Source organism: Paenibacillus sp. MAEPY2, assembly GCF_000499205.1.
Lineage (GTDB): Bacteria > Bacillota > Bacilli > Paenibacillales > Paenibacillaceae > Paenibacillus > Paenibacillus vandeheii.
This window is the reverse complement of the sequence record NZ_AWUK01000013.1, coordinates 115,343-173,013: the sequence shown is the minus strand read 5'-3', so window position 1 is coordinate 173,013 and position 57,671 is coordinate 115,343. Positions and strand designations below refer to the sequence as shown.

The 57,671-nt window shown below is 46.1% G+C and carries 56 protein-coding genes, 1 tRNA gene and 1 other annotated feature (2 of these 58 running past the window's edge); of the genes, 43 read left to right on the top strand and 14 right to left on the bottom strand.

What is annotated here, in order from left to right:
* The 4 genes from P364_RS0112800 to P364_RS0112780 all read left to right on the top strand — a co-directional run.
* A protein-coding gene (locus P364_RS0112800; protein ID WP_024630508.1) for a GNAT family N-acetyltransferase crosses the window boundary here: on the top strand, nt 1-165 show its 3' end. The gene continues 360 nt to the left of window position 1, outside the view; the window shows 165 of its 525 coding nt (coding positions 361-525); its start codon lies off the left edge, out of view; its stop codon occupies nt 163-165.
* A 194-nt stretch (nt 166-359) separates the two neighbouring features.
* Entirely contained in the window at nt 360-1,220 is an 861-nt protein-coding gene (locus P364_RS0112795; protein WP_024630507.1) for a Cof-type HAD-IIB family hydrolase, read from the top strand.
* 33 nt (nt 1,221-1,253) lie between these two features.
* The gene (locus P364_RS0112790; protein ID WP_024630506.1) at nt 1,254-1,514 is read left to right on the top strand and encodes a hypothetical protein; all 261 of its coding nucleotides are present in this window, start codon (nt 1,254-1,256) and stop codon (nt 1,512-1,514) included.
* A gap of 291 nt (nt 1,515-1,805) precedes the next feature.
* Nucleotides 1,806-1,988 carry a YjfB family protein gene (locus P364_RS0112780; RefSeq protein WP_024630505.1) on the top strand — a complete coding sequence of 61 codons (183 nt, stop codon included), beginning with the start codon at nt 1,806-1,808 and terminating at the stop codon, nt 1,986-1,988.
* 101 nt (nt 1,989-2,089) lie between these two features.
* Here the strand turns inward: P364_RS0112780 and P364_RS0112775 are convergent, their stop codons facing one another.
* The 4 genes from P364_RS0112775 to P364_RS0112760 form a co-directional block, all read right to left on the bottom strand.
* On the bottom strand, nt 2,090-2,824 hold the full coding sequence (locus tag P364_RS0112775) for an HAD family hydrolase (RefSeq protein WP_052016611.1): 735 nt from the start codon (nt 2,822-2,824) through the stop codon (nt 2,090-2,092).
* Nucleotides 2,825-2,895: 71 nt separating this feature from the next.
* Nucleotides 2,896-3,945 carry a zinc-dependent alcohol dehydrogenase gene (locus P364_RS0112770; protein WP_024630503.1) on the bottom strand — a complete coding sequence of 350 codons (1,050 nt, stop codon included), beginning with the start codon at nt 3,943-3,945 and terminating at the stop codon, nt 2,896-2,898.
* Between the two features lie 34 nt (nt 3,946-3,979).
* Nucleotides 3,980-5,218, bottom strand: a complete 1,239-nt coding sequence (locus P364_RS0112765; RefSeq protein WP_024630502.1) for an aspartate aminotransferase family protein — start codon at nt 5,216-5,218, stop codon at nt 3,980-3,982.
* Between the two features lie 89 nt (nt 5,219-5,307).
* Nucleotides 5,308-6,516 carry an MFS transporter gene (locus P364_RS0112760; RefSeq protein WP_024630501.1) on the bottom strand — a complete coding sequence of 403 codons (1,209 nt, stop codon included), beginning with the start codon at nt 6,514-6,516 and terminating at the stop codon, nt 5,308-5,310.
* Nucleotides 6,517-7,055: 539 nt separating this feature from the next.
* On the opposite strand from P364_RS0112760, the gene P364_RS0112755 reads away from it, so the two are divergent.
* Nucleotides 7,056-7,748, top strand: a complete 693-nt coding sequence (locus P364_RS0112755; protein ID WP_024630500.1) for a pseudouridine synthase — start codon at nt 7,056-7,058, stop codon at nt 7,746-7,748.
* Nucleotides 7,749-7,841: 93 nt separating this feature from the next.
* Here P364_RS0112755 and P364_RS0112750 read toward each other — a convergent pair whose 3' ends face one another.
* Both P364_RS0112750 and P364_RS0112745 read right to left on the bottom strand, forming a co-directional pair.
* On the bottom strand, nt 7,842-8,756 hold the full coding sequence (locus P364_RS0112750) for a DMT family transporter (protein WP_024630499.1): 915 nt from the start codon (nt 8,754-8,756) through the stop codon (nt 7,842-7,844).
* Nucleotides 8,753-9,604: an AraC family ligand binding domain-containing protein gene (locus P364_RS0112745; protein WP_024630498.1), complete on the bottom strand. Its 852-nt coding sequence runs from the start codon at nt 9,602-9,604 to the stop codon at nt 8,753-8,755. The genes P364_RS0112750 and P364_RS0112745 overlap by 4 nt, the downstream gene beginning before the upstream one ends.
* Before the next feature lie 212 nt (nt 9,605-9,816).
* Between P364_RS0112745 and P364_RS37555 the strand changes: the two genes are divergently transcribed.
* Nucleotides 9,817-9,954 carry a hypothetical protein gene (locus P364_RS37555; protein ID WP_161634209.1) on the top strand — a complete coding sequence of 46 codons (138 nt, stop codon included), beginning with the start codon at nt 9,817-9,819 and terminating at the stop codon, nt 9,952-9,954.
* Nucleotides 9,955-10,017: 63 nt separating this feature from the next.
* Here the strand turns inward: P364_RS37555 and P364_RS0112740 are convergent, their stop codons facing one another.
* Complete coding sequence (locus tag P364_RS0112740) at nt 10,018-11,271, bottom strand: cytochrome P450 (RefSeq protein ID WP_024630497.1); 1,254 nt, start codon at nt 11,269-11,271, stop codon at nt 10,018-10,020.
* A 201-nt stretch (nt 11,272-11,472) separates the two neighbouring features.
* On the opposite strand from P364_RS0112740, the gene P364_RS0112735 reads away from it, so the two are divergent.
* From P364_RS0112735 to P364_RS0112725, 3 genes are all read left to right on the top strand, one after another.
* Entirely contained in the window at nt 11,473-11,859 is a 387-nt protein-coding gene (locus tag P364_RS0112735) for a hypothetical protein (protein ID WP_029880961.1), read from the top strand.
* A gap of 74 nt (nt 11,860-11,933) precedes the next feature.
* On the top strand, nt 11,934-12,479 hold the full coding sequence (locus P364_RS0112730) for a PadR family transcriptional regulator (RefSeq protein ID WP_024630495.1): 546 nt from the start codon (nt 11,934-11,936) through the stop codon (nt 12,477-12,479).
* A gap of 40 nt (nt 12,480-12,519) precedes the next feature.
* On the top strand, nt 12,520-12,819 hold the full coding sequence (locus P364_RS0112725) for a Dabb family protein (protein ID WP_024630494.1): 300 nt from the start codon (nt 12,520-12,522) through the stop codon (nt 12,817-12,819).
* 144 nt (nt 12,820-12,963) lie between these two features.
* Here the strand turns inward: P364_RS0112725 and P364_RS0112720 are convergent, their stop codons facing one another.
* Nucleotides 12,964-13,587: a YczE/YyaS/YitT family protein gene (locus P364_RS0112720; protein WP_024630493.1), complete on the bottom strand. Its 624-nt coding sequence runs from the start codon at nt 13,585-13,587 to the stop codon at nt 12,964-12,966.
* A 394-nt stretch (nt 13,588-13,981) separates the two neighbouring features.
* On the opposite strand from P364_RS0112720, the gene P364_RS0112715 reads away from it, so the two are divergent.
* The 6 genes from P364_RS0112715 to tyrS all read left to right on the top strand — a co-directional run bounded on the left by P364_RS0112715 (nt 13,982) and on the right by tyrS (nt 21,250).
* Entirely contained in the window at nt 13,982-14,782 is an 801-nt protein-coding gene (locus tag P364_RS0112715; RefSeq protein ID WP_024630492.1) for an HAD-IIB family hydrolase, read from the top strand.
* Nucleotides 14,783-14,860: 78 nt separating this feature from the next.
* Entirely contained in the window at nt 14,861-15,499 is a 639-nt protein-coding gene (locus P364_RS0112710; protein WP_024630491.1) for a sugar O-acetyltransferase, read from the top strand.
* Nucleotides 15,500-15,789: 290 nt separating this feature from the next.
* The gene (locus P364_RS0112705; RefSeq protein ID WP_024630490.1) at nt 15,790-17,106 is read left to right on the top strand and encodes a nucleobase:cation symporter-2 family protein; all 1,317 of its coding nucleotides are present in this window, start codon (nt 15,790-15,792) and stop codon (nt 17,104-17,106) included.
* Between the two features lie 350 nt (nt 17,107-17,456).
* Entirely contained in the window at nt 17,457-18,929 is a 1,473-nt protein-coding gene (locus P364_RS0112700) for a protein adenylyltransferase SelO (protein WP_029880960.1), read from the top strand.
* 102 nt (nt 18,930-19,031) lie between these two features.
* Nucleotides 19,032-19,493 (top strand): Imm63 family immunity protein, encoded by a 462-nt coding sequence (locus P364_RS35290; protein ID WP_024630488.1) that lies wholly within the window; start codon nt 19,032-19,034, stop codon nt 19,491-19,493.
* Nucleotides 19,494-19,648: 155 nt separating this feature from the next.
* Nucleotides 19,649-19,871, top strand: a binding site (T-box leader).
* A gap of 119 nt (nt 19,872-19,990) precedes the next feature.
* The gene (gene tyrS / locus P364_RS0112690) at nt 19,991-21,250 is read left to right on the top strand and encodes a tyrosine--tRNA ligase (protein WP_024630487.1); all 1,260 of its coding nucleotides are present in this window, start codon (nt 19,991-19,993) and stop codon (nt 21,248-21,250) included.
* Between the two features lie 151 nt (nt 21,251-21,401).
* Here tyrS and P364_RS0112680 read toward each other — a convergent pair whose 3' ends face one another.
* The 4 genes from P364_RS0112680 to P364_RS0112665 form a co-directional block, all read right to left on the bottom strand.
* The gene (locus P364_RS0112680) at nt 21,402-21,680 is read right to left on the bottom strand and encodes a YxcD family protein (RefSeq protein ID WP_024630486.1); all 279 of its coding nucleotides are present in this window, start codon (nt 21,678-21,680) and stop codon (nt 21,402-21,404) included.
* A gap of 5 nt (nt 21,681-21,685) precedes the next feature.
* Nucleotides 21,686-22,192, bottom strand: coding sequence for a hypothetical protein (locus tag P364_RS0112675; protein ID WP_024630485.1), 507 nt, complete (start codon nt 22,190-22,192; stop codon nt 21,686-21,688).
* A gap of 99 nt (nt 22,193-22,291) precedes the next feature.
* On the bottom strand, nt 22,292-22,858 hold the full coding sequence (locus P364_RS0112670) for a PadR family transcriptional regulator (protein ID WP_024630484.1): 567 nt from the start codon (nt 22,856-22,858) through the stop codon (nt 22,292-22,294).
* 186 nt (nt 22,859-23,044) lie between these two features.
* On the bottom strand, nt 23,045-23,608 hold the full coding sequence (locus P364_RS0112665; RefSeq protein ID WP_024630483.1) for a beta-class carbonic anhydrase: 564 nt from the start codon (nt 23,606-23,608) through the stop codon (nt 23,045-23,047).
* A 225-nt stretch (nt 23,609-23,833) separates the two neighbouring features.
* On the opposite strand from P364_RS0112665, the gene P364_RS0112660 reads away from it, so the two are divergent.
* The 20 genes from P364_RS0112660 to glnA all read left to right on the top strand — a co-directional run bounded on the left by P364_RS0112660 (nt 23,834) and on the right by glnA (nt 49,002).
* Nucleotides 23,834-25,348 carry a carboxypeptidase M32 gene (locus tag P364_RS0112660; protein ID WP_024630482.1) on the top strand — a complete coding sequence of 505 codons (1,515 nt, stop codon included), beginning with the start codon at nt 23,834-23,836 and terminating at the stop codon, nt 25,346-25,348.
* Nucleotides 25,349-25,494: 146 nt separating this feature from the next.
* Nucleotides 25,495-26,499 carry an ABC transporter substrate-binding protein gene (locus P364_RS0112655; RefSeq protein WP_024630481.1) on the top strand — a complete coding sequence of 335 codons (1,005 nt, stop codon included), beginning with the start codon at nt 25,495-25,497 and terminating at the stop codon, nt 26,497-26,499.
* A gap of 30 nt (nt 26,500-26,529) precedes the next feature.
* The gene (locus P364_RS0112650; protein WP_029880957.1) at nt 26,530-27,324 is read left to right on the top strand and encodes an ABC transporter ATP-binding protein; all 795 of its coding nucleotides are present in this window, start codon (nt 26,530-26,532) and stop codon (nt 27,322-27,324) included.
* Between the two features lie 38 nt (nt 27,325-27,362).
* Nucleotides 27,363-28,154 (top strand): ABC transporter permease, encoded by a 792-nt coding sequence (locus tag P364_RS0112645; RefSeq protein WP_373456216.1) that lies wholly within the window; start codon nt 27,363-27,365, stop codon nt 28,152-28,154.
* 458 nt (nt 28,155-28,612) lie between these two features.
* Nucleotides 28,613-29,590, top strand: coding sequence for an aromatic acid exporter family protein (locus P364_RS0112640; protein ID WP_024630479.1), 978 nt, complete (start codon nt 28,613-28,615; stop codon nt 29,588-29,590).
* 75 nt (nt 29,591-29,665) lie between these two features.
* The gene (locus P364_RS0112635) at nt 29,666-30,226 is read left to right on the top strand and encodes an outer spore coat protein CotE (protein ID WP_024630478.1); all 561 of its coding nucleotides are present in this window, start codon (nt 29,666-29,668) and stop codon (nt 30,224-30,226) included.
* A gap of 113 nt (nt 30,227-30,339) precedes the next feature.
* The gene (locus P364_RS0112630) at nt 30,340-31,590 is read left to right on the top strand and encodes a putative amidoligase domain-containing protein (protein ID WP_236642082.1); all 1,251 of its coding nucleotides are present in this window, start codon (nt 30,340-30,342) and stop codon (nt 31,588-31,590) included.
* A gap of 200 nt (nt 31,591-31,790) precedes the next feature.
* A complete protein-coding gene (gene mutS / locus P364_RS0112620) occupies nt 31,791-34,610 on the top strand; it encodes a DNA mismatch repair protein MutS (RefSeq protein WP_024630476.1) in 2,820 nt (939 codons plus the stop codon).
* Nucleotides 34,611-34,631: 21 nt separating this feature from the next.
* Nucleotides 34,632-36,845, top strand: coding sequence for a DNA mismatch repair endonuclease MutL (mutL, locus tag P364_RS0112615; protein ID WP_024630475.1), 2,214 nt, complete (start codon nt 34,632-34,634; stop codon nt 36,843-36,845).
* Between the two features lie 17 nt (nt 36,846-36,862).
* Nucleotides 36,863-37,648 carry a class I SAM-dependent methyltransferase gene (locus P364_RS0112610; protein WP_024630474.1) on the top strand — a complete coding sequence of 262 codons (786 nt, stop codon included), beginning with the start codon at nt 36,863-36,865 and terminating at the stop codon, nt 37,646-37,648.
* On the top strand, nt 37,632-38,579 hold the full coding sequence (gene miaA / locus P364_RS0112605) for a tRNA (adenosine(37)-N6)-dimethylallyltransferase MiaA (protein ID WP_024630473.1): 948 nt from the start codon (nt 37,632-37,634) through the stop codon (nt 38,577-38,579). Before P364_RS0112610 ends, miaA begins: the two co-directional genes overlap by 17 nt.
* 274 nt (nt 38,580-38,853) lie before the next feature.
* Complete coding sequence (locus tag P364_RS0112600; protein WP_152532702.1) at nt 38,854-39,054, top strand: hypothetical protein; 201 nt, start codon at nt 38,854-38,856, stop codon at nt 39,052-39,054.
* A 234-nt stretch (nt 39,055-39,288) separates the two neighbouring features.
* Nucleotides 39,289-39,531: an RNA chaperone Hfq gene (gene hfq, locus P364_RS0112595; protein ID WP_017687918.1), complete on the top strand. Its 243-nt coding sequence runs from the start codon at nt 39,289-39,291 to the stop codon at nt 39,529-39,531.
* 168 nt (nt 39,532-39,699) lie between these two features.
* Complete coding sequence (locus tag P364_RS0112590) at nt 39,700-42,375, top strand: PBP1A family penicillin-binding protein (RefSeq protein WP_024630471.1); 2,676 nt, start codon at nt 39,700-39,702, stop codon at nt 42,373-42,375.
* 284 nt (nt 42,376-42,659) lie between these two features.
* The gene (locus P364_RS0112585) at nt 42,660-43,223 is read left to right on the top strand and encodes a DUF402 domain-containing protein (protein WP_024630470.1); all 564 of its coding nucleotides are present in this window, start codon (nt 42,660-42,662) and stop codon (nt 43,221-43,223) included.
* Nucleotides 43,224-43,332: 109 nt separating this feature from the next.
* Complete coding sequence (locus P364_RS0112580; protein WP_024630469.1) at nt 43,333-44,304, top strand: AAA family ATPase; 972 nt, start codon at nt 43,333-43,335, stop codon at nt 44,302-44,304.
* 119 nt (nt 44,305-44,423) lie between these two features.
* Nucleotides 44,424-45,710 carry a GTPase HflX gene (hflX, locus tag P364_RS0112575; RefSeq protein ID WP_024630468.1) on the top strand — a complete coding sequence of 429 codons (1,287 nt, stop codon included), beginning with the start codon at nt 44,424-44,426 and terminating at the stop codon, nt 45,708-45,710.
* A gap of 83 nt (nt 45,711-45,793) precedes the next feature.
* Nucleotides 45,794-47,047, top strand: a complete 1,254-nt coding sequence (locus P364_RS0112570; protein ID WP_024630467.1) for a methionine gamma-lyase family protein — start codon at nt 45,794-45,796, stop codon at nt 47,045-47,047.
* 83 nt (nt 47,048-47,130) lie between these two features.
* Nucleotides 47,131-47,544: a MerR family transcriptional regulator gene (locus P364_RS0112565; RefSeq protein WP_024630466.1), complete on the top strand. Its 414-nt coding sequence runs from the start codon at nt 47,131-47,133 to the stop codon at nt 47,542-47,544.
* A gap of 129 nt (nt 47,545-47,673) precedes the next feature.
* Entirely contained in the window at nt 47,674-49,002 is a 1,329-nt protein-coding gene (gene glnA, locus P364_RS0112560; protein WP_024630465.1) for a type I glutamate--ammonia ligase, read from the top strand.
* 212 nt (nt 49,003-49,214) lie between these two features.
* Here glnA and P364_RS0112555 read toward each other — a convergent pair.
* Nucleotides 49,215-49,292: transfer RNA gene (locus P364_RS0112555), tRNA-Pro, on the bottom strand.
* A 626-nt stretch (nt 49,293-49,918) separates the two neighbouring features.
* Here P364_RS0112555 and P364_RS0112545 point away from each other — a divergent pair.
* Together P364_RS0112545 and P364_RS37550 are read left to right on the top strand one after the other, a co-directional pair.
* Nucleotides 49,919-50,443 (top strand): hypothetical protein, encoded by a 525-nt coding sequence (locus P364_RS0112545; protein ID WP_024630463.1) that lies wholly within the window; start codon nt 49,919-49,921, stop codon nt 50,441-50,443.
* Nucleotides 50,444-50,690: 247 nt separating this feature from the next.
* Nucleotides 50,691-50,840 (top strand): hypothetical protein, encoded by a 150-nt coding sequence (locus P364_RS37550; protein WP_161634210.1) that lies wholly within the window; start codon nt 50,691-50,693, stop codon nt 50,838-50,840.
* A 226-nt stretch (nt 50,841-51,066) separates the two neighbouring features.
* On the opposite strand, the gene P364_RS0112530 is transcribed toward P364_RS37550, so the two are convergent.
* Nucleotides 51,067-51,345 (bottom strand): helix-turn-helix domain-containing protein, encoded by a 279-nt coding sequence (locus P364_RS0112530; RefSeq protein WP_024630461.1) that lies wholly within the window; start codon nt 51,343-51,345, stop codon nt 51,067-51,069.
* Between the two features lie 545 nt (nt 51,346-51,890).
* Here P364_RS0112530 and P364_RS0112525 point away from each other — a divergent pair.
* The 6 genes from P364_RS0112525 to P364_RS36150 form a co-directional block, all read left to right on the top strand.
* The gene (locus P364_RS0112525) at nt 51,891-52,229 is read left to right on the top strand and encodes a hypothetical protein (protein ID WP_024630460.1); all 339 of its coding nucleotides are present in this window, start codon (nt 51,891-51,893) and stop codon (nt 52,227-52,229) included.
* Nucleotides 52,230-52,531: 302 nt separating this feature from the next.
* Complete coding sequence (locus P364_RS0112520) at nt 52,532-52,993, top strand: hypothetical protein (RefSeq protein ID WP_024630459.1); 462 nt, start codon at nt 52,532-52,534, stop codon at nt 52,991-52,993.
* On the top strand, nt 52,994-54,052 hold the full coding sequence (locus tag P364_RS0112515) for a hypothetical protein (RefSeq protein ID WP_024630458.1): 1,059 nt from the start codon (nt 52,994-52,996) through the stop codon (nt 54,050-54,052).
* Between the two features lie 159 nt (nt 54,053-54,211).
* Nucleotides 54,212-54,670, top strand: coding sequence for a hypothetical protein (locus tag P364_RS0112510; RefSeq protein ID WP_024630457.1), 459 nt, complete (start codon nt 54,212-54,214; stop codon nt 54,668-54,670).
* Nucleotides 54,631-54,999 (top strand): hypothetical protein, encoded by a 369-nt coding sequence (locus P364_RS37795; protein ID WP_052016609.1) that lies wholly within the window; start codon nt 54,631-54,633, stop codon nt 54,997-54,999. Before P364_RS0112510 ends, P364_RS37795 begins: the two co-directional genes overlap by 40 nt.
* Nucleotides 55,000-55,063: 64 nt before the next feature.
* On the top strand, nt 55,064-57,671 hold the 5' portion of the coding sequence (locus P364_RS36150; protein WP_024630455.1) for a hypothetical protein. It continues 2,600 nt past the right edge of the window; 2,608 of the gene's 5,208 nt are visible here — the first part of the coding sequence; its start codon is at nt 55,064-55,066; its stop codon lies off the right edge, out of view.

Here is a 57,671-nt window from a genome sequence, read left to right as displayed (position 1 = left end):
GAGAATGTGGTGGCAGAACTGCGCTATACAACGTTGTATTTACATACACACCGCTTTTTGCCTGGGGCCGTCGGTTTCTGGAAACGTCAAGGGTATACGGTTATTGCTGAGCAAGACGATGACTGGCAAACCGTGCACATGGACAAGTCAGTAGGGCGGTTATAAAGATTTTCTATCAACTAATATAAGCCTCAGCAAGAGACTGCAAGATGGAATGACCTGAAGTGTATGCAATTTCCTTTGTGGACTGACACAGAAACAATGCCTGTCGGCTCGCGGAAATTATAATGAAGTAGAATAGCTGGATTTTAAATGGTTTGATATAACATAGACAAGCTACATGATGGGGGCAAACGCAGATGAGCACAACGAATCGAAAGATTGTTTTTATAGATATTGATGGCACACTGGTAGATGATGACGGCAACATTCCGGTGTCTGCACAACAGGCGTGCAAACAGGCACGTGAGAATGGACATCTGCTCTATTTATGTACAGGACGATCAAAGGCGGAAATCTATGATTCTATTTGGGACGTAGGGTTTGACGGTCTGATCGGTGCCGGTGGAGGATATGTTGAGTTCGGTCAGGATGTGTTATATCACAAAAGGGTAACAGCTGAAGACGTTCGGCATATGGTCGATTTCTTCAATGAACACCAGATTGACTTCTACCTGGAATCCAATTCGGCCTTGTACGCCAGCGCCAATCTTCAATCTCATCTGGAACGTCGCATCTATGGTGATGTGCATAATGATCCCAATGCCAGAGCGAAAAAAGAACAAAAGCCACATCCGTTTATTGCCGGTTTGACGTATGGCGAAGCGGATTTATACAAGGATGACGTAAACAAGGTTTGCTTTCTGGAAAGCACTAGGATTCCATTCGACCGGATCAAGCAGGAGTTCGAAGGCAAATTCGAAGTCATTCAGTGCACCGTACCCATCTTCGGTGAAGGCAGTGGCGAACTGATGATCCCGGGCATCCATAAAGCCATTGCTATTGCGGATTTATTGGAACATCTGGGTATGTCCCGTATAGATACCCTCGCCATCGGGGATGGCATGAATGATGCCGAGATGCTGGAGTTTTGCAACGTAGGGATTGCGATGGGAAATGCCAAGCCAGCTCTCAAAGCCATTGCAGATGATATAACCGGAACTATCGAAGAAGATGGTTTGTACCACAGTTTTGTGAAGTATGGATTGATTGGGTCCTAATCAATCACAAACGAGTGGAAGAGGTGAAAACAAATGTCGGAAGGAATAAAAGTTGAGCTGGAAATAAGTGCATTCGGTCAGGAAACCGTTCCATCGTACGACGATTCGTTTCGTAAGCATGAGATCGCAAGAACTCGTATTTTACCTAGAGAAACAACATTGGCACAGCTTGAAGAAATGGTAAAGGAAATGATGGCGGAGATTAAAGAGGACTTCCAGCAACCGGAGCAGTTATTAGCCAAAGTGACCCTGAGAGCCAAGGAAACAGATGGGGATTTGAAATATTTGGGTTAAGGTGTTTGTTTATATAGTTTTAAACCTCGGACAAAACCCAGTAAATAAAACAACCAAAGGTACCAATGCAAAGTCCGGCAATGACAGTAAAAAGCAAGCATAACAAATTTTTTCCCGTTCATAAAAAACCTCCTCAAATAGTGTATTGTAACATACAAATATTTCATATTGTTTGTTTTTAGGAAAATGGTTGAGCATTAGAAGATAAAGGAGTGAATTACATAATTCCTCCCATCTAACCGATATAAAATAGGTATGTCTATTTACTAGAAAACGAGAGGAGTACAGAATATGGATATTGCAGCATTATCAATGGCCATGAGTCAAGTTTCAGTGGCGCAGTCTGCGAGTTTGCAAGTAATGTCCATGTCGAAAGACATGGCAGAGCAGCAAGGTCAGCAACTAACAGAAATGTTAAAGTCGGTTCCGGCTCCTCATCCCAATCTGGGTGGCAGTCTGGATATTTCGGTTTAAAATGATCATCTGAGTAACCGTTCTTCGTTACATTTGCAGCAAGCAAAGCCCAAACAGCTCCAATTCAATGAATTGAAGCCGTTTGGGTTATTTATTTTGCCTCAGTTCTTCGTCAAAATTGGTGATCTGCCTTCAAACGACAGCGTATCCTTAAGGGTCCATAACTCATCATAACTGGAGATCTGAAGATCGGCTTTGGACAAGTCCTGATTACCTGATCCCGGATTGTGATATCCGATACAATGCATGCCTGCACTTTTGGCAGCCTGGACGCCATTGCGCGAGTCTTCGATCACAAGACAGTTCGATGGGGATACCCCAATCATTTCAGCTGTGGTCAGAAAAATATCCGGTGCTGGCTTTCCGTGAGCGACTTCTTCACCTGTCATTCGTACCTCAAAGTATTTCCCAAGTCCGGTCTTGTCCATGATCAGATCAATCAGTGCACGTGGAGATGAAGAAGCAACGGCTATTGGAATGTGCTGCTCATGCAGCCAGCTTAACCAGCGTTCCACGAAAGGCATAGCCGTCAGCTTCGGATGGGCCAGCATCGTCTGCATCACATTATGTTGATGGTAGGCGAGGGCTTCTTCTACGGTAGCCGTCAACTGGTGCTTGTCCAATACTTGCCGCCACATTGATTCCAGTGTAACTCCAACATAGGTGTGATGTTCTTCCTCTGTCATCATTGCGCCAAAATGGGCAAAGGAGTTGCGCTCAATCTCGAAATAAATCGGTTCGCTGTCAATCAGTACGCCATCCATGTCAAAAATGACCGCTTGAATGATGCCATCATTCGCCTCTCCCAATCCGCCAAACTCCTTATTTGCTACCATGTTGTATTCCTCCTCCAGGATTCTGTAAGCAATTATCTCTAATTTATCTCAATCATGGCGAACATTCCATATTAGTAACTGGAATCGCTCGACTGAAGCACCACTTTGATGGCATGGGAAGAAGCTTGAAGTGTGCGTCCCTGAATATCGCAGCCGAGCGTGCGGAACGCCTCTTCGTAATCCTCCAACGGGAAAGAATGGGTGATGATTTTTTTCGCCGGAATGATCTGCTGCTCAATCATGTAATGTGCTGTTGCGAATGTGCCCAGGGAGTCGATAGAGCCAATGATTTTCAGGCTGCGGTCTACAACTTCCTTGGGATTGAAGGATGTGTTTCCATCTCTCAGACCGACCAGCATGAGATAACCGCCGCTGGCGAGCTGCGAAAGCACCTGTGTGCCTACGACGCCTGTCGTATCCACAATCATATCAACCTGATTGGTTGTGGGTGCCAGCGATTCTATCGCATTTTCAAAGGATGAATGAACCTCCCAGCGGTCCGGTGCAATCGACCCTGCAATAGCCAGGCGTTCTTCGGAGATGTCGACGAGACAGCCAGTTACGCCTTTGGAAGCGAGAGCGTAGCTGTATAGAATGCCAATCGGGCCCGCACCGAGAATAATCGTTCTGAAATTCGGCAGCAGATGAATCTGATTAATGCCCGTAAGCATGCAGCTCAGCGGTTCAGTCAGGGTCGCTTCCTCATAGCTCACATGGTCCTTCAATTTGTACAAAAAGCGATCCTCGGTTACATAATAATCCGTAAATGTACCGTCAGCACTCACACCTGTCTCCGTAACCGACTTATGTGTGCAATGGTTTTGTCTGCCTGTTCTGCACATGTCACATTGTCCGCAATAATAAGTAGGATCAATGACAACCCGGTCGCCCGGCTGCAGTGTCGTTACAGCAGAGCCCACAGCAATGACTTCCCCGGCAGACTCATGACCAAGAATGACGGAAGGAACCGCATGATATTTACCGCTGACAATACCGAGGTCGGTACCGCATACTCCAGTCGCCCGAATTCGAACCAATACCTGATTGTCTCTTGTGATTTCAGGAACAGGCCGCTCCTCAAGTGCTACATCCCATGCCGATTTGTATACCAATGCTAACATGTTAAAACCTCCTTATAAAAATTTGAATTACGTACTAATGAACGCTGGCAAGCACCGAGTCCAGTCGCTCTACAATTTCAACCAATTCGTCCTCGGTTGTTGTAAGTGATGGTCTGACTTTAACGACGTTTCCGAAGCCGTAACGTGATCCTCTTAAAATCAGGTGTTCATCCGTGAAGGCACGGTCGATAATGGCATTGGTTTTATCCGTATCCGGTTCGTTATTGTCACCGACCATTTCCAGGCCCCACATCAGCCCGACCCCGCGAGCTTCACCGATGCTTGGATACTTCATCGCCAAATCCTGCAGTAATCCGCCCAAAATTTCACCTTTGCGTTTTACGTCATCCAGAAATCCAGGTTCGGATACAACCTCCAGGGTAGACTTGGCAGCGGTAACGGAGATCAGATTGCTTCCTGAGGTGAAGGAATGTTCATGCTTTTCCAGCACATTTAATCGGGACTGCATCAATACCGCAGCAACAGGTACACCGATTCCGCCAAGACCTTTGGCGAGGGTAATCATATCAGGCTGAATATCGAACAGTTCACTGGCGAACATGTATCCGGTACGTCCGATCCCGGTCTGCACTTCGTCGGCAATAAGAATGATGTTGTACTCATCGCACAGTTTACGCAGGCGTTTGAAGTATCCCGCAGGAGGGATAATATTGCCGCCATTGCCGAGGATCGGTTCAATGATCATGCAGGCGACTGAGCCGGAGCTCGCATATTCTATGGCATCGGAGATGGCTTCAACACATTGATATCCGCAGTCTCCGCTTGAAGATTTGAATGGGCAGCGATAGCAGTAGGGTGCAGGTACATGAACGGAGTTGGCAACAGCCGAATTTGGAAACCGTTTCCGCCGGAAGGCATTTCCCGAAATCCCGGTTGCAAATTGGGTCTGCCCGTGATGGGACAGATACAGGCTGATAATGTCTGTGGATTGAGTGTATTTTTGTGCAATTTTGGTGGCACATTCATTGGCTGTTGAGCCCGTAATATCCCGCATCCATCCGGCATTAATGTCGTTTGGAGCATATTCAATCAGATGATCGAGCACTTCATCCACATACGGTTCTGTGAAGGAGGAAGACATATGCGTCAGATTGCCGACTTGTTCCTGAATTTTGCTCACGACATGCGGGTGATTGTAGCCCAGTGAAAGATTGAATGTACCGGATACACCATCCAGATACTCAACGCCTGCATCGTCAATCAACTTAATCCCTTGTCCGGTTCTGAAACGGTTTTTGGTTAAAGTTTGCATACGATTCCCTCCATAAATGTAATGTTCTAGCCTGACGAAGATCAAAAATTCCGGATTACGCAGGCATCACTCCTCTCAAGAAGCAGCGTTTAGATCTCTTTGCTTGGATGTGCGAGAGTCCCACTTACGGTGCTATTCCTGACATTCCAGAGCTGAGAGAGAATGAGGGTGAAGAGCAGTATCAGACAAAATCCGGCTAGAATCCAGATCGTATTCACTACAGGCCATGCGCTCATGCTCCAACCCGTTACATATTGCAAGATGGCACCACCAATTCCGCCCGATGCAATCAGGATGCTGGTTGTTCTCTCGGTCATGCCGGGAATTAAAAGGTTGGCATAGACCAGGGCGATACAGAACAGCCCTGACATGAATAATCCAGTTCCGAAGATCAGTACATACGTTGCCCATTGGCCTGTCACGAACACCATGGCGACCGCGAACAGAAGTGTCCCCACCGTACTCCAGATCAGGAAAGGCATGTAGTTAACGGCTTCTGCAATTTTTCCGGAGAAAAGACGGCCGATAATCATCGCGATCCATAGAATGGACACACTCAATGAAGCGACAGACTCCTGCAGCTGCAATCGTTCCACAAGGATAGAAGGCAGGAAGTTCATCAGCCCTAGCTCCAGCCCCATATAGATGAAGAAAAAGATGACGAATATCGTTAGCAAACCCAGATGCTTTCTGGAATACCTGGCTCTGCCTGCTGCATGTGAAGCTGTATTTTCACCGGCTTGTTTCAGATAAGAAGCGGCTGAGGTGGGCATGGTCACCCATAATAGCATGAGAATAAGGGATAACGCGGAAACGGTATAAAACGTGAGATGCCACAGGTCCAGCCAAATGTATAAGGCGGCAACTGCCGGAATGAGGAGTGCGCCAAGAGCGAAAAACACATCAAGCTTGGACATTGCGACCGCTTTTTGATTTTCAGTAAATTCTATCGTGAATGCACCAACGGAGGGTTCAATAATACCTGAGCCAAAGCCAACGAGAATGGTCAGAAGAAGAACCACACTCCAGGATGGTAAAAATCCGAGAACCGCATAAGCCGCCACAATACAGATTAGTGCAATGGTCAACATGGATTTTCGACCGATGCGGGCAGTCATGGAAGGAGCGACAAGCACCCCGACAAGAAAACCGAGGAATTGCAAAAATAACAAAAATCCGCCATCACTGTAACCACGCTCATAATGTGTCAATAAAACGGGTAGAAGTGCACCGAGCACAACGCTGGTTATACCGATTAACAGATAGAAACCGCAGCTTAAAGCGAAAATTCTTCTCATGAGTTGCCCCCCTAAGATGGATATAAATTTTATATTTTGTAATAAATGTTTCTTTGTTATATAACTTATACCATAATTATGCAATTGTACATGCTTTTTATTGTAAAATAATGTTAAATTTTGACGAATGTATGATCTTACTCACACAATGTTCATCCTAAAACGATTTCGTGTCGAATTGGGGGTAGGAGAACAAATGATGTATTCCATAATATTTGCATTGGAGTACAAAGTTTACTGGAGGAAAGTCTTCCTGAGCATGGGTTCCAAATGAAAAGATGAGAGTGATAGAAGTGAGAAGTGAGAAAGAACGTAGTCGCTGGGCTGATTGCGATCCTCTGGAGTCGGTATATTTCAAAATTCAATTTGGATTTCCGATGACTTTCGTATAACAATTCATTGCTTCGTTTCAATATAAGTGAGATGATGTGGGATGAAAATCAGTACAAGGTACTGACCTATTGTACGAAGTAAATTACATGAGGATATGAATTCGCTAATGGAACAGCGGTAATATTACAGATGAGAAGTGGTGAAACATGCGCATTAACAAATACATAAGTGAAACGGGATACTGTTCCCGCAGGGAAACTAACCGATTAATTGCAGCCGGGCGGATTACGATCAATGGCGAAGTATGCGAAAAAGGAGCGGATGTTGAGTCAGAGGATATCGTGCTCATTGATGGCAAGGAAATTCCCCATGACGATAGTGAGCCTGTCTACCTTGTGCTTAATAAACCGATGGGTATTGTCTGCACAGCAGCGAAACAGGTGGAGGGAAACATCATTGAGTATGTGAATTATCCATCGCGCATTTTTGCCATCGGCAGACTGGACAAAGCGTCAGAGGGTTTGATTTTGCTTACGAACGACGGAGGTATTGTGAACAAGATGATGCGTTCGGAGCATAACCACGAGAAGGAATATGTGGTGACCGTAGATAAACCCGTGACAGAACAATTCGTTCGGGCGCTGTCGCAAGGAGTAGAGATTCTGGATGTGGTGACAAAGCCGTGTGAGGTGTATAAGCAGAGCGAGAACGTATTTCGTATCATATTGACTCAGGGGCTTAATTTGCAAATCCGCAGAATGTGCAAAGCCCTGGGTTACAGAGTACTCAAGCTGGAGCGCATCCGCATTATGAATGTTACACTGGATGGAATGGAACGTGGACAATGGAGACATCTGGAGGAGCAGGAATTGGAACACCTTTTGTCCATGTTGGAGTAAGAATTGAATTCAAATCATTGTCCCTGGCACAATGAAGAGAGGCACTAATCCATCGTGGATTCAATGCCTCTTTTTGTTGAAAAGTTCAATGGGCTAGTCTAACATGTTAAGGTGTTTTTTGCTTCGTACTTTCTTTTCTGAAACAAACGATCCGAGTAACGTTAGCAACGTTCCAAGCAGTGTTATCCAGGTAATTCGTTCCTGCAGTATCAGAGCGGAAGCGATCAGGGTAATGACAGGTACCAAATAAATGTAGACACTTGTTTTGACGGCTCCCAGCAGATTCACTGCCCGGTTCCAGGTAACAAAACATAAGGCCGAGGCACCTAGCCCGAGAAAAAGAAGGTTTGAGAGGTTGGCCATGTTCGCGAAGCGTCCGAGATCGAAGTGAAATTCAAATAGGAACAAGGCTGGCAGCATGAATAATAGCCCATAAAAGAATACTTTGCGTGTAGCACCGATGGTGTGATACGGAAGTTTACCAATTTTTCGCATGAGTACAGAGTATATCGCCCATACAGCAGGTGCCACGAAAGCGAGCAGGTCTCCCAGCGGATTCAGTTGCAGAATGACACTGCCGTTGAGTCCAATCAGGATGATGCCGGTTAAGGCTATGCCGAAGCCCACAATAAACCGCCTGTGCAATCTCTCTCCATCCAGGAAGAAATGTGCAAGGACCGCAGTGAAGAAAGGGGCAATGGAGACAATAATGCCTACATTGGAAGCAAGTGTGTACACCAGTGCAATATTTTCAATGAGAAAATATAACGTGACCCCGCATAATCCAGCCCCGATAAACAGCCCTTCTTCTCTGAAAGACGTCATTCGCATTGAACGCGGATAGATCAGGAGCAGTACCACATAGCCAATCAGGAAACGAAAAAACAGAATTTCAGCAGGCGTAAAGTCAATCAGCAGAACCTTGGTGGAGATGAACGTTGTTCCCCAGATCAGGATTGTAAGCAAGGCCAGCAGATGTCCGGTGGAGACTTTGTTCGGATCTGTCATGACATCTCATCGGTGGAGCGTTTTGATTCCACATCATGGTTGAAAATGCGTCTGTATTGCTTGGGTGTCAAGCCGATCAGCTTTTTGAAAAAATTCGTAAAATGACTCTGATCGCTAAATCCTGTTTGCGATGCGACCTCAATCGGGAGCTGTCCTTGTTCCAGTAACCGTTTGGCCTGATTTATGCGAATCGTTTCCAGGTAGCGGTAGGGAGATATTCCTTTTTGGCGAGTGAATAAACGCAACAGATGGTATTTGCTTAATCCTGTTAACTCCACCAATTGGTTCAGCGTAATACTCTCCATGTAATGAGACTCTATGTACTCGCATATGCGTCTGATCTCGATGGTGACGTCCTGGGCGGAAACGGGCGGTTCAGCATCGGCATATTCTCTTAGCAGCTGTTCCAGCAGAAAGAGTAACAACTCTTCTTTGCAGAAGTCGGATTGCTCTTCCAAAATCATCTGATGAAGCTCATGTAAGGAAGCAACATGTTCACTCTGGTAGAGGACAGGGGAAGTAAATCGGGGCAAGTAATCTTGTCCGGTAATTTCCTGTACATATTGGCGCATGATTTCAGGCTGAATGTTGATGCAGCGATAATCCAGGGTTCTGCCGTCCACCTGTTCGCAGGCATGGGGATCATGCGGATTAAATATAATCATGTCTCCTGTGTTCAGGAGATATTCTTCGTTATTACATACGAGATGTCGTTTACCTTGCTCAATAAAACCAATGACGTAATAGTCATGAAAGTGATTGGGGAATTTCTGCATAATGCCTTCAAATTGATAGGCTTCAAGCTGCAGATCGGGATCAAACACAACGGTTCGCACTTCGCGAGTCACCTGCTGCACCTTCCTTCTGGTAAGTTAATGCCATTATAATATGAAAAGAAGGAACTTTCTTGGACGATATTGCTCGCTCCGTCATAGGTGGAAACGCATATAAAACCAACGTACCCGCTGCCTTCAAGGCATTGGGGCACATTGGTTTCAATGAAGTCCGACCAACAAGCTCTTAATGCAATGTGGCAAGCGCTTCTGGTGTAAAAGCTTATTTGGCAACTATGCTAAGCTGGTCCATCTATGGGGTGACGTATCGCTGGAATTTGGAAGAAAGACAGAAATCCCCGACTGAATTGGCCGAGCAGGTAGTTCCTTTTCTGTTGAACGGGGCCGGAATACTGAATAAATAAACAGAAAAAGAGCAGATGATCTGCTCTTTTTTGTTATCTATAAGAAAATTCTACAGGATTGCATTATTTATATAGTTTAAGCGGCAAATGATTTAAGGATTGTCCGACGGCGGCTGGAACAAGGTTGTCCTCCAGAATAAATCCCTCCACGTTCTCAATGCGTGAGAAGGTCTGAATGAAGGTAGAGAGTGCGATTTTGGCCTCTAACCGGGCAAGTGGTGCGCCAAGACAGAAGTGGGTGCCATACCCAAAAGAAATCTGTTTGTTATTGTTGGTGCGATGAATATTGAATGTGAATGGATCTTCAAATACACGTTCATCCACATTGGCTGCACTCATCCATGCAACAATGGCATCTCCTTTTTTGAGATCAATCCCCAGCAGGTTGTTGTCTTTTTTGACCATACGATCCATCTTGCTGATGTTGAAACGATATCTTAGCATCTCTTCGACGGCGTTCGGAATCAGCTCGAGATTGTTTCTTAACTCCGCATAGACTTCTGGTTGGTCATACAACATGGCATAGAACGAATTGGCGAGCAGGATACTCGTCGTTTCCACACCAGCGCCCAATATAAACATCGTTGTCCGTACGATCTCTTCATCTGAAAAGTGGTCGCCATCTACCTCTGCCCGGATGAGATCAGATATGATATCTTCTCCCGGATTTAATCTTTTGGCGACAACGACAGGATACAGGTATTTGAAGTATTCTTCTCCGGCCTTTTTTTTCATTTCATTAATTTCAGCAAAGGTGGCATGGGTGGAGGGCAGAAAGAGCTGGTTAACCCATTCCTTGAACAAATGATGATCCTTCGAGGGAACGCCCAGCAGATCTGACATGATCATGACGGGGAATACGCTCGTATATGCCTCGACGATATCCACGACAGGTTGATCAGCAAACTTGGCTACCAGTTGTTCGGCAAGTGCCTGAATCCGTGGTTCCCATAACCGCAAGCTTCTTGGCGTAAATGCGTTGGCAAGTAATGATCTCCGTTTACGATGTTCCGGTGGGTCCACATTATGAATATCCAATCGATCCGGGATATGATGTTCCCCTTCGTTGTTGTTATCATCCTCGCTGATATACCCTACATTAACAATGGTTCTTTGGCGTTCACTGGAGAAATGCTCATGGTCATTAAGGACCGTTTTCACAAGATCATACCCAAATACATGCCATGAATCGGACGCTTCATTATAAACGACAGGGTCTTGCTTCAGCATGTGGCGATACCAATGGTGAGGACTGAATTCGTCTTCCTTGGACTTAAAGTCGGTCATTTCGGATAAAGAAATAATCGGGTTGCTCATTCCTTACGCCTCCTTGGTTCGAAGATTGGGTGAATCTGATGATGAGGTCCTGCTTGATCGGATAGCAGATAGGGAGCAGGGCCATGATATCTATCTTCCTAAACTATCCTTGTTGACAAATATAACAAACCAGATTACTTTAATTCAAGTATTATAAATAGAAATTTGATTAATGAATCGAATCCAACAACCGTTACAAGCATGATGAAAACGGTCTCCACAGAAATCACAGCCGGACTTCAAGCGCAAGTTCAATCCCAGAGCTTTGAGGGTGTGCTAAACCGTATGCAGGTTCCTGCGGACCAATCCAAACAGATTGTGGAAGCCGCGATGGGGAAAGTTTCCTCCAATCTGGTTATGACCAATCCGCAGCCAGCAGGAATGCAAAATCAGATGGCCCCGATGTTCTATTCGACTCATCTGGACTACAACATACTCTTTGGTGGGGGGAAAACCTCGGATTACGGAATAGGTTTGGCGTTGGTTGGTCTTGCAGCATTGGCAATCAACATCGTAATTCATCAGTTCAAAAGTGCCCGCCAAACCGATGCTGTGAAGGAGACTGTACAACAGTCTGTTATGGTTTAAAATAGAGAGAGAGGGCCGGTTCGTTGTGCTTCACTGTACTCGCCCTCTGGATTAGCAGAAATGGGGGCAGTCACATGTCGATTCAAATTTTTATACTTGGTACGTTAAGCGAGGAACAGTGCCATCCCTATGATATTAAGAAGAGAATTCTTAAACATCTGGATCAAACCGATGCCAAAGTAACGGAAGGCACGATTTATTATAATTTTGAAGTATTGCTGAAGAAGGGCCTGATCGAGAAAATCGAAATTATACAAACCGATAATCGACCAGATAAAACAACTTATGGTATTACTGAAAAAGGACGAGATGCCTTACAAGAGGGGATCTACGCGGCTTTTCAAAAATTCACGAACGTGCAATCCCTCTATGCAGCGCTGGTCAATCTGGATAAGGTGGACTTACACAAGATTGCATATCTGATTGAGGATATTCTTCGTAAACTGGAAAAAAGAATTGCTTATATTGAACGTGATAGACCAGAGATTGAAGAGTTCGAGGTGGATTTGAAAGAAACATTGTTATTAATGAAAGATCATGCCTACCACTCCATTCAGAACGATATCACCTGGCTGCAGAAGCTGCTGCATCATGTTCAGAGCAGAGCTTTGAAGAAATAGGCATGAACACTTAAGAAAAGTAGACAGGAGGAATGAAGAAATGTTCGATCATTTGGTTGTATTTAAATTCAACGATAAAATTACACCTGAGAAGCAGCAAGAATTGGTGAATCAATTATTGTCCCTGAGGGAAGAGATTCCAGGAATCACGGCATTGACTGCAGGAATTAACGTGACTGAGGAGACCGATAATATTCAAGGTTATACACTTGGACTAAGAGTTACTTTTACAGACCAGGAAGCTTTGCGTTCCTACGGTCCCCATCCTGCCCATCAGGCATTCGTAGCTTCGCTCGAAGGTTGGGTGGAAAATGTGATCGTAGTCGACTACCCAATTTAAAAGTTGGTTTCTGGGTGCCGAAAGCTGGAAGACATAAATAGCGTCACAATCGAAGTCGCCAATAGGCGACTTTTATTATTTTGAGGAAGGACCAAATGGTGGTTCAGATGTGTACACACAAATCCATTTGAATATACAATATTTCTATGATTTCTGGGCTGTAATGACGTTATTACGATTCAATCTTCCCATGAAAAAATGAAGGATGGCTCCACCGAAACATACAGTCAATACGGTTCCGATTCCAATGGGCCCTTGAAACAAAAAGGCGAGAATCAAAAAAACAATATAGATCAACGTTCTGGAGTACATCACACTTTTTTTCGTTAAGAGCTGAATGATGACCATTAGATGATCGACGGGTATACGAGCAAAGCGAGCACGTAAATACATAGCTGTACCCCATCCGGAAACAAGCATGCCGACAATAAAATAAATGAAGTTGACAAAGTGTCCTACCTGAAGCCAGTGTCCAATAACCCAGAGCCAGGTATCGATACACAAACCTGTTGCAAAAGCAGTAAGCAATCCCTTGAATTCAGGTTTCTGTCTAATGAGGACAGCATTGAGAAAAATCATGATCAGGGCAAGCAAAATCTCCCAACTTCCTATAGTAAGCCCCACATGCACGGATAATCCCACCAACAAGGCATCAAAAGGAGAGACGCCAAGCCCGGCTGTTATGGTTAATGAGATGCCCAGGGATAGAAGGATAATTCCGGTCCAAAAGTCAACAATTCTAGGTGATCTAAGTATAATACGATTCATGCCAGAGCGTGACATCCTTTCCAATAAGCACTTTTTTATATAATAAATCAGTTTTTATATGTTGTAAATGCAACATTTTATATCTCTTAAGGACAAAGGTTTAATCATGAATATCAGATAAGTTGATCTCACTACCTAAACATTGATAAGAGAGATGGTGTTGACATGAAACCAGTTACATGAAATACAATGATATTGTAGCAGATCGGCTCCCTGGGATTGACAAAGCGTGCCTCTCCCTCTCACTTTATTTTTTATAGACACTTTATTAATAAACATTATAAAGTATATATATATTCTTATTACTTCTGAACTTATTTGAGAGGGACGGGTATGGGGTGGAATAAATGACACTACATTCTGGCAGCCACTAATTGGAGGAGAGGAACTATTTATGATTAAACTTGTTGTTACTGATTTAGACGGTACTTTTCTCAACAACCGAGGTTTGTTCGATACCCAGCTTTTTACTGATGTGCATGAACAAATGCAGAAGAAAGGAATCATTTTTGCTGCATGTACGGGAAAACAATGTGAGCGTGTGGAGAAATTGTTCGGGGAGCATGGAAAGGGAATCTGGATTCTTGGAGACAGTGCTGCCCGAATCAAGAAGGACGGAAAGGTTGTGAAGGAATTCAGCATCGAGCGGGATATCGCTCTGCGCGCTATAGAAGAGATTCAGCGATTCGCTGATAACATGACCATAATTGTATGCGCGAGCAATGCTGCATATGTTCATTCTTCCATCCCTGAAGACATGTACAAGGTTATTAAAGGCTCCTATGAACATGTCATTAAAATCGGTTCCTTCTCAGAAATCGATAGCCCGCTCATTAAAATTACGGTGTATGATCCTGAAGAGAGGAGTAGTGCACTGAGAAAGCATGTTGAATTAACGCTGGATGGACAAATCTACATCGTGGATTCAGAAGCGAAATGGCTTGATATTACGGCACTGCACACACATAAAGGCGAGACGGTAAAAAAACTGCAAGAAATGTTGGGCGTAACAGCCGAAGAAACAATGTCATTTGGGGATGGAGAGAATGATGTGGAACTGATGGCCATTGCTAAATATAGCTTTGCGGTTAGTAATGCCTGTGAAAATACTAAAAGAGCGGCAAGTTTCATTACCAAATCTAATCAGGAGAATGGAGTTCTTATTACGATTCAAAAAATGATGGACCTGTTCTAGATTTATGCAGTTACGAAATAATATTTATATGATCGGAATCATACTGAATGTCAAAAAAGGATAACAGGAGCTGAAAATATGACTGAAGAAGAACGCATATTGAAGGGGATTTTATATAGTCCGAGTGATTCGGAATTGAAAGCGCTGAAACGGCGTTCGCATAAACTAAGCAATCAATATAGCCGTACATTTGAGGATCAGGTCGAGGAACGAGAATTGTTATTGAAGGAGCTGCTTGGTCGAAAAGGACAGGGCTGCTTCATGCAAGGACCGATTTTCTTTCATTATGGAGTGCATACCGAAATCGGTGATTATTTCTTTGGCAACTACAATCTCACCGTTCAGGATGATGCGAAAGTCACCATTGGTAATCATACGAGTTTTGGCCCCAATGTGACCATTGTTACGCCAATTCATCCATTCATCGCTTCGGAGCGCCGGCAGATGCTGGATCAACACGGTACACCCAAATCTCTTTGTTACGCCAAGCCTGTCACTATTGGAAACGATGTATGGTTATCTGCCAACGTAACTGTATGCGGTGGGGTAACAATTGGAGACGGATGCGTAATTGGGGCAGGCAGCGTCGTGACGCAAGATATCCCGGAGAACTCTTTTGCGGCAGGTGTACCGTGCAGAGTCATTCGTAAAATCACTGAATCAGACAGTATGCGATACAAACCGGAAATATTAGCGGATTGTCGTGTAATAGAATAAATTTTTGAGGTAGGAATGTTGGCCCCTGTCATGGAGCGAACCATTTCTGCCTCTTTTTAGTCCTGTTGGAACACTGTGTCGCCCTTTATGTGTGACTTAACATGACATAAAATGAGCGTGAGCTACTTTTACTTTGTATAACATGCCTAAAAACATCGATTCTCTTTATATCCTCCAACAATCTTATGTTATGAATCATGGAACTTCCCCCAATTGTTTATATAATGTGAATCAACATAACATGATTTTGCAGCGGTAACTGGATTCTAAATTACAGGGGGCAGGTTGGGATGAGAGAAACCAAGAGAATGAGGATTTTTTCACTGGGAATTCAGCACGTATTGGCGATGTATGCCGGGGCCATTTTGGTTCCGCTGCTCGTGGGTAGGGCGCTAAATCTGACTGCTGAACAGCTCGCGTATCTGGTATCCATTGACTTGTTAACCTGTGGGGTTGCAACCTGGCTTCAGGCACGCAAAGGAAAGTATCTGGGCATTGGATTGCCGGCGGTGCTGGGAAGCTCATTTGTTGCCGTGACACCCATGATTGCGATTGGCTCACAATACGGGATACCAGCCATTTACGGTTCCATTATCGCAGCAGGGATATTCATCGTCATATGTGCTGTCTTCTTCAGTAAAATCGTCAAACTGTTTCCTCCTGTCGTAATCGGCACGGTGGTAACCATTATCGGTCTGGCGCTGATTCCGACGGGTATCAAGAACATGGCGGGCGGAGCAAACAGCGAGAATTTCGGAAGTCTGGATAACTTGGCGCTTTCATTCGGTGTGTTACTTTTTATTCTCATACTAAATCGCTATGCTCGCGGTTTTGTTAGATCCCTCGCAGTTCTCCTCGGCATTATTGTGGGTACCCTTGTTGCTGCTCTCATGGGGAAAGTCAATTTCGCTTCCGTGCAGGAAGCCTCCTGGTTTCACTTGCCGCAGCCGTTTTATTTTGGATGGCCTACCTTCGAACTGGGCCCTATTATTACAATGATTATCGTAGGTACGGTTGTTATTATTGAGTCGACAGGTGTATTTATGGCTCTAAGCAAAATCTGTGATCAACCGATTAACGAAAAGGATCTGGCGCGAGGGTATCGTGCGGAAGGTTTAGCGTTTGTCCTTGGCGGTATTTTCAATGCCTTTCCGTATAACACATTTGCCCAGAATGTCGGTTTGGTTCAGCTCTCCAAGGTGAAAACGACCAATGTGGTTGTTGCGGCTGGAGGCATCCTGATATTTCTCGGGCTGATCCCCAAAGTTGCTGCATTCGCAACAATTATCCCCAGCGCGGTGCTTGGAGGGGCAACGGTGGTTCTGTTCGGCATGGTGGTCTCATCCGGGATTAAAATGCTGCAACATGTGGATTTCAGCAAGCAATCCAATCTATTAATCGTTGCTTGTTCGGTTTCACTTGGTCTTGGTGTCACAGCTGTACCTGATCTATTTGCCCAGCTGCCTCAAAGTATTCGCATTATTGTCGGTGATGGTATTATCACAGGAAGTCTGTGCGCTATCCTGCTCAATGTCTTCTTTAACCTCGGATTTAAAAAAGAGAGTCTGCCGGTCCAGCCCGTTCAGGCCCAAGAAGCACATACTTGATTTAGTTTTATTTACAGGCTTGTGACTCACAAGAATGGACCCAAGGCGGTTTCAACTACGGTGGAATGACGGATTCTGACTCATTCACCAAAGAAACCTCTTGGGTTTTTAGTATGATTGGGATTGGGAAACAATATCGGGTGGGGCTATTCAACAGTTATCGTAAAAATTACGAAAGTTACTGTAGGATGAATGCAAAAGGGATATAAATATGCTAAAGTTTCATCATGAACATGTTACATGTTCTTTCCGTTGAATTTCCATGCGACTACATAAATGAGCATTGGTTCACAAGGCTAAAATAAAACCAGGGATGTACCCCTGGTTACAGAAAAGGAGTTGTGATCACTATGCAACAAGAAACGCAGAAAAAAGGATGGCATTTTGACAATAGTTATGCGCATTTGCCACAGTTTTTTTTTACAAAGCAGGGAGCGGTACCTGTTCAATCACCAAAGATGATCATCTTCAATACATCACTTGCTACCAGCCTGGGGTTAAATGCTGAGACTCTTAATAGTGCTGAAGGAGCGGAGGTCTTCGCAGGTAACCTGATTCCGGAAGGAGCCGAGCCTCTGGCTCAGGCATATGCGGGTCACCAGTTTGGCAATTTTAACATGCTTGGTGATGGACGGGCTTTGCTGCTGGGAGAACAGCTTACGCCGCAAGGCGAGCGAGTGGATATCCAGCTCAAAGGTTCGGGAAGAACCCCTTACTCTCGCGGAGGTGATGGACGTGCTGCCGTTGGGCCAATGCTGCGGGAGTATATTATTAGTGAAGCGATGCATGCACTGGGAATTCCAACCACGCGAAGTTTGGCAGTCGTTTCGACTGGAGAAAACATTATACGTGAAACAGAACGACCTGGTGCAATCCTGACGCGAGTGGCTTCAAGCCATTTGCGTGTAGCAACCTTCCAATACGCTGCCAGATGGGGTTCAATCGATGATCTCAAAGCATTGGCTGACTACACACTGCAACGGCATTTTTCGGATATCGCCGAAGCCGACAATCGTTACCTCCTGCTGCTTCAGGAAGTGATTAAGCGACAGGCATCACTTATTGCCAAGTGGCAACATGTTGGTTTTATTCATGGTGTAATGAATACGGATAACATGGCGATTAGTGGTGAAACAATTGATTATGGTCCTTGTGCTTTTATGGATGCTTATAATCCAGCGACGGTATTTAGCTCCATTGACACACAAGGCCGGTATGCCTATGGCAATCAACCGTATATTGGTGGCTGGAATCTGGCTCGGTTTGCCGAGACGCTTCTGCCACTGCTGCATGAGGATGAAGAACAGGCCGTGCAAATCGCCCAGGATGCCATTGCACAATTCTCTGAGTTGTATCACCACCACTGGCTTTCGGGCATGCGGAGCAAGTTGGGCTTGTTTAATGAAGAGGCTGAGGATGAAGCGTTAATCAGGGATCTTCTTGAATTGATGGAGAAGCATAGTGCCGATTACACGAATACCTTCCTGGCGATGACCTTTGATACAACACTTAAAGGCTCACCGTTGTGGGAAGCTCCAGAGTTTGAGCAGTGGAAGGAGCGCTATACGGCAAGATTGGGAAGACAGCAGGAAGGAAAAGAAGCATCGCAGCAATTGATGAGGACCAGCAACCCGGCGGTGATTCCTCGAAATCATCGGGTGGAAGAAGCACTGGACCGAGCGGAGAATCACGGGGATCTCAGTGTGATGGAGAAGCTTCTTGCTGTTCTTTCCAACCCGTTTGCACATGCTCCTGAACAGGCGGAGTACGCTGAACTGCCTGCGCAGTGCAATACCTCCTATCAGACTTTCTGCGGGACCTGATTGACGAGATATGGTGAAAAGGCTGCCAATGGCAGCTTTTTTCATTCATGCCAACGCATACAGCGAATAAACGATGTGAAACTTTTCGAGGTGGGTGAGTATATGTCCGACATACGAAGTAAAACAGAGATTGCAAAAACCCTTCTACAGTTGCTTGAGCGGACATCCTTCCGAAGGGAACAGATGGAGAAATATGTTAATCGCCTGTTTGAGGCCTTTAAATGGGAAGGCGTTCCATATATTGAGACCGAAAATGATGTGTATGTTGTTCGTATATACGAACGGGGTATTGTCATGCTGGAGAAACGGATGAACCAGACGGATGAAGTCATCTACTGGCTGCTGGAGGATATCATTTTTACGGCGGCGCATGTAGAATTGCTGGAACAGCATGGTGTGGATAATAAACAGATACACTTGAACTATACGGGCGAAGTGATGCAAGAACTGGAACGAAGTGTTGAGAAGGCTTTCCAACAGATCGGTAATCCATACTTACATTGGCATAAGACGGGTAAACGACAAGAGCTGGAGAGGCTGAAACCAGGAGGTGAGCGTCTATAACAATGTTTTAGCCATATGAATATGATCACGGGAATTGAACATGATGTCCTTATAAGTTTGGCACAGACGCTGACCTTGTTGCTCTATCCTAAGTTTGCATACTTACCCTTGCAATGATATTAACGTTCGGCTATACTGGCTATAAATTGAATACATGAATTACGTTGATAGAGCGCAGTAGCGGCTTTGTCCCTGTTACAGAAAGTCAGGGGTTGATGGAACCTGATACATACAAGGGCTGCGAATTACACTCTGGAGTACTTGGGTAATGCCAAGCGGAATGGCAAACGATATTTTGCCGAAAGCGGTATGGACAGCGTGTAAGCTGGTTGTCTGTGCAAGTTGGGTGGTACCACGGTTATGATAATCGTCCCTATGTCTATTGAAGACAAGGCGGCGATTTTTTTGTGTCCAAAAAAGCCCCGCCCGGCTTAGCTACTTGTAAATTAACGTAGATCATGGACTAATACCAATGCATAGAGAAGGGGTTGTTTGTTTTGAATATTATTGATGAACTGGAATGGCGCGACGCCATTAACCAACAAACGGATGCGGAGGGTCTTCGTGAGCTAACCGAGACGACATCGGTTTCGCTGTACTGTGGGGTTGACCCAACAGGAGACAGTATGCACATTGGACATTTGATTCCGTTCATGATGCTAAAACGTTTCCAACTCGCCGGCCACCGCCCGGTCATTCTGATTGGTGGGGCAACAGGAACTATTGGTGATCCAAGTGGTCGTCAATCGGAACGTTCCCTGCAAACGTTGGAAGAAGTACAGGCCAATGTGGACGCTCTGACTGCACAAATGAAAAAGCTCTTCGTGACGGATGGCGACAATCAGGTGCGCATGGTCAACAACTACGACTGGACACACAAAATCAATGTAATTGAATTTTTGCGTGACTACGGTAAAAACTTTAACCTCAACACGATGCTGGCAAAGGATGTGGTTGCGAGCAGACTGGAAGACGGCATTTCGTTTACTGAGTTTTCCTACCAGATTCTCCAATCGCTCGATTACCTGCACCTGTTCCAACATGAGAATGTACAGCTGCAAATCGGCGGTTCCGACCAATGGGGCAACATTACAAGTGGCCTAGACCTCATTCGTAAAAAAGAAGGGTCCGAAGCGAAAGCCTTCGGTCTGACGATTCCGCTGATGCTCAAATCCGACGGAACGAAATTCGGTAAATCCGCAGGTGGAGCCATCTGGCTTGATCCGAATAAAACGACTCCATTTGAATTCTACCAGTTCTGGGCAAATACGGATGATCGTGACGTAATCAAATACCTGAAGTACTTCACGTTCTTGAGCAAAGAAGAAATTGAAGCCTTGGCTGAAAAGGTAGAAACGGAGCCGCATAAGCGTGAAGCACAAAAGGCACTCGCAGAAGAAATGACGAAGTTTGTTCACGGTGACGATATGCTGGAGCAGGCGAAACGCATTACCGCAGCACTGTTCAGCGGCGACATTCGTTCCCTTACAGCAGACGAAATCGAGCAGGGCTTCAAGGAAATGCCGACCTTCGAGACCGATGGAGAAGCTAAAAATATTGTAGACTGGCTCGTGGACCTTGGGCTGGAGCCATCCAAGCGTCAGGCGCGTGAGGATGTCACCAAAGGGGCTATCTCTATGAATGGTGAGAAAGTTACGGAGCTGGAATTCACGGTCTCTGCGGAGCACGCAATCGGTGGTAAATTCATCATCATCCGCAAAGGCAAGAAAAACTACAGCCTGGTGAAATTGAAGTAGCAAGAGGATTACAGAGTATGATTCGGGGGAAGGTAGAGGCAAAAGTTATTCTTCCCCAGCAACACAAAAGGACCGTCCCCATTCATGTCAATGACATTATGGAGACGGTCCTTTATGCATGCCATCCGCAAATGGCTTATTAGTTATTAATTTATTGATTCACAATCGCTGTGATCTCTTCATCCAGATCAAGTCTTACATTCTCACGGTAAGCCCGAATGTCGTATTCACTGTGCAGGTAGCGCAGGATCGCTTCAATCATGTTAGATTCGACCAGATACTGGCTGCGGCCTTGAATCCAAACTTCAGCGGAATATCCCGTATCTTCTTCCCAGCTCAGTTCCACATTGACATCGGTTGGGCGTACACCCTTGCGTTCCGCCATGTGAATACAAATCGCGTTTACAATTTCATCCATGCTTAGAACCATAGAGATTAGTACCGTCCGTTTCTGTTGCGGTCATCATCATCACGATCATTTTTGCGGTCATAGCGACCATCGGCTGCCGGTTTACGGCGATTCGTAATGGCTCTGAACAGGGCCATAGCGAGCATCACGATCAGCATAATTGCGGCTACGTTTACGAGCAATCCAAGAATGTTACCCAAAGCTCCCATGCCACCGAACAATCCGCCGAACATCATACCAGCCAGACCGCCCAGCATCATGCCTTTCATAAATCCACCGCCACCGCCAAAGAATCCGCCACGGTTGGTTGTAGCTGCTCCAGTGCTGGAGTTGTTATTCGTATTTGATTTGCTCACATTACTGTTGGAATCGGACTTCTTAGGTGTGTTAGTAAAGCTTTTTGTTCCCGATTTGAAACCGCCACCACGTCTAGCATCGGCAGAATCCGGATTCGCTACTCCGACTGTTGCGAACAATAATGTAAAGGCCATGAAAACCATCATGAGATGTTTGATTCCGAATTTTTTCTTCATTGTAAAGATCGTAACCCCCCGATTAATTTGTTTGAATCACCCAAAATTGGGCCTTACTCAAGTAATACGGTCAACTTGCAGGAACGTTTCAAAATTTGTTTAATTTTCTGAATGAGTTGGACAAGGGTCCTGAATAGCGGCCTGACCATCGAGTAGTTGAGTAACCCAGTTGCACCATTCGATGCCCGTTTGTGCGTTCATCAACCCTTTTTGCACCAGAATGTAGCTTCCGAATTCCCGACTGCCTACTCGCAAATTATCCTGAGGGATACGGGACTTCAAATCCTCGAAATAACGGATGCGTTCCAAAAACCAGTTTTTACGCTCGTTCAGAATGCGTCTCATGCTTCCATCTTCCGCAATGCCTACACATAAAATACGCAGATTGAACTCGTCACGCGTAACCGGAGCGGTAACGGGAGTGATCATCCAATCCAGCAGTTTTTCAATACCTTTTTCCGTGACTGCATACATTTTTTTGTCCGGTTTGTCAGACTGTTGCACCCAGCGGGAGGCTAAAAGCTCATCGTTTTCCATTTTGGAGAGGAGGGGATAGATCTGACTGTGTTTAGCCTGCCAATGTGGCTGGATTTTCAGCATTAGATCATAGCCTGATGACTCCTCGCGGGTAAGAAGCCCGAGCAATCCGTAGGAAAGTATGTTCATGCACATGTCTCCTTAATATTAGGGCTGGGCCAGCGAAAACGAATGCAAATTGTTCTCATTGACCGCTTTCATAAAAGTGTACACTGAAACTGTATGGTTTGACAACCTGACAGAACAACTGCCTCAATTTAGACAAAAAAGAGTGCGGACCCGGAGGTCCGCACCCAAACCATTTTAGAGAGATGTCTATTGCCCATAGCCCTCTGCGACAAGATCAAGTTCACCTGTATAGGAGTCGATGACCATGCCGTGTACGGGTACATTGGGCGGAAGCAATGGATGTTTCTTGATCACTTCCACAGTATGTTTTACCCCTTCTTCAACGCTGTCAAACCCGCGCAGCCACTTTTGCAAACGAATACCCGAGTTCTCCAGCGTGCTCATGACTTCCTCAGACACACCCCGTTCGACCATATGTCCAATCATGGTCTCTGCGTGTAGGGATGCCATACCACATTCCGTATGTCCAACAACCAGTACTTCATCGGCACCAAGCTCATAGATGGCGACAAGAACACTACGCATAACAGACCCGAAAGGTTGAGAGATAATTGCGCCAGCGTTTTTGATAATTTTCACATCGCCATTCTTCAGGTTCATGGCCTTGGGCAGCATTTCCACCAGACGGGTATCCATACAAGTGATGATGACCATCTTTTTGGTTGGAAACTTGCCAGCCGTATACTTTTCGTATTCTTTAGTCTCGACAAATGTTTTGTTGTAAGCCAGAATCTCTTGAATGTTGTTCATGTCCATTGCCTCCTGTTATCCAATACGATGAGCACAGCCACTTGCATCCAATGCAGCTTGTCCTACGTCCTTTGGTTTCATTTATTATATCACGGTCAGCAAATTGCATTATTCCGCGATTTAGAGGAATAATGCAATTTGCATCTGTTAAAAGTTGATTATACGCATTGCAAAAAGTATCATCAATAGGGAATCCAACTTTTTTTGAAGAGGTGAACGTTAACAATGGAACAACAAGCACAGCAACAGCTGGAATCCTTCCGTAATCTGGCTCGCAAAATCAAGAGTTATCATGAAGCCATTGGTTTGCTTCACTGGGATCTGCGCACAGGTGCGCCCAAAAAAGGTGTACCGACACGTTCGGAAACACTTGGAATGCTGTCTACCGAAGCATTTAAGCTGCAAACCTCGGCTGACATGAAATCCTACCTGGATACATTAACAAGTCCAGAGGTGCTGGAACAGCTGGAAGATATCGACCGCCGTCAGGTGGAAGATTGTCAGAAAGAATATGATCGCAGTCAGTCCGTACCACCGGAAAAAGTACAAGCGTATACCGTACTTACCGCCAAATCGGAAACGGCTTGGGAAGATGCCAAGCATAATAGCGATTTTGCCGGGTTCTCTCCTTACCTCACCGATATTGTGAAGCTCAAGCAAGAGTTCATAGACTACTGGGGTGTGAAAGATACTCGGTATGATACCCTTCTTGATATGTATGAGCCGGAACTGACCGTTGAAAAGGTAGATGCGGTATTTGCCCGTCTCAAAGCGCGATTGGTGCCCCTGCAAGAGAAGATCAATGCGTCGGCCAATAAGCCTTACACGGAGTTCCTGAACCAGCTGTTTGACAAGGAACAACAGGAAAAATTCAGTCTGTTTATTCTGGGACAAATGGGTTATGACTTCGAAGCTGGAAGACTTGATGAGAGTGTTCATCCGTTCGCAACGGGCCTGAATCCGGGTGATGTTCGAATCACGACGAACTATTTGCAGGATGATGTGACGAGTGCGGTCTTCAGTTCACTGCACGAAGGCGGACACGCCCTGTATGAGCAAAATATTGACGACAATCTGGCCGGTACTCTTCTTGCCGAAGGGACGTCCATGGGTATCCACGAATCCCAGTCGCGCCTTTGGGAAAATATGATTGGCCGCAGTCTTCCATTCTGGACGCGCTATTATAAAGATTTGCAACAGCACTTCCCTCAATTAAACGAGATAGAACTGGAAGACTTCTACCGGGCAATTAATCGGGTTGAAAGCTCTCTGATCCGGATTGAAGCCGATGAGCTGACGTACAATCTGCACATCATCATTCGTTATGAAATTGAGAAAATGCTGTTTAACGAAGGTCTGGAAGTCAAGGACCTGCCAGAGACATGGAATGCCAAATACAAGCAGTATCTTGGTGTGGTGCCGCCGAATGATGGTATGGGTGTGCTTCAGGATGTTCACTGGTCGGGCGGTGACTTTGGTTACTTTGCTTCTTACTCGCTCGGAAATATGTATGCTGCACAGATTCTACATACACTGCGCAATGAAATGCCGGAGTTCGATGCCCATATTGCCGAAGGTAACCTGATTCCCATCAAGGAATGGTTGACTGACAAAATTTATCGCTATGGTAAAAGTCGTACACCTTCCGAATTGATTGTGGCCGTAACGGGTGAAGAGTTGAACCCGGACTATTTGGCAGACTATCTGGAAGCAAAATATACCGAGATTTACAAGCTGTAGGACAGCTATAACATCAACATATAATTTTGAAGAGCGGGGCAGAATTGCCCGGCTCTTCTTTTGTATGCAAGTTCTTAACCTTTTGTTAGGCATCAGCATATCCATAGTAGAGAGAACAGCTGAAACCAGTGAAGGAGGGAAATATCATGAAATACACGCCCTGGTTCATCCGGGCCATCGTCATTTTGCTCATTATCATTGTGGCTCTCACCAGCTGCAATAAAGATAAGGATGTAAACAAAATTACGATTGGTGAAGTCACACGTTCTGTGTTTTACGCACCGGAGTATGTGGCTGTGGCCCAAGGTTTTTTTGAGGAGCAGGGGCTTGAAGTGGACATTCAGACGACGGCTGGCGGAGACAAAACGATGGCAGCATTACTTGCTGGCTCAGTAGACATCGCATTGGTAGGAGCAGAGACGTCTATTTATGTCTACCAACAAGGCGCAGAAGATCCGGTTATTAACTTTGCTCAGCTTACACAGACGGACGGAACGTTTCTGTTTGCCCGTAATCCCGATGGCGAATTTAATTGGGATCAACTGAAACAGAGTACATTCCTTGGACAAAGAAAAGGTGGCATGCCTCAAATGGCAGGCGAATTCACGCTGAAAAAACATGGCATCGATCCGCAGAATGATCTGGAATTGATTCAAAATGTGGATTTTGCCAACATTGCTTCTGCATTCGCATCAGGGACGGGGGATTATGTGCAGCTGTTTGAACCTCAGGCGTCCATCTTTGAGAAAGAGGGTCGCGGCAAGGTTGTAGCCTCGTTTGGAACGGAAAGTGGCCATCTGCCTTATACGGTCTTTATGACCAAACAAAGTTATATCCATGATAACAAGGACATCGTTCAGAAGTTCACAAACGGCTTGCAAAAAGCACAAACTTGGGTAGATTCCCATACGGCTGAAGAAATTGCTGAAGTGATCAAGCCCTACTTCAAAGATATTGATCCGGCCATTTTGGTAAGCAGTGTGAACCGTTACAAGGAACAGGGCACATATGCAACCGATCCAGTCATTGATGAGGATGAATGGAATAACTTGCTGGACGTTATGAGTGCTGCGGGAGAACTGAAACAGCGGGTGGATTCTCAAACGATTGTTGATAACTCCTATGCAGAACAAGCAGCATCAACGAAGTAATCAGGTATTCAGGAAAGGACGTGAGCATGTATGCCTGAATCCGAAACGGTGATCAGACTGGAAGGGATTTCGCAAGTCTATGTCAGCGAGCGCGAAGCATCACTGGTTATCGAGAATTTGAATCTTCAGGTCGAACAGGGAGAGTTCGTTAGTCTTGTCGGCCCAAGCGGATGTGGTAAAACCACATTGCTGTCGATCATCGCCGGGCTGCTCACACCGACCGCTGGCGAGGTCAAGGTTAAAGGGAAACGCATCGAAGGTCCATCTGCCCAGATCGGCTATATGCTGCAACAGGACTATCTGTTTCCGTGGCGTACTATTTTGGATAATGCCCTGATTGGACTTGAACTGACAGGTACCCTTAATGAACAGAGTCGTGAGCGTACGCGTGAGCTGTTGGCAGGTATGGGGCTTGCTGGCACCGAAAGCCAGTATCCTTCCGAGTTATCCGGGGGCATGAGGCAACGGGTGGCTTTGGTACGTACACTGGCTACGGACCCGGGAATACTGTTGCTGGATGAACCCTTCTCCGCACTCGATTATCAAACCAAGCTGCAGCTGGAGGATCTGGTTTCGGACACATTGAAGAAATCCGGCAAAACTTCGGTGCTTGTCACCCATGATCTGTCGGAAGCTATTGCCGTCAGTGATCGCGTCATAGTGCTGGATCGCAATCCGGGTCGCATTCGGCGAGAGTTCATCATTCCAGAAGATTTGCGGAATGCACAGCCTTTTTACGCAAGGGAGCAGCCGGGGTTCAATGAGCTGTTTCAGGCGTTATGGAGTGAACTGGATCAGTCCGGAGGAGGTGAGAAGAACGGGTGAATCAGACGAACCAGAAGCAGGAAATGCGTGATGATTGGATGAGACAGCTGCACCAAAGCCATATTCAGCAGGTTGCCAGATGGCGACATAAAGTGCTGGCGGTGCAGCTGTCCATGCTGGTGTTTATGTTTTTGCTGTGGGAACTGGCGGGAAGGCTGCGCTGGATTGATGTGCTTTTGTTCAGTTATCCCAGCAAAATTTTTAATCAGATTTGGAAGGACATCGTCAGTGGAGAACTATGGGCGCATGTCGGGGTAACCGTAGGGGAAACGGCAGTCGGCTTTTTGCTGGGGACACTCGTCGGAACACTGCTTGCGGTTCTGATCTGGTGGTCTCCTTTTTTGTCCAAAGTGCTTGATCCCTATATGGTTGTGTTCAACAGCATGCCAAAGGTCGCACTGGGTCCCATCTTTATCGTCATGTTTGGTGCAGGATTTACGGCCATTGTCATGACGACTTTGTCAATTACAGTCATTATTACTACACTTGTTGTGTATAACAGTTTTAATGAAGTGGATCAGAACTATATTAAGGTTATCCGTACGTTTGGTGGCGATCGCTCCGAAATTTTCACCAAAGTAGTATTGCCCGCTTCCTTCCCTGCCATTGTTTCTACCTTAAAAGTAAACGTGGGGATGGCCTGGGTCGGTGTAATAGTGGGTGAATTTCTGGTCGCAAAGCAGGGGCTGGGCTATCTGATCATCTATGGATTTCAAGTATTCAACTTTACCCTTGTTTTATCGAGCCTGCTGATTATTGCCGCTGTCGCCACAGCGATGTACCAGCTCGTTGTATATGTAGAACGCAAGCTGCTGGCAGGACGCAGATAATGTTGTGAAGCATACGCGTGTATAAAAAATCATTCACAATATGTATACAATTTCACAAGAGGTGTCACGTTGCCCGAACCCGTAAAATCAAGTACCATACAATTACGAATATTCCGCGCAGTCCGGAATGAATGCGACGATTGGAGAAGAGGGCCTAGAGGCTTTTCGTCGCATCAATCAAATTGCCAGCGTCCCTCATCCGGGGCGCGTTATTGTGACCGACATGCATGCGCATGTCGGTTGATGCCGTTTATGAGTTTAGTAGGTAATTGAGATATGCTGTTCTTGCAGACACAATTCTTTTGATTAGAGAAGAAATGGTTTTTGGCAGGATGTGTAATACTAGGGATATGAATATAGAACAGTAGACGCTATTAGGCAGTGGACAGGCGCTCACCTGGATAGGTATGGCTCGCTGGCTTTGACATTTTTGCAGCTTAGAGGAGAGGGAATGTTAGATGGGTTTTAGGGTAATTAAAACCGCAATCGCCGCGCTAATGGCTGTGCTGATTGCGGACTGGTGCGGCTTGCCTGGACCAACATCAGCTGGCTTGCTAGCCATTCTTGGCGTTGATGTAACACGAAAAAGAAGTATTCGCACCATATCTGCCAGATTCTTCGCTTCTGTAGTGGGGCTTTTATTTGCAAGTGTACTTTTTCACTTTCTAGGTTTCCATTATTGGGTACTGGCAGTCTACATACTAATTGCGTTTCCCGTTATCGTTCGGGCCGGATTCAAGGAAGGCATTGTGACGGGTTCTGTCGTGGTGTTCCGAGTATTTGGCGGCGGTGAGATGGATGTTCATGTGGTTTTGGTACAAATTGGATTACTGCTGATTGGTCTCGGTTCCGCAATGGTTGTCAATCTGGCCTATATGCCGGCTGCGGATCCGCAGATGCTGCGTATTCGCAAAAGAATTGATGAATTATTCTCGGTCATCTTCAAGGAGTTTGCAGCTACACTGCGCAATCCGAATGAAGTGTGGGCAGGAAAAGAGCTGATTGAAGCCGATAAAGCTGTGCTAGGCGGCATTGAAGCAGCCAAACGCTCGTTGGAAAATCAGGTCATCCACCCGAACGAGGGATGGAGTGTCTACTTTTATATGCGCAAAACGCAACTGGATTCCATCCAGCATATGATGCATCTGGTATCCCAGATCTATCAGAAGATGCCGCATGCGGAAATGGTATCGGAGCTGTTCGACCAGCTCAGTCAGGATGTACTCACTGAATCTTACACCGGACGCACGGAAAAACTTCTCGCAGATGTGCAAGAAGAATTCAAACGAATGGAGTTGCCGGATACAAGGGAAGAATTCGAGATTCGTTCCGCGATTCTCCAGCTGTGCCGGGAACTCGCGCTGTATCTGAAAATAGCCAAGAAGGACAAAGCGCCGTCTCCGGTATCGGACCGGTCCCAATCTACAAATGAATAATAGAAAATAGTTGTCACCCTAGACGGATGCCCTGCATACACTTGTAAAGAATGATTGTATGGAGGAGGTTTAAAGATGTCATTGAGTCATAAACATCAATGTAGAGAGATCATCACGAAGGCGATCTGCGGCAAAGGTCGTAAGTTCTCTACCGTAACACATACCGTGACTCCGCCACATGGTCCGACCAGTATTTTGGGGGCTTGGATTATCAACCACCAATATGAAGCCGTATCAGCGGGGGACGGAATTGAAGTTATTGGTACTTACGATATCAACATTTGGTATTCCTATGACAAAAATTCACAGACGGATGTAGCCAAAGAAACGGTGTCGTATGTAGAACATGTGCCTTTGTCCTATCTGGACCCGAAACACCGGGCCACCACGGTAGAGGTATCTGCGGATGCAACGCAGGAACCAAGCTGTGTGGAAGCCACGGTGTCGTCAGGTGGGGGCAGCGTAATTATCCGGGTAGAACGGGAATTCGCTGTTGAACTGGTCGCCGAGACCAAAGTTTGTGTGAAAGTGTGCACGGATGGCTGTGGAGATTACGAAGACAAGGATTATGACTTCGGCAGTGGAGATGGAGATTATGACGATCTCGATCCCGACTTGCTTGACGATGAGCTGTAAGCTTAGCGTTCTTGATTCATAAACTTAAGGTATCATATGCGCCGCGAGCGGCAGTGAAGAGGGCGTAAGCCCTCTTTTTTTCATTTTGGGCGAGAAACGGGAGGGTGGACAGGATGAATGTGATGGAAGAGGCCGAGGAGGCGGTGCGCCGATATGAACGCATGCTCCCTCGCGAACGGACAAATCGCCTGAAACGATCCGGGATTGAAGTGCTTGCTTCGCAAGGCAGGCGTGATCGACAGTTGGGATTGCGTGTTCGTTACGATGTAGAGATATGCTGTCTGCAAGCGATCCGCATCAAACGTAGGGACACCAGCGGCATGGGTGGAGCGCAAGAAAGTGTGCTGGATCGCGAAGCCGCATCAACGTTGTTCAAACGTATTGAACGGCTTGCAACCAAAACATTGTATACGGTTGGACTGGATCACGGCGCAGTAAGACTGGAAGCCTCTGGAAAGAGCGGTTGTGCAGTCATTTCGATTGACCCAAGGCCATGGAAGGGCATGACTGATCTCTCTGCCATGTATCGTGCAGGCTGGAAGCAGCTTCAGTCTGAACTGGACGAAGAACGTCATCATAATGCAGCCCCGATACTTGGAATGGACCCCGAGTTCCTGCTTGTGCAGATGCCAGAGTCCAAAATCGTGCCCGCCTCCAGATTTCTCGAACGAACAGGCGTAGCTGGCTGCGATTCCGTGACGATTGGTGGACGACGAATATATCCTGTAGCCGAACTGCGACCTGCCCCAAGCTCTGAACCGCGTGAACTGCTTGCTCATCTGATGAGAGCCTTTGCGGCCGCGTCCCGAAGCATTAGTGATCATTCGCTGATTTGGCAGGCAGGGGGAATGCCCCAGCGCGGATTGCCACTCGGTGGACATGTTCATTTCAGTGGCGTTACGTTAAACGGGGAGCTGCTGCGTGCACTTGACAATTATCTGGCATTGCCACTCGCCGTTCTTCAGGACCCCCGAGGTTCTGGCAGACGTCCACGCTATGGGGCATTGGGGGACTTTAGGCTGAAATCCTACGGTGGATTCGAATACCGCACTTTACCTAGTTTTCTGGTATCTCCTCTGGTTGCCAAAGGTGTCGTTGCTCTAGCTGGTCTTATCGCAAGAGACTATCAGCAACTGCGTCAACGTCCATTGGCGAAGGCGGCTATTCATACTGCTTTTTATGAAGGGAACCGTGAGGTGATGCAAGCGTATATTCCGGCATTGCTCGATGACCTGACGAAAATGGATGGTTTTGAACGTTATGAACAATACGCGGCTCCTTTAATTAGCCAGCTAAGACAGGGTAGGACATGGGACGAGAGTCGGGATATACGTAAACTCTGGAATATTCGAGCAGGTTCATGAAGAGTGGGCACTTTTTTGGTATAATGAGAATTAAGTCGATTTTGATCATCGTTACGGAAGAAATGGAACAGCAACCTGTGAGGGACGCGGCGGATGGCCGAAACATGAGGCGGTGGCACGAATCAGTTGCCTGACCGCCTTATTGCTCCTTCCGGTACAGCGTCTCTTCCTGACAACATTGGAACGGATGGAGGATACTCATGGCTCAGTATACGCCAATGATTCAACAATATTTGCAAGTGAAGGCCGAAGCGCAGGACGCTTTTCTTTTTTTTAGATTAGGTGATTTCTATGAATTGTTCTTTGAGGATGCGGTCAATGCTTCCCGTGAGCTTGAAATTACATTAACTGCACGCGCAGGAGGGGGAGAAGATAAAATCCCGATGTGCGGCGTGCCTTATCATTCGGCTGACAATTACATACAGCGCTTGATTGAAAAAGGATACAAAGTAGCCATCTGTGAACAGATGGAAGATCCAACGGTAACCAAAGGCATGGTACGGCGTGAAATTGTACGAGTCATTACACCGGGAACGGTGATGGAAGGCAAGACATTGGGGGATAAGTCCAATAACTATATGGTTTGCCTGACAGGAAACCAGAACACACTTGCGCTTGCTGCCTGTGACTTGTCTACTGGGGAACTCTACGTGACTTCGGTTCCATACTCCCAAGAGTGGCTCAAGGATGAAATCGGGATCTACGAACCTTCGGAACTGGTGGGGGATGCTGCGCTGCTGGATACGGTGGCTGCCCAGGCATCTCCAATTGGTCGACCTGTGGTGTACACGCCGTGGACGAAGAGTAAAGAAGATTTGGTGCGTCAGCAATTCGGCGAAGCGGTATGGGCACGTCTGGAGCCTGAACGCCAAGCGTGTATAGCGCGTCTTTTCTCCTATTTAAGTGAGACACAGAAACGTTCACTCGGACAATTGACACAGGTTTCAACGTATGAGCCTGACCACTTTATGATACTGGATCCGTTTACTCGGCGTAACCTGGAACTGGTGGAAACGGTACGTGAGCGTTCCAAAAAAGGTTCGCTGTTATGGCTGCTGGACCGCACAGAGACGTCCATGGGTGCACGAATGCTGCGTCGTTGGGTAGATAAACCCTTGCTGCAAAAAGGCAAAATCAATGAGCGTTTGGAAGCAGTAGATACACTGTATAACCAGTTTATATTGCGGGAAGATCTGCGTGCTGAACTCAAAGACATCTATGATCTGGAACGTCTCGTAGGTCGAATTGCCTTTGGTAACGCTAACGGACGGGATCTGAATGCACTCAAGCTGTCATTGGACAAAATTCCGGGGCTGCGTCAGTATTGTGCAGATTCGCCTTCCACAACGCTGCAGCACATTGCTGGTGTTATGGATGATTGCAGTGATTTGCGAGATGCAATCGGTCAGGCGATCGTTGATGAGCCGCCTGTGTCGGTACGAGATGGTGGCTTAATTCGCGAGGGGTATCATGAGAGGCTGGACGAGCTCCGGGAAGCATCGGTGAATGGCAAGCAGTGGATTGCAGAGCTGGAAGCCAGAGAGCGTGAAGCGACCGGCATTCGTTCTCTGAAAATCGGTTACAATAAAGTATTTGGATACTATATTGAAATTACCAAGTCGAATCTGGCTTCTTTGCCGGAAGGCCGTTATGAGCGGAAGCAGACTCTTGCCAATGCCGAGCGTTATATTACGCCCGAACTGAAAGAGAAGGAAACACTGATTCTCGAAGCACAGGACAAGATGGTCGATATTGAGTACGGCTTGTTCGCGGAATTGCGGGAACGGCTCAATCAGGAGATCGCCAGGCTGCAGAAGTTGGCTGAGCTGGTCGCAGAGATTGATGTGTATCAATCCTTTGCGGTCATCAGTGCAGAGCGCAATTTCGTAAAGCCTACATTGACTGACGGGTATGATCTGGTCGTGGAACAGGGACGTCATCCGGTGGTTGAAGCGGTGATGCGAGATGGAGCTTTCATTGCCAACAATACTGCAATGCAGAAGGACGAGGCGCACATTCTGCTGATTACCGGCCCGAATATGGCGGGGAAAAGTACGTATATGCGGCAGGTGGCGCTGATTTCGATTCTGGCGCAGATCGGCTGTTTCGTGCCAGCTGGGCAAGCTGAAGTACCGATTATGGATCGTATTTTCACACGGATTGGTGCGGCAGACGATCTCATCGGCGGACAAAGTACGTTTATGGTGGAGATGGCCGACATTCAGGTCATGACGGATAAAGCAACACCACGCAGCCTGATTATTATTGATGAATTGGGCCGGGGAACGTCTACCAGTGAGGGAATGGCGATTGCCCAGTCTGTCATTGAATATGTGCACGATATCATTGGGTGCAAAGCACTGGTATCAACTCATTTCCATGAGCTTGCTCATTTGGAAGAGAGTTTGGACAAGTTGGCGAATTACTCCATGGCCGTTCAGGAGAGTGGGGACAAGGTTAATTTCCTGCGTAAATTGATCGCCGGGGCTGCAAGCAGCAGCTACGGAATCTATTGCGCACGGCTTGCAGGTCTGCCGGACAGCATTATTGAACGGGCGAATGGCTTGCTGCACGGTTTCGAACATGCGGCAGCACAGGTTGCGGTCGGCAGCGAATATGCAGGGAATGGCAAACAGCAGATTGGCGTTGATGTGCGAGGTGGTGCGGAGTTCCAGACTACAGATCACTCGTCATTGATCCGGGAGCGCGAGTCTGCGGTACCTGTCGAGTTCACAGTTTCGAGTGAAGATTCAGCAGGTAAACAAAACGACAAGAAACAACACGACAAGAAACAAAACGGCAAGCAGCAGTCAGGCTCCAAACATGCGGACGTGGTTCAACTGTCCATATTTGGTGATGACGAGCCAAGTGTAACTCCGAAACCGGATGTGGTTGCGGTTGACAAGCCCGCCCGGGAGTTTATCCGTCATATGAAAGATATTGATGTCATGAACATGACGCCGCTTCAAGCGATGCAGATATTGAATGATCTTAAGTTGAAGGCACAGCAATTATCCTGAGTATAGGGGAGGGGAAAACCTGTGGCGAAAATACATGTACTTGATGAACATATTGCCAACCAGATTGCGGCGGGTGAGGTCGTTGAACGGCCTGCTTCAGTTGTCAAGGAGTTGCTGGAGAACTCGGTAGATGCAGGTGCCACCAAAATTGAAGTAACAGTGGAAGAGGGCGGCCTGCTCAGCATTCGTGTCAAAGACAACGGTTCCGGTATCGAGGCTGAGGATATGGAAACAGCCTTTTATCGTCATGCAACCAGCAAAATAGCCCAGGGCCGCGATTTGTTCCAAATCACAAGTCTTGGATTCCGTGGAGAAGCCCTGGCGAGTATTGCCGCTGTATCTAAGGTAGAAGTGTTATCGGCCAGTGGAAATGACGGGCGAGGGCGCCGTATCGTAATTGAGGGCGGCAAACTTTGCTCCCATGAGGATGCAACCTCACCTCAAGGCACAGAATTTGCAGTGAAAGAACTATTTTTTAATACGCCTGCCAGACTTAAATATATGAAAACGATCCAGACCGAGCTGGGTCATATCTCGGATGTACTTTACCGAATGGCAATGTCTCATCCAAACATTTCGTTTAGGCTGCGTCATAATGAGAATGTGCTGCTTCAGACGCTGGGGAACGGGGATCTGCTGCAAGTGGTGGCAGCGATCTATGGTACAAGTGCTGCCAAAGCGATGCTCCCGATCCAGGGTGAAAATCTGGATTATCGTGTGAGCGGGCTCATCAGTTTGCCGGAATGGACTCGTGCCAATCGTGGCGGCATGTCAACCATTGTGAATGGACGATATATTCGGAATTACGGTCTCAATCAGGCTATTCTAAAGGCGTATCATACCTTGCTGCCTATTAATCGGTATCCGCTTGTCGTGGTGCAATTGGAAATGCATCCGTCCCTGGTCGATGTGAACGTACATCCGGCGAAGCTGGAAGTTCGTTTCAGCAAGGAAGCAGAGCTGTACGAGTTTGTTGAAACTACACTGCGAGGTATATTGCGGCAGGAAGTGCTTATTCCACAGGTAACCAAGCAGCAAATCAGACGCGGAGACAACAGTTCCTTTATTCAGGAGCAATTCCTCTTTCCAAGAGGTCCTTTGAAGGATGAATCGGAATCGGCAGGTTATGGACAACAAGGTCCGTTGGGGAAACAGCATGAGCTTGGTAAATTGACTCCTGAGGATGATGATCTGGATGCTCCGGCTGATGTGCAATCAGGTTCTGATGGAAATGGTGTGGGTCAGATGTTACCGTTGCCTGAAGCTCCACCTGAGATACCGCCTTCCTATGATCCATTTGGGATGATAAGCGGGGAATCAGGATCTAATGTACTGAAGCATAATTATAGTGATAACGAAAATTCCCATAGTGGTCCAGCTTCTGCTGTGAGTGGAAATAACGGTGCTGCTGAAGATCGTGCTTCGCAAGATGCCACACCTTCCGCAGAGGATAATGGGTCATCTGCTCCTGCTTCACAGGGTGCTGCTGCTTCTACCTATCGTTCCCATTCGGTGAATTCTCCGGTTAGAGAAGGTCGTTCATCTTATAATCCGTCAGTGCCGGGTGCAAAAGGAGAGCGGAGCTGGAAGGCTGCAAGTTTACCGGACCCGGAAAGACTGGCATCTGCTGTTAAATCAGATGTTTCCATGCCTGCATTTCCTGAATTAAGCCTGATTGGACAGCACCATGGGACGTATTTGATTGCACAAAATCAAGACGGTCTATATCTGATCGATCAGCACGCGGCTCATGAACGAGTGAATTATGAGTATTACTACGAGCAGTTTGGCAATCCCGCTCAAGCTTCGCAGGAGCTGCTGCTGCCCATTACACTGGAGTTCACACCATCCGAGACCGAAAAGCTCAAAACAAGACTGGCTTGGTTCGAGCAGGCAGGTGTTTATTTGGAACATTTCGGCGGACAGACCTTCCGGGTGCGTTCCCATCCGTTCTGGTTCCCCAAGGGGGATGAGAAGGACATTATTGAAGAGATGTCAGAATGGGTTCTAAGTGAACGAAGTATTGATGTTGCCAAGATGCGAGAAGCGGCGTCCATTATGTGCTCCTGCAAGGCTTCTATCAAAGCCAATCAGAAATTGACGGATCAGGAAGCGGAAGTATTGATTCAGCGTCTTGGTTCCTGCCGTCAACCATATACTTGTCCACACGGGCGACCGATTGTGGTGTCATTTTCAACCTATGATCTGGAGAAATTGTTCAAACGGGTCATGTAGCTATTTAGGAGGAAGTTATGTATATTACAACCGGTGAAAAGGAAGCAGGCCACCTTGTGGAACGTGCACGAAACCTTGCGGAAACAACGGGAGGGACCTATATATCGCGCCAAAAAATGTCTTTGCCTGCACTGATCGCACATTATGGGATAGATGAGGTTCTGGTTGTACTTCAGGGTAAAGTACGTTTGTTTCGTCCGGATTCACCGCTGCTTGAGTTTCACCCCAGTATGGGATTTGTACGCGCCAAACGTGTGTTAAATGGAGAGGCTGACCCGATGCTGGAGGCGGGGGCTGTACTTGAAGGGGATACCGTTATCGACTGTACAGCAGGATTGGGCACGGATGCACTGGTATTCTCGGTTGCAGTAGGCAAAAGTGGCCGAGTGATTGCATGCGAAAGCTCCCTTCCGCTTTATACGCTGCTAGTGGAGGGAATGTCCCAATATGAGAGTATTAAGCCAGCGGTAAATGATGCTTTCCGGCGCATTGAGCTGCGTCATGCAAATCATCTCGATTTACTGCGCTCCTTGCCGGATCGAAGCTGTGACACGGTCTATTTTGACCCCATGTTCCGTGAACCGATGATGGATTCAAGTGGCATCAAGCCTTTGCGGGATTATGCAAATCACAATGCACTGGATGAACAGAGCATTATTGAAGCGAAAAGGGTTGCCCGCAAGCGGGTGGTCATGAAAGAGAAGCGCGGCAGCGCGGAGTTTACGAGACTCGGTTTTGAAGTACACGACCGGGGCAATGCAAAAACACTGTACGGAGTGATTAATGTTGAAAGCGGAAGTTAAACCGAAGCTGCTTGTGCTGGTCGGACCGACAGCTGTAGGCAAAACGAGAATGAGTATTGAGCTTGCACAGGCGTTCAATTGCGAGATTATTTCGGGGGATTCCATGCAGGTATATCGCGAAATGGATATCGGAACGGCCAAAATTACTCGCGATGAAATGAAGGGTGTACCCCACCACCTCATCGACATCCATGAACCGGAATACCCCTATTCCGTGGCGGAATTTCAGGAGAGCTGCACACGTCTGATTGGGGAAATTCATGAGCGCGGCAAGTTGCCTTTTATTGTTGGAGGTACCGGTCTGTATGTGGAATCGGTAAGTTATGGCTTTCAATTCTCGGACAGCGGCTCGGATGAAGCGTTTCGGGATGAACAGTTCCGTTATGCCGAGCAGTATGGCCCGCAGGCGTTACATGATAAGCTAAGGGTCATTGATCCAGTTAGCGCAGAACGACTGCATCCGAATGACCAGCGACGAATTGTTCGTGCACTGGAGATTTATCACCTCACAGGTGAGAAGTTATCCGAGCAGCTGGCTACCCAGAAAAAAGAGTCTCCATATGACCTGCTCATAGTGGGTTTGACGATGGATCGGCAGAAGCTGTACGCCCGAGTGGAAGAGCGGATTGATCTTATGATCGAGCAGGGTCTGGTAGAGGAGGTTAAGTCATTACTGGAGCGTGGCGTAGCGAGAGGACATATCTCCATGCAGGGACTCGGCTATAAGGAAATTGCGGCTTATCTTCAGGGTGAGGTAAGCTGGGAGGCTGCCGTAGAGTGGCTGAAAAGGGATACGCGCCGGTTTGCCAAGCGGCAATTGTCCTGGTTCCGTCATATGAAGGACATTGAATGGGTAGATATGACGGATACCGAAGATTTTGCAGGCAATTATGCCCACGTATGTGAGCTGATCAAACGCAAATTTGACTGAATATAGAAGGTGGATATTGCCACCTGTTTAGGACTATAGAACCTCTATCTTTTAGAAATGAAAGGTAGAGGTTTTTTATATGAAATCGTGACTACAATAATGCAGATATAGGAAGCCTGTGATGATTCTATTGAAGAAAATTGTTGTAAAAAAATAACATAAATATTAAAATAGTTAAAATAAAATATTATAAAATGCGCTTGTTTAGTTTGGGTGAAAGGCTTTACATCGGAAGGGGAGGAGATTGTATGAGTGCGGAACGGAGCGGAATGGAGTGGCAAGTTTATATCTCTTTTTCTCAGGATTATTTGGAATTGGGTTTGCCATTGCGGGTCTAGTTGCCTTGATTTGGTTAATTATCGTTCTAATCCGTACCAATACATACCTGAAACTCTTAATCAAAGATAGAAGAAATCGGCAAAATATGACGTTAGCCAGCGAAGAAGGGAAACCGTTTACAGGTAGGGAGAAGTGAAGAGGAAAGCAGGCGAAAAGGGAGAATTTGTCCCTCTTTTGCAATTCCGGCAAGCGGTGTATAATGGATAAGTCTTCTAGTTGCAGGCGAAGCGTAGGCAAAGGTGCAAAATAGCAGACAAGGGGTTTTTGTGGATTATATGAATCCGTTCATGATATAATAGCACGAAAGCTACTCAGCGATATTGAATATTACTTAAACACGAATTCAAATGAACCAATGGGGGTACGGCTAATGAACAAGTCCATCAACATCCAAGATACGTTCTTGAACCAACTGCGGAAAGAAAACATTCCAGCTACGGTCTATCTGACCAATGGCTTTCAAATCCGCGGAACGATCAAGGCATTTGACAATTTTACGATCGTCATTGACAGCGACGGACGCCAGCAAATGGTCTACAAGCACGCCATCTCCACGTTCACGCCGCAACGCAGCGTATCGCTGATGCAGCAAGATAATAGCGGCGAAGCTTAAAAAATTACGAAACCTTTTTATCAACCATTTCGTCTACACGTATAGGAATTGAAACAGAGCAACCTGAATAAGGGTTGTTCTTTTCATTCCGGGCTAAATAAGCTTCATAGAAGCTTGAGCCAGCAGACGAATAGAAATTATGCAACCGAAAGGGAGTCAGGAGGTAACATGCCAAACGATCCGTTGTCGAGGTCTAACAATCGCAACAGTAATAACAAGTCATCCAAAAAAGCGAAGCCAAAGACCTCTAAAAAGAAAAAAATTACGGGTAAACGCGTTGGATGGACACTGTTTTTTACCATGGCAATCGCCATATTCTGTGCACTTGGCGGATATTTATTTATTATGGTGAGTGGGGAAAAGCTGCTCAAAGCCAATATGGACAAAACAACAATCAATGAAACGTCGAAAGTATATGATCGCAACGGACAGTTAATGGGCGAGTTGTCCATTCAAAAGCTGGAGCCAGTCAAAGAAGAGGATATTCCGGAATTAGTAAAGGAAGCCTTTGTTGCGACCGAGGATAAACGATTCTACGAGCATCAGGGCGTGGATATCTGGTCCATCGGACGGGCGGCGGTAAAAGACGTCATGGCCCGCTCCATGGTGGAGGGTGGCAGTACGTTGACCCAGCAGCTTGCGAAAAATATGTTCTTGTCCCGTGACAAGACCTTCTTCCGTAAAGCAACGGAAGTATCCATTGCGATGGCATTGGAGCGCAAGTACACAAAAGACGAAATTCTGACGATGTATTTGAACCGGATTTTCTTCGGGCATCAGCGTTATGGGATTAAGGCAGCGTCTGAATTTTATTTTGGGGAGTCTAACCTTAACGATTTAAAAATTTGGCAAATTGCTACGCTGGCAGCGATGCCTAAAGGGCCTTCTGCCTATAACCCGCTGAGCAATCCCAACGATTCCAAGGCACGCCGCGCCGTGGTATTGCAGCTGATGTATGAGCAAGGTTATATCACCAAGGCGGAGATGGATGAAGCCAAAGAAGTAGATTATGACTATACTCCGCCTGAGAAAGAGCAGAAGTATCAAGCCTTTATTGACTATGTTCTGCGTGAAGCGGAAAAAGTGACTGGTAAAACGGAGGATGATCTGAATATCGGCGGGTACAAAATTTACACGACGATGGATGCTCAGGCTCAAACAGCCATGGAGAGTGCGTTCTCGGATGATAGCTTGTTTGAGTCAAGTAAAGATGATCAACCAGTTCAAGGCTCCATGGTAATTATGAACCATGAAAATGGCAGTCTCGTCGCTTTGCTGGGCGGACGGGATTATCAAACAAAGGGCTACAGCAGGGTAACACAGAGTCGCAGACAGCCCGGATCGGCGTTTAAACCGATTGTGACTTATGCACCTGCACTTGAGTCAGGTAATTACAATGCAAACTCACCTCTCAGTAATGAGAAGCAATGCTTCGGGAATTACTGTCCGGGTAACTTGCATGGTTATTCTTCAACCATTAGCATGACGGATGCCATTACAAAATCGGAGAACATCCCGGCAGTATGGCTCTTAAATAAAATTGGTGTGAATACAGGTGTTCAGTTTGCAAAAAGCGTAGGTATTCAGCTTACGGATGAAGACAAAAACCTGGCGATTGCGCTGGGTGGTCTTAGCAAAGGTACGAATACGCTTGAAATGGCGCAAGCCTATAGTGCATTTGCCAATCTGGGTGAGTACCAGCAGGCGTATTCCATTAAGGAAATTAAGGATAGTTCCGGCAAAACGACCTTTAAACATGATAAATCGGATACAACACGTGTCATGAGTGAGCAAAATGCGTATTCCCTGACGCAGATGCTGCAAAACGTGGTGAATGACGGTACAGGTCGTTCCGCACGTTTAGATCGACCGGTTGCTGGTAAGACGGGAACCGTTCAAAGTGGTATTTCCGGCAACAGTGCCAACCGTGATGTTTGGTTCGTCGGATACACGCCAGAATGGACTGCTGCAGTATGGATGGGTTATGACAATCCTGATGCAAACCATATGCTCAAGAATAGCAGTAAGCTGTCAGCGGCGTTCTTTGCCAAAGTTATGGGGGATGCGTTAAAAGGAGTGCCTGTGAAGGGCTTCAAAGCTCCAGCAGGAGCCCAGACACCACCTCCGCCGGAAAAAGAACCAGAGCAACCATCGCTTTCTGTTAGCGGGTTGAATGGTTCTTACGATCCATCTACACAAACGGTGTCACTGAACTGGACTGCAACAGGCGATTCGTCAACACAGTACCGGATTTATCGGAAAGAATCTTCCGAAGGACAGTTCACCCATCTCATTGATGCTGTAGGTTCGACCAGTGCACAAGATTTAAGTGCTCTCCCTGGGCTTACTTATGAGTATTATGTAACAGCCTATGATCTTGCCTCTGGACTGGAGACGGATCCGTCCAATACCATATCGCTGATGATTGAAGCGGAGGAATTGGAACCGGAACAGCCAGATACGGGCACGGAGCCAGGAACGGAACCCGGAACCGAGCAGCCAGGAACAGAAAATCCGGACAACGGTTCTCCGGGGAATGGAAGTTCTGAGGGTAACAATGGCAACGGCAACGGCAACGGCAACGGAAACGGAAATGAAAATGGCAACAATGGTAACGGGAATAATGGAAACAATGGCGGGACAGGTCAAGGGAACGGACAGACCGGAGAAGGAAACACGCCGCCTGGACAGGGAACAACAGAACCGGGAGGTACGGGTGAGGGTTCCAATGATGGGTCTGTAACGACACCGGGTGAGGTAGTCACGCCACCAGATAGTGGAAACAGCGGTAACACGGGTGAGACGAATGCACCGCCAGATTCCCAAGCTGGAACCGGTGGTTAATGAGAATAAACCGCATTAAATAATTACAACCTAAAGCCTGCTCCCTGACGTTGGGGAAGCAGGCTTTTTGGTTTGTGTAATGTTTGGAGTGGAACAAGAGCCCTACAACAGATGGGACAAAGCTTGATTTTGAGTGTATAACTTAAATATGGTAAGCTGTAACTATTCGTAATACGTTGTGCAAAGTCGATTCAGGGACTTGTGGAATCGGTAATGCGGACAGTATTCGCTGTTCACCAATATTCAGCAGGTCACGGACCTGTAGTCGGCAAAGAGGGGTTCGTATGAAACGGAAATTCGGGGACCGCGCGAACTGGCGCCGGATTACGAACCGACAATTTACATGCCGGTTCGTTCAATCCAAAATTTTCACAGGTTACATTACGCTGTATACGATACAAGATTTGAAAGAGCCTTTGTGGAAAACCTATGGAGGAAGTACCTTCTGCATTGCGGATAAAGGTTATTCCTGGCTGCAGTATTATCCGAAAGGCGAGCATTTTGTTGTTACGGCTATGTTTGACGATCAGGAGCGGATTGTTGAATGGTATATTGATACTTGCCGCAGTCAGGGTATAACTGATCAGGGTGTTCCGTGGTTTGATGATCTGTATCTGGATGTCGTCGTCCTGAAGGATGGAGAAATATTTTTGCTGGACGAGGATGAACTTGAAGATGCTCTTTCACGTAAGCACATTACGACGGGGGATTACGATCTGGCTAACCGGACAGCAAAGGACTTGTTGCATGCCATTGATGCACATGTGTTTCCTTATTTCCAACTATCTCTGAAGCATAGACAAACCCTGTTTGAGAATGGGGAGTTCAGAAAAAATATTCAGATTTGAGTCATGGAAAAGTCGCAGAATTCTTCATCATCCTTCTAATATTAGAGCACCTGATAGAATACATTAATAATCAGGAGAGTTCAGCCCGATAAAATAGAGGTGATGGCGAATGAACGGACGGGTCATGGCTGCAGGAGGGCAACCGGGAGGCAGACCATCCAGACAAATTAATGTTGTTTTGCGTAACCAGGAACCTCAGATGCTGGTCAAAGAAGAAGAGACGGCAATACAGGCAGCAAAAGGCTTAGCCAAGCATGCGCACTTTCAGGAAATTCAAGGTGAATTGGAGCAACTGGTTGGACTGGAAAATATCAAGGATTTGGTATTTGAAATCTATGCGTTCTTACAGATTGCCCAGATGCGTACCGAAGCAGGACTGATAAGTGGGGCGCACGTGTATCATATGATTTTCAAAGGCAATCCGGGAACTGGAAAAACAACGGTAGCACGGATCGTTGCGAAGTTGTTTCAGAAGATGGGAGTTCTAAGTAAGGGTCATCTGATTGAAGTGGAACGTGCAGACCTGGTCGGGGAGTACATCGGGCATACTGCACAGAAAACGAGAGATCTGGTTAAGAAGGCACTGGGTGGAATTTTGTTTATTGACGAGGCGTACAGTCTGGCTCGCGGGGGCGAGAAGGATTTTGGGAAGGAAGCTATCGACACACTTGTAAAATCAATGGAAGATAATAAGAATCAATTTATCCTCATCTTGGCAGGATACTCAGAAGAGATTGATTTTTTTCTGCAGACCAATCCCGGATTACCTTCCCGTTTTCCGATCCAGGTTGAATTTCCGGACTATAGCATTGATCAATTGATTCAAATCTCCGAAATTATGGCCAAGGAACGTGACTATATTCTCATGCCACAGACCATACTCAAACTAAAGCAGCATCTTCTTCAGGAAAAAAATGAGTCTCTTCATGCGTTCAGCAACGCACGATATGTCCGAAATGCGATTGAACGATCGATTCGCCATCAGGCCGTTCGACTATTGGAACAGTATACCCAGGGGAATCCGGGAAAACTGGAGCTGATGACCATCCGCACAGAGGATTTGAAGTTTGAGCAAAAGTAAGCGATAATATAATTTTTAACGCAGCCGGCCGGGTTAACCGGTTCGGCTTAAAGCATGCCATGTAAGCATGGTGGCACAGAATATATGCGGAGACGTAGTAGAAGGAGTGAATATACACGATGACAAATGGCACACATGATACAGATATGGTGAAGAAGGATCGCGCCGTGTTGGTGAGTCTGGTTACCGATGAGGTCAAACGTTCGGGTATTAACCCGGAGTACTCCCTTGAGGAGTTGGTAAAACTCGCCGAGACGGCAGGCGTAGAAGTGCTGAGTGTATTGTCACAGAACCTGAAAACCCGGGACACCAAATGGTTCATTGGTAAGGGAAAAGTGGAAGAACTTCGTGCAGTGGCTGAGGAAATGGGAGCAACAACAGCTATTTTTGACCAGGAGCTGTCCGGTGCTCAAGTTCGTAACCTGGAAGAAGCGTTGGATCTCAAAATTATTGACCGCACCCAGCTGATTTTGGATATCTTTGCGCAGCGCGCCAACACAAGAGAAGGTATAATCCAGGTTGAGTTGGCTCAGTTGAGCTATTTGTTACCACGTTTGTCGGGTCACGGGAAGAATTTGTCCAGACTTGGTGGCGGAATTGGAACGCGGGGTCCAGGTGAAAGTAAACTGGAGACGGATCGTCGACATATTCGTGGCCGCATAGATGACTTGAAGCGTCATTTGGAAGAAGTGACACGTCACCGCAAGCTGCACCGGGAGCGTCGCAAAAAGACGGGGATCGTTCAGGTAGCCCTTGTAGGTTATACGAATGCGGGCAAATCAACCTTGCTTAAACAATTAACAGCAGCAGATGTGTACATTCAAGATCAGCTGTTTGCTACACTGGATCCAACATCACGGACGATGGAACTGCCAAGTGGTAAAGAAATCGTACTCACAGATACGGTTGGGTTTATACAAAACCTTCCTCATGATCTGATTGCGGCTTTCCGTGCAACGCTGGAGGAAGTGAATGAAGCGGACCTTATATTACATGTGGTCGATGCATCATCTGCAATGCGTGAAGACCAGATGAGAACGGTACACACGATTTTGCAGCAACTGGGTTCAGGGGACAAGCCTCAATTGGTATTGTATAACAAAAAGGATGCTTGTACACCGGAGCAGCTTGAAATGCTTCCTTTGGATAAAGAACATATCAAAGTGAGCGCTCTGGATGCAGATGACTTGCTGAAAATTCGTGAGCTTATCCAGGCTGAATTGACTGGCGCTACCAAACGGTTCCGTATTCCGGCTGAGCGTGGCGATCTTACATCTGTACTTTACAAAATAGGCGATGTTGTTGAGACTACATTTGAAGATAATGATGTAATTTATGAAGTGGAACTGCAAAAAGGCGAATATGAGAAATTCGGTTATTTACTTGAAGATTTCATACAACTGTAACATCGATGACATATTTGTAGATAAGTTGACACGATAATTGATGTTTGACGTCAGATTCGTGCTATGAAGGGGAATGAAGCAAGATGGCAAGCTTTGATTCAGAGATTATTGAACTTCAACGACAGGTTGAACGTCAGATTGAAGGGCAATTGCAACAGATTGACCGGATCACCGATCATAACCAATGGAAAGTAATTAATGCTTTTCAGCGTAGAAAAGTCAGTGATTTTCACTTTGCGGGTTCAACGGGGTACGCTTATAACGATCGAGGGCGTGAGGTGCTTGATGAAGTGTATGCCGATGTGTTCGGTGCAGAGGCGGCACTGGTGCGTCCCCATTTTGCATCAGGTACACATACTATTGCTACAGCTTTGTTCGGTGTGCTCCGTCCAGGCGACGAGTTATTGTACATTACGGGTAAGCCCTATGACACATTGCATAAGGTCATTGGCAAGCCTGGTGATGGAACAGGATCGTTACGGGATTTCGGCATTGGCTATCAAGAGACGGCTCTGTTAGAAGATGGCGGAGTAGATTGGGTGGCGGTAGAGAAAAGTATCAATGCAGCGACAAAAGTCATTGGTATTCAACGCTCCAGAGGATATGATTGGAGATCTTCCTTCTGTATTGAAGAAATCTCTGATATGGTTACACGTGTAAAGGCGATCAAGGAAGATGTCATCGTTTTTGTGGATAACTGTTATGGTGAATTCACGGAGGAACGTGAACCAACTGAAATTGGGGTGGACCTAATGGCAGGTTCACTGATTAAAAATCCCGGTGGAGGTCTGGCGGAAACCGGTGGATACATATGCGGGAAGGAAAAGTACGTACAATTGGCTGCCTATCGTTTGACTGCTCCCGGAATTGGCGGTGAGGTTGGCGCGATGTTGGGAACAACTCGTGGCATCTACCAAGGACTTTACATGGCTCCGACAATTGTAGGACAGGCCATTAAAGGGAGCACATTCGCTGCGGCGATGTTTGCTACATCCGGATTTGTAACCAAACCGGCATGGAACGAGATGCGTACAGATCTGATTCAGGCTGTACAATTCAGTTCGGCCGAGCATTTAATTGCCTTTGTGCAAGGAATACAGCGGGCTGCTGCAGTAGATAGCCATGTAGTTCCTGAACCGTGGGACATGCCGGGTTACGAGCACCCTGTCATCATGGCGGCAGGTACGTTTATACAGGGTGGAAGTCTGGAATTGTCAGCAGATGCACCTATCCGTGAGCCTTATATTGGCTATATGCAGGGTGGTTTAACATACTCTCATGTTAAATATGGCGTTTTGATGGCATTACAGACCATGAAAGAACGCAAATTATTGTGAGTTTATCTAACACATCATTGACACTTAGTAATAACTAACTGTACAATAGAGTGAAGAAAAGATGACTGGAAGGTTGATGAATGATGGGTGACGAAATTCGCAGAAATATGGCCTTATTCCCGATAGGTATTGTAATGAAACTTACGGATCTGTCCGCGCGTCAGATTCGTTATTATGAGCAGCACAGCTTGATTGTTCCTGCGAGAACGTCAGGTAATCAGCGTTTGTTCTCTTTCAATGACGTAGAACGATTGCTGGAAATCAAGGCTCTGATTGAAAAAGGAGTTAACATCGCGGGTATTAAACAAGTGATGAATCCTGTATCCAAGGAGTCAGAAGAAGCGACTGTTATTACACCCGATACGGAAGTGAAACGCAGAGAACTTTCGGACTCCCAACTGCACCGTCTGTTGAAACAACAACTGGTGTCAGGTAAGAGACCTGGACAAGTATCTCTCATTCAGGGAGAGCTTTCCCGTTTCTTTAATAAAAAATAAGTTCGTATAACCTCGTAGGTCAGGGGAAATCCTGCTTTTAGGTAGGAGGACTCCTTGACCCATGCAATATTCTAATGTACAAATATAACAGGCAAGCCAATTACGCAGAGAAGAAAGGGAGAGGGTATCGTGAGTTTTACTAAAGAAGACATACTACGCATCTCAAAAGAAGAAAATGTACGATTCGTTCGTTTGCAATTTACCGATTTGCTTGGAGCAATCAAAAACGTTGAAATTCCTGTGAGCCAACTTACCAAGGCTCTGGACAATAAAATGATGTTTGATGGTTCTTCCATTGAAGGTTATGTTCGTATTGAAGAGTCCGACATGTACCTCTATCCGGATCTCGATTCTTGGCTGATTTTCCCTTGGGTAGCCGAGAACCGTGTTGCTCGACTGATTTGCGACGTATATCTTCCGGATGGTAATCCGTTTCCAGGAGATCCGCGTGGCATCTTGAAACGAAACCTGAAAGAAGCCGAAGAAATGGGATTCACTTCCTTCAACGTCGGTCCTGAACCAGAGTTCTTCTTGTTCAAAACAGACGAAAAAGGAAACCCGACTAACGAACTGAATGACCAAGGTGGATATTTCGACCTTGCGCCTACGGATCTTGGCGAGAACTGTCGTCGTGATATCGTAATTACCCTTGAAGAGATGGGATTTGAGATCGAAGCTTCCCACCATGAGGTAGCTCCAGGTCAGCATGAGATCGACTTTAAATATGCTGATGCTCTAAAAGCAGCAGACCAGATCCAAACGTTCAAACTCGTTGTTAAAACGATTGCACGTCAGCATGGTTTACATGCTACCTTTATGCCGAAACCGCTGTTTGGTATGAACGGTTCCGGTATGCACTGTAACCAATCCTTGTTCCAAGGCAAAGTGAACGCATTCGTAGACGAGTCGGACGAGCTGGGTCTGAGCAAAACTGCACGTCACTTCATGGCTGGAACTTTGAAGCATGCGCGTGCGTTTGCAGCAATTACGAACCCAACTGTGAACTCATACAAACGTCTTGTACCAGGTTATGAGGCCCCTTGTTATGTAGCATGGTCCGCCAGTAACCGTAGCCCAATGATCCGTATTCCAGCTTCCCGTGGTCTGAGTACACGTGTTGAGGTTCGTAATCCGGATCCGGCTGCTAACCCTTACTTGGCTTTGGCTGTTTTATTGAAAGCAGGTCTGGACGGAATCAAACGTGAGCTTTCCTTACCAGCTCCGATTGACCGGAACATCTACATCATGTCAGAAGAAGAGCGTGTGGAAGAAGGCATTCCAAGCTTGCCGGCTGACCTGAAAGAAGCATTGAACGAATTGATCCGCAGCGAAGTTATCTGTGATGCTCTCGGCGACCACGCCCTGGCTCACTTCTATGAGCTGAAAGAAATTGAGTGGGACATGTATAGAACACAAGTCCACCAATGGGAACGCGATCAATATATCACATTGTACTAATAGCTGAATCCCTTGGCGCTCTAGCGCTGAGGGATTTTTCTTTATGCACTAATCTTTACTTCACAAAATAAATGAAGTTAAGATTAGTGCATAACTTAAAAATGAACATAAAATTCCATTAAACTAAGAGAGCATATGGTCGGAAAGGTTGGTAACGCACCAACATCTACGGTATTTCACGCCGCCGCTAATCTATTTCAGCTACTTCCCGATGGTCGGAATGGCAGGACTTGAACCTGCGATCTCTTGCTTCCAAGGCAAGCGAGAACTCCAAACTTCTCCACAACCCGATATGCTGGTCCCGACGGGAATCGAACCCTTGAGAAGCGGCGTATGAGACCGCTCTGAGAATCAACACTCGCCCCCGCATTGGCACGGGTCCGTCTGTGCTCACCGCACATTTAACTCTAGCAACCCCCACATAAGTTCACAGCCTTGAACGTTTACTATTTCGCCACGAACACCAAGTCTTTCACACTAGTCAATTTCGAGAATCGTCAGTTGGCTTGCACATGATTGATATGTAAGTCTAGGAGTGTGCTTTCTAATTAAAAAAACTTTTTCAAGTATTTCACTAGGTTGCTCCTTACATTTTCAGCAGTCGAGCCATCTACGTGAAAGGTTGCGTCTAGTACGTACAAAAAGCTTAAGTACGCACAAACCTACCTATATTGGTAAATGAGGTGGTCATATTGAAATGCGGTTGCGGAAGGTTTATTACGCAGAATGCAAAGGCTCTAGCCACTATCTATGAGACGGAAGGCAGTAAATGTATCCACTGTCTATCGGATACCTTGAATGTTCCTTATCAAGAGTTAGTGGATAGGTACATGGGAATTTACGAGTGCCGACCTTGTGCTCAAGATAAGAAGAAAGCGGAGATACGTAGAAAATTACTTGGACTAGGGGGATAACAATGAAATACCTGAAATCAGGTTTTACCGCCCCATCGGTGAAGAACTTGAATGTACTATTACTTAATGATTTGCATATCGGGTCTGAAGCCGCCGATATTAGGTTGCTTGATAGAGCGATTGACTTCGCCAAGACTAATGAACATAACTTTCGTATTCTACTGAACGGTGACTATATTGAAGGAGTCATAAAACTCAGTAAAGGTGGAATATATATACAATATATGTATCCAAGAGAACCAATTTATTTTGTAATGGACAAGCTTGAGCCTGTAAAACCTTTGAACGTTACATATTGTGGGCATTGGCACAAGGAATTTAGTAAGCCAATCAAGAGATTCGCTATTGACCCGTACAATGGATTGGTTCGAGAAGAGAAGCGTTGGCTGGTTTGCCGAAATACGATTGTCAACACTGCGGAGTATGCGGTGCGTGACGGCTTTGAAGAATCGTTCCCATCTCAATCACACTTGACTCTTTCCGGTAAGAAGTCGAACAAAGGGATTGACGTAAAATGGATTCGCTAATCAAGTGCATTAAGTGCGAGTTCAGGTACGTCACAGATAAAGCAAGGGAGAACTTTGTTGCCGAAGGGCTTCAAGGAGAACCCCTGCTTTGTCTCCATTGTATCGGTAAAATTACGGGAAAAGTCATGAACCGATACGGCTACTTGGTCTTGCCTGAAGAGTTAGATGATTCTAACCAACGGATGCAAGTTCTGCCAAAAACACTCACTGGCTGTAGACCGTGTATGAAGAAGAGAGGGTTATCGTGATGAAAACAGAGAGAATCTACTTGAGAACAACTCCGGAGAATAAAAAGTATTTGCAGGAGGTGGCTGACCACTATTTTGAGGGAAACCTGTCTGCCGTTTTCGAGTTTATGATTGAACGTTTTGATATGCGCTTAGAAGGGATGGATTGATATAGCTGAATTTGCCGATTCGGAAGAGATGTACAAGTACAAACAGGGACAAGACCCTGAGTTTCCAGAGATAATGTCATCTATCGGGCATCGTGGAAAATCAACCCGAACATCAAATGGGAAGACTTGAACATGGACTTTGCAAAAGACCCTGAAGAACTGGAACACTGGCCAATGCCTTCCCTCATGGGGGCATCCAGAAACTAAAGACAAAGCCACAGGCAACTTACGCCGTGGCTCTGTTTCTTTTGGTATAAACGTAGACCAGTAGTCCGCAATCCTCCAAAGCCTGTAACGATATGACAACTGTTTTCCTGCTCAGTTTAGTCAGCTTTACGATTTCATCTTGCAACGGGAACTCCGTCCTACCATCGCTCAGAAGCTTCGTCACCGCAAGGTATGTGGTAATAGCCGAAGCATTCAACCCTCTCTCGAATAGGTCAGCCGCCAGTAAATACCTCTCGTTTTCTACGTCCTTTACCACGCCGTACGTGCTTGCTCTCATGTAATCTCACTACCTCTCATTTTGTGGGTAGAGACATTATTCACAAGATTAGTAGATTATATACGTGTTCATATATCACTTTTTATACAATATCTAGCACCCGCCGCCAGATACGTACTGCATGTTATGTCTGAAGTGTACGGTTTACCATACAGACCCCTATGAAGTGTAAAAAGTGCATTTGTTGTGAGTTCTGTATTGTAAAGTTTACACCGTATAAAGAGATATAAAAGAAAGATATATAAAAGAAAGATATATAGAATAATAAAACATTGGCAAGGGGTAGTGAAAATACTCACTGAGTAAAACTATGCAAAGCGTGGCGTTACCCTGCGGGTCACGCTATTTGTTTTTAAAAGCTTTCGGTTAAAGCGAGACTCCACCTACCTATAATGACTTGTGACAAAGACAGAAAGGTGGTAAGAAGTTTGGGATGCTGAAAGAACATGTTTACCCGTCTGAACACAAGTCTGGTCAGAAATTAGTGGACGACTTTTTACTTGGTTTGAATTATTACATATCACAATGAGGGGAGCATTTTAACAATGGCAGGAACAACAAACAAACGGAAGAGGACTCCTAAAGCCCCTGAGAAAGAGACCGAGACGGTTAGCGTGGATGGATTGGAGGGCGATGTGGTTGCAGAGTTCACCCAACAACTTTCTATCTTCGGTCAGTTCATTTATAACGCTCAAGAAGAAGATACAACCTTGATTGTCGAGAACTTGGGCTTCGGAGATATCTATGTTAGTGACAAGCCGAATCTCCGAGTGGGCAATGAAGAGCAACGTTTGCTTTTCAAGGAGCAAAAGGCTTTCAAGGCTCGGAAGCTATTTATGACTTCGGGTAGCCAGCCTGTGGCATCCATTATCGAAATCAAGTAAAGAAAGGGCAGTTGGGATGGAAGGTGATGGTCATCGATAGAACACACACCAGCTACTTAGCTTCTAAAGACCCTATGGGCAGTGGGTAGACTTGGGCGACAACATCCATGAATCCAACGTCAGGAGCGCTCCTAATAGAATGAAAAAGAACCATTTAGGTAGAGATTCCACCGTCTCACTGTTCGAATATAGCCTTAATAAGTCCATTTCGATGGTGGACAACGCAGTACACAGGGCGGTTAGAAATATACCCATTTCAACTTATATTGGTATACGAAGCATTCATAAGAGGATGTGATGATATGGGAAAGATCAGCGTCTCTGATGTTTACGCCTATATTCATTCCACGCTTCGTCATGACCCTGAGATTTTTGCCATGCTAGGGCTGGCGGCAGACACTTCTCTGGAAGATTTGGGAACGAAGATTCAGAAGAGGAAGAAGCCGAAGGACTTAGTTCAGCACAACTTGCCCTTGATTACGTTCTACAAAAATCCTGGCGCAAGAGGCGAAAATCACCTTGAGTATAGGTTCATCGTTGACTTCGATATCTATACACAGGATGACGTGGAACTGGCAGTGAACATCGCTGACCGTATTTGCCAAATTTTCGACGTCCAATACTTTTGGATGCCAAAAGGAAGTGTGTTCAAGGGTGAGTATGTCACAAGTGCTGAAGACGACATTGATCTAGAGAACACCTACAAGTATTTCACCCAAATATGCTTCACCATTGGGATAGATGAATATAAGGAGGTTTTCTGAATGAGTAAGATTACTAAGAACAAAAAAATGTTGATTAAGGGCGCTGGTAAGTTCATGGCGAAAATCCCGAACTGTGACGACCTCGTTACAATCGGTACGCTGAACAACATGCGTCTGGATATTCAGCTGGACATGCAGGACATTGAGGGCGGTGACTCTAGCGTAGCACTGGATACGTTGCTTCGTAAGAAGACAATTGATATCACAGCGGAATCCGCTAAGTTCGACCTTAACCTTGTACGTTTGGCTACTGGCTCGAAACTCCGTGAAGGAATTTCTGGTTCGGCGTACAGCATGGTCACTGAGACCTTTGTAGTCCCTTCCGCTTCTCCGTATCAAGCGAAACTTACTCAAGTCGCTCTTGCTTCTCCAACACCTAAGTCTTTCGAGGGTGCTGTGGGCGGCGCTGACCTGAGTGCAGACGTTACGGTAACGGGTCAGGATGTCGTATTCGATATGGCGCTGGCAGGTAAAACGGTTGTCATCGTTTACGCTGCGGCACTGGCTGGGATTACACCAGACCCTGACGGCTTCGTGTGGGTGCTGGAAGAAAAGCACACGGTTAAACAGAACGGCTCAGACTTTACTGTTGATCTTGTGTACGGAGCATCCCTGAACGTTGACCCTCAGATTTCTGTTCGTACTCTGCAAGGTAACAAATTGCTGAAGAAAACGACTAGCTCTACTCCTACTGAAGACCAGTACTTAGTAAGTGGCGGCATTCTGAAGTTCAACTCGGCCCTCAATGATGTAAACATTTATGTCAACTACAAGCGGAACGAAGTTGTTGATATCCTCGATATCACAACCAAGGACATGCCGTTGACAGTACACGTTGTTCACGATGGTCAGTTCGAGCAGAAGGACGGTACAATCCAAGGTTATCAAACTGAGTTGTTCCAATGCCGTGTGAAGTCCAACTTCACTCTCGACGCACAACGTCAACAAGCGTCCACGCATAGCGTAACGCTGACTGTAATCGACCCTGAACGTCCGGACGGTAAGCTTGGTTCTATCAAGCGTTACGAAGTTGGTTCTGTATCTGCGGAAGATTGCTAATCACTAGACTCCCTTCGGGGAGTCTTTTTACATACCTAATGTTAGAGTCTAGGTTTACTTACTTAGAATGTTCTGTGAGTTGATTGCAGGGACTTCCCCCGCTCTGTGGTCAATTCGATTCACTTTTCTTGGGGGAGAAATATAAAGGGGGCTATTAAAATGAGTGAACGAGATTTAGTTATCCCAAAAGCTGGCGGCATCGCTGAAGAAGTAGCCAGTCAAGTAGAAGAGCAGACTCCACAGGTAACAGCTGAAGAAGAGAAGAAGCCACTGACCCAAGAGGAAGCTGACATTCGCGAGAAAGTATTCTTCGAGACAGATGAACAGGTTCGTTTACGTGACGGTAAGACTTATTACATCCCACCACTAGGGTTGCTTGATGCTCGAAGATTGATGAAGAGACTTAATACGATTGATTCCGGTGTAATCATCGCTAACCTTATCCCTGAAGATGGGGAAGATAGATTTGAAGAATTGCTTGAAGTGCTCCTTATGGCATTTAAGCCATATTACAAACACATGACGGTCGAGCATCTTGGCGAGTACGTTGATTTGGAGACGGCTAAACAGATTATCGATTGCATGATTGGTCTCAATGGGCTAAAAAAGTCCATGTAACCACTCAGGAAGAGGAAGAAGACTATGACAGTCAGCCGCCTGTCGATTGGGCTAACATCTTCTTCAAACTTGCCCACTATTGCCACTTGAAAAAGCATGATGTGTGGCAGTTAACCTTACCTCAGTTAGGTTACTACTTGGAACAATGCAACGAACACATTCAGTTTACTATCAAGGTTTCTACCATGTCGCTTGGCGGTCTGTTCGGCGGAAGCGTTCCTGCTGATGATTCAACCAGTGAAGAGGAAGTAACAACTGACGGTAAATACGTGAATGGTTATAAAGTAGCCGATGCGGAAGACATGAATTTCCTTGCACAGCTATTATAAATCCTCCTGCTCTGCTTCCTTCTAGGGAGGGGCAGGAGTTTTATTTTATGAGGGTGGTGAGACTATGAACAGCAAAATCCAAACTGACGTGATTTTAGAGTTGCAGAAATCCATAGATAATATGGCTCGATATGGGCAGGAGATGGAAACTCTCGATTCTCGTTTTGGTAGATTAGAGCAGCGGATTGACGCAATGCGTTCGTCCCTGTCCGGTTTGCAATCGCAGGTATCACGTGAGGCTGGAAGCAATCTCCGTCAGTCGTTGACAAATGAACTCAACAATCTCATCGCAGGGAATGGGATTGTCCTTGAGCAGTTAGGTTCGGCTGGGCTCACGGTTAAACCTGAGACTCTTCAAGGTATCTTGGGCAAAGTAGAAAATGAAATCAACGAGGATTTGCGGACGTACGTTCGTAACATGCACATTGAAATCGACCCTAACTACGCCAGCGGACAGAAGCTTCCTATCAGTAAAGATGACTTTAACGAGATTAATAAAGAAGTAGCCAAGGTCATCAAACTGCAAATTCGCAACCTTGTCAGTGCTATCCAAAAGCAAAAATCCAATCTGATGAAATCGGAAACTCTTGACAGTTTACAGATTACGATTGGCAAGGAAACGGTCATGGCTTTCGTCAATAAAATCAAACAAAAGATTTTGAGTATTCTTCAGAACCCTGACGTAGCTGATGCCAGTGACATGAAAATTTCCAAGGCAGATTTGAACAAGGTAATCAAGGAAGCTAAGGAAAAATTGTTGAAGGCAATAAATGTTGAAGTTCCTGACATGAGCGGAATGGAAGTTGCGGACAAGGTAAAGAGAATCCCTAACGAACTTGAACAAAGCCTGAATGAATACGTCAACAAAACCGTTGCAGGAATTAACACTGCAATGGCGGGCAAGATGCAGATTCCATTAGGCGACCTGAGCAAGAAGGTCAAGAAAATTCTTGCTCAGGAACTTGACACGACGGTGGACAAGCTGGAAGCGCTCGGCACGGTCGATTTAGGCTCTATTCGTGGCGCTGGATTGAAGGCTCAACTTGAACGAGTGGCTAAGGCTCTTGACAAGAAAATGAGCAACAATGTTCAGGAAGAGATTGACCAATTAATAAAGGCAATACACGATGTGGAAATCACCCCTGAACCTAAGCTAAAGCATCACCTCGTGAATCAGATTAACCGCATCAACAATGCGTTGATTAACAAAATCCGTGAGCAGGTAAACGTTCAGGTGCAGTCTATCATCCAAGAGATTAATAAGGTTCAATCCGGACCAGGTGGACTTAACAGTGATACTCAGATTCGGAATGCAGGAAAACTTGGCCTTTCTACTCCTCGTTCTGGTTCGTCTTCTTCTGACAGTCACAGCGACGGTGGAGGAACTGCATCTAAAGGAAGCAGTAGCAGTGAAAAGGATAGTGGGTCGGGAGCGGTTAACGCCGAAGCTGTACAAGGGGCAATCATTAACATCATACGTCAAAGAATTTCGGGAGCCTTCGATAATGCTCTAATGATGGCGATGTCTAAAGCGGTTGAGGCGTTTAAGAATATTCAGCCTGAACAGATTAAAATGATGCGGAACTTGAAGTTGAAGGACGAATACAACCAAGACAAAGACGGCAACCCTCTTGGAACGACGAACATGGCTGGCGTGGAGAGTGCTGTTAGTGATCTGCAAAACTTTATAAGACAGCAGTCTATGTTTTACGGTACGGATTACAAACAGCTTTATCAAGTAGGGGGCATCGCTTCTGGTTTGCTTGATGATCCTATAGAAATGAAGGAGTTTGTCCGCGTAACTGCTCAGTTGCATACACTAGCCCCTGGAAGTAGTCCTGTCAATATCGCCAATGGTCTTGAGTCAACGAAGGCTCAGTTTGGACTTGAGGTGGCTGACTTGGAGGATAGAATCGCACAACCTTTGGCGGTTGTATCCGACGTGACAAAAGCAAGTATTGAGCAACTTATTGATGCACTGAAAAGTTCAAGTTCCAAAGTTGACCCTGAAACGTCAATCGTTATGGCGGGTACAACCCTCCAAGCAAAATCACTTGAAGGGGCGAATGTCAGTAACTTCTACAACTCCATTCTGAACAGATTACAGTCTCCTAGTGCACTGAACAAGATGGATAAATCACAGGTTGATCCATACTACGGCGACGACAGTGCAGAAGTAGCCAACAGACTTCAATCTCCTGAAGCCATGAAGAAATTGCAGGAACTTGGTCTAGCGAAAGTAGATGACACAGGAGCGAAGATTCTTGTTCCAGCGGAGGAACTGTTTAAGTCCATTGCCCAGAAGTTGTCCGGTGCAGACAGCCCTACCGTCCGCAATACCAACGATGCTTTGTTTGGTACGTACCAATCCTCCAAAGGTGCGGCTACGATGCACAAAATCATGAACACGTTCGTTAAAGTCATGGAAGTTAGCGGAAAATTTGACAAATCTAAATATGAGAACATGGTTAAGTCGTCTGTAGACAACCCACTCGTCAACACTAAACGGGCAGGGCAAAGCATATCCATTGCCTTTGATGCTCTTGTTCAGGAGATGACCCCTACCATCAATAAAGTGTCCTACGCACTTATGAATATGGCAGAAAACGTGACAAAGAATGCCCAATTGTTCGTCAAGTTAGGAGATGTGCTAACTAACGTATTGATTGGGA

Bases quoted from the DNA above. Each gene is read 5' to 3' on its own strand.
- P364_RS0112515 (WP_024630458.1), top strand. From the start codon at position 52,994: ATGAGTAAGATTACTAAGAACAAAAAAATGTTGATTAAGGGCGCTGGT.
- P364_RS0112590 (WP_024630471.1), top strand. From the start codon at position 39,700: ATGCCAAACGATCCGTTGTCGAGGTCTAACAATCGCAACAGTAATAAC.
- P364_RS0112635 (WP_024630478.1), top strand. From the start codon at position 29,666: ATGTCATTGAGTCATAAACATCAATGTAGAGAGATCATCACGAAGGCG.
- P364_RS0112795 (WP_024630507.1), top strand. From the start codon at position 360: ATGAGCACAACGAATCGAAAGATTGTTTTTATAGATATTGATGGCACA.
- P364_RS0112630 (WP_236642082.1), top strand. From the start codon at position 30,340: ATGAATGTGATGGAAGAGGCCGAGGAGGCGGTGCGCCGATATGAACGC.
- P364_RS0112670 (WP_024630484.1), bottom strand. From the start codon at position 22,858: ATGAACATACTTTCCTACGGATTGCTCGGGCTTCTTACCCGCGAGGAG.
- P364_RS0112525 (WP_024630460.1), top strand. From the start codon at position 51,891: ATGGCAGGAACAACAAACAAACGGAAGAGGACTCCTAAAGCCCCTGAG.
- P364_RS0112755 (WP_024630500.1), top strand. From the start codon at position 7,056: ATGCGCATTAACAAATACATAAGTGAAACGGGATACTGTTCCCGCAGG.
- P364_RS0112655 (WP_024630481.1), top strand. From the start codon at position 25,495: ATGAAATACACGCCCTGGTTCATCCGGGCCATCGTCATTTTGCTCATT.
- P364_RS0112665 (WP_024630483.1), bottom strand. From the start codon at position 23,608: ATGAACAACATTCAAGAGATTCTGGCTTACAACAAAACATTTGTCGAG.
- P364_RS0112705 (WP_024630490.1), top strand. From the start codon at position 15,790: ATGAGAGAAACCAAGAGAATGAGGATTTTTTCACTGGGAATTCAGCAC.
- P364_RS0112790 (WP_024630506.1), top strand. From the start codon at position 1,254: ATGTCGGAAGGAATAAAAGTTGAGCTGGAAATAAGTGCATTCGGTCAG.
- P364_RS37550 (WP_161634210.1), top strand. From the start codon at position 50,691: ATGAAAACAGAGAGAATCTACTTGAGAACAACTCCGGAGAATAAAAAG.
- P364_RS0112675 (WP_024630485.1), bottom strand. From the start codon at position 22,192: ATGAAGAAAAAATTCGGAATCAAACATCTCATGATGGTTTTCATGGCC.
- P364_RS0112570 (WP_024630467.1), top strand. From the start codon at position 45,794: ATGGCAAGCTTTGATTCAGAGATTATTGAACTTCAACGACAGGTTGAA.
- hfq (WP_017687918.1), top strand. From the start codon at position 39,289: ATGAACAAGTCCATCAACATCCAAGATACGTTCTTGAACCAACTGCGG.
- P364_RS0112510 (WP_024630457.1), top strand. From the start codon at position 54,212: ATGAGTGAACGAGATTTAGTTATCCCAAAAGCTGGCGGCATCGCTGAA.
- P364_RS0112715 (WP_024630492.1), top strand. From the start codon at position 13,982: ATGATTAAACTTGTTGTTACTGATTTAGACGGTACTTTTCTCAACAAC.
- P364_RS0112710 (WP_024630491.1), top strand. From the start codon at position 14,861: ATGACTGAAGAAGAACGCATATTGAAGGGGATTTTATATAGTCCGAGT.
- P364_RS0112740 (WP_024630497.1), bottom strand. From the start codon at position 11,271: ATGAGCAACCCGATTATTTCTTTATCCGAAATGACCGACTTTAAGTCC.
- P364_RS0112765 (WP_024630502.1), bottom strand. From the start codon at position 5,218: ATGCAAACTTTAACCAAAAACCGTTTCAGAACCGGACAAGGGATTAAG.
- P364_RS0112770 (WP_024630503.1), bottom strand. From the start codon at position 3,945: ATGTTAGCATTGGTATACAAATCGGCATGGGATGTAGCACTTGAGGAG.
- P364_RS0112780 (WP_024630505.1), top strand. From the start codon at position 1,806: ATGGATATTGCAGCATTATCAATGGCCATGAGTCAAGTTTCAGTGGCG.
- P364_RS0112640 (WP_024630479.1), top strand. From the start codon at position 28,613: ATGGGTTTTAGGGTAATTAAAACCGCAATCGCCGCGCTAATGGCTGTG.
- P364_RS0112520 (WP_024630459.1), top strand. From the start codon at position 52,532: ATGGGAAAGATCAGCGTCTCTGATGTTTACGCCTATATTCATTCCACG.
- P364_RS0112530 (WP_024630461.1), bottom strand. From the start codon at position 51,345: ATGAGAGCAAGCACGTACGGCGTGGTAAAGGACGTAGAAAACGAGAGG.
- P364_RS0112650 (WP_029880957.1), top strand. From the start codon at position 26,530: ATGCCTGAATCCGAAACGGTGATCAGACTGGAAGGGATTTCGCAAGTC.
- mutS (WP_024630476.1), top strand. From the start codon at position 31,791: ATGGCTCAGTATACGCCAATGATTCAACAATATTTGCAAGTGAAGGCC.
- P364_RS0112680 (WP_024630486.1), bottom strand. From the start codon at position 21,680: ATGGTTCTAAGCATGGATGAAATTGTAAACGCGATTTGTATTCACATG.
- P364_RS0112725 (WP_024630494.1), top strand. From the start codon at position 12,520: ATGTTCGATCATTTGGTTGTATTTAAATTCAACGATAAAATTACACCT.
- P364_RS0112760 (WP_024630501.1), bottom strand. From the start codon at position 6,516: ATGAGAAGAATTTTCGCTTTAAGCTGCGGTTTCTATCTGTTAATCGGT.
- P364_RS0112660 (WP_024630482.1), top strand. From the start codon at position 23,834: ATGGAACAACAAGCACAGCAACAGCTGGAATCCTTCCGTAATCTGGCT.
- P364_RS0112645 (WP_373456216.1), top strand. From the start codon at position 27,363: ATGAGACAGCTGCACCAAAGCCATATTCAGCAGGTTGCCAGATGGCGA.
- P364_RS0112545 (WP_024630463.1), top strand. From the start codon at position 49,919: ATGAAATACCTGAAATCAGGTTTTACCGCCCCATCGGTGAAGAACTTG.
- P364_RS0112565 (WP_024630466.1), top strand. From the start codon at position 47,131: ATGGGTGACGAAATTCGCAGAAATATGGCCTTATTCCCGATAGGTATT.
- P364_RS0112610 (WP_024630474.1), top strand. From the start codon at position 36,863: ATGTATATTACAACCGGTGAAAAGGAAGCAGGCCACCTTGTGGAACGT.
- P364_RS0112700 (WP_029880960.1), top strand. From the start codon at position 17,457: ATGCAACAAGAAACGCAGAAAAAAGGATGGCATTTTGACAATAGTTAT.
- P364_RS0112585 (WP_024630470.1), top strand. From the start codon at position 42,660: ATGAAACGGAAATTCGGGGACCGCGCGAACTGGCGCCGGATTACGAAC.
- P364_RS35290 (WP_024630488.1), top strand. From the start codon at position 19,032: ATGTCCGACATACGAAGTAAAACAGAGATTGCAAAAACCCTTCTACAG.
- P364_RS0112750 (WP_024630499.1), bottom strand. From the start codon at position 8,756: ATGACAGATCCGAACAAAGTCTCCACCGGACATCTGCTGGCCTTGCTT.
- hflX (WP_024630468.1), top strand. From the start codon at position 44,424: ATGACAAATGGCACACATGATACAGATATGGTGAAGAAGGATCGCGCC.
- P364_RS0112580 (WP_024630469.1), top strand. From the start codon at position 43,333: ATGAACGGACGGGTCATGGCTGCAGGAGGGCAACCGGGAGGCAGACCA.
- P364_RS0112775 (WP_052016611.1), bottom strand. From the start codon at position 2,824: ATGGTAGCAAATAAGGAGTTTGGCGGATTGGGAGAGGCGAATGATGGC.
- P364_RS0112730 (WP_024630495.1), top strand. From the start codon at position 11,934: ATGTCGATTCAAATTTTTATACTTGGTACGTTAAGCGAGGAACAGTGC.
- P364_RS0112720 (WP_024630493.1), bottom strand. From the start codon at position 13,587: ATGAATCGTATTATACTTAGATCACCTAGAATTGTTGACTTTTGGACC.
- P364_RS0112735 (WP_029880961.1), top strand. From the start codon at position 11,473: ATGATGAAAACGGTCTCCACAGAAATCACAGCCGGACTTCAAGCGCAA.